40 protein-coding genes (2 of these 40 only partly in view) are annotated in these 57,671 nt (G+C 66.4%); 18 read left to right on the forward strand and 22 right to left on the reverse strand.

Translation table 11 applies throughout. From position 1 onward, the window contains the following. The 3 genes in view from AB1K63_RS10830 to AB1K63_RS10840 are tightly spaced (at most 2 nt apart) and all read right to left on the reverse strand, a layout consistent with a single transcriptional unit that may run on beyond the window. A protein-coding gene (locus tag AB1K63_RS10830) for a long-chain-fatty-acid--CoA ligase (RefSeq protein WP_366960156.1) crosses the window boundary here: on the reverse strand, window positions 1–1,446 show its 5' portion. Its footprint begins 117 nt before the window's first position; the window shows 1,446 of its 1,563 coding nt (coding positions 1–1,446); it begins with the start codon at window positions 1,444–1,446; the stop codon falls past the left edge of the window. Further along, complete coding sequence (locus AB1K63_RS10835) at window positions 1,443–3,098, reverse strand: carboxylesterase family protein (RefSeq protein ID WP_366960157.1); 1,656 nt, start codon at window positions 3,096–3,098, stop codon at window positions 1,443–1,445. Before AB1K63_RS10835 ends, AB1K63_RS10830 begins: the two co-directional genes overlap by 4 nt. Window positions 3,099–3,100: 2 nt before the next feature. Beyond that, window positions 3,101–5,476, reverse strand: coding sequence for a TonB-dependent receptor (locus AB1K63_RS10840; protein ID WP_366960158.1), 2,376 nt, complete (start codon window positions 5,474–5,476; stop codon window positions 3,101–3,103). A gap of 328 nt (window positions 5,477–5,804) precedes the next feature. Between AB1K63_RS10840 and AB1K63_RS10845 the strand changes: the two genes are divergently transcribed. Beyond that, on the forward strand, window positions 5,805–7,040 hold the full coding sequence (locus AB1K63_RS10845; protein ID WP_366960159.1) for an MFS transporter: 1,236 nt from the start codon (window positions 5,805–5,807) through the stop codon (window positions 7,038–7,040). Between the two features lie 33 nt (window positions 7,041–7,073). On the opposite strand, the gene AB1K63_RS10850 is transcribed toward AB1K63_RS10845, so the two are convergent. Next, complete coding sequence (locus tag AB1K63_RS10850) at window positions 7,074–8,639, reverse strand: aldehyde dehydrogenase (NADP(+)) (RefSeq protein ID WP_366960160.1); 1,566 nt, start codon at window positions 8,637–8,639, stop codon at window positions 7,074–7,076. A gap of 153 nt (window positions 8,640–8,792) precedes the next feature. Here AB1K63_RS10850 and AB1K63_RS10855 point away from each other — a divergent pair, with 153 nt between their 5' ends. From AB1K63_RS10855 to AB1K63_RS10865, 3 genes are read left to right on the forward strand one after another with little or no spacing between them, the layout of a single operon-like run. After that, window positions 8,793–10,217 (forward strand): sugar porter family MFS transporter, encoded by a 1,425-nt coding sequence (locus AB1K63_RS10855; protein ID WP_366960162.1) that lies wholly within the window; start codon window positions 8,793–8,795, stop codon window positions 10,215–10,217. Window positions 10,218–10,234: 17 nt separating this feature from the next. Continuing rightward, window positions 10,235–11,788 carry a tryptophan halogenase family protein gene (locus AB1K63_RS10860; protein ID WP_366960163.1) on the forward strand — a complete coding sequence of 518 codons (1,554 nt, stop codon included), beginning with the start codon at window positions 10,235–10,237 and terminating at the stop codon, window positions 11,786–11,788. Window positions 11,789–11,805: 17 nt separating this feature from the next. Further along, window positions 11,806–13,263 (forward strand): tryptophan 7-halogenase, encoded by a 1,458-nt coding sequence (locus AB1K63_RS10865; RefSeq protein WP_366960164.1) that lies wholly within the window; start codon window positions 11,806–11,808, stop codon window positions 13,261–13,263. On the opposite strand, the gene AB1K63_RS10870 is transcribed toward AB1K63_RS10865, so the two are convergent. Genes AB1K63_RS10870 through AB1K63_RS10880 form a run of 3 tightly spaced genes read right to left on the reverse strand, consistent with a single transcriptional unit; the run spans window position 13,241 to window position 17,351 of the window. Continuing rightward, window positions 13,241–14,257 (reverse strand): cupin-like domain-containing protein, encoded by a 1,017-nt coding sequence (locus AB1K63_RS10870; protein ID WP_366960165.1) that lies wholly within the window; start codon window positions 14,255–14,257, stop codon window positions 13,241–13,243. The genes AB1K63_RS10865 and AB1K63_RS10870 overlap by 23 nt on opposite strands. Next, the gene (locus AB1K63_RS10875) at window positions 14,254–15,789 is read right to left on the reverse strand and encodes a tryptophan halogenase family protein (protein ID WP_366960166.1); all 1,536 of its coding nucleotides are present in this window, start codon (window positions 15,787–15,789) and stop codon (window positions 14,254–14,256) included. The genes AB1K63_RS10870 and AB1K63_RS10875 overlap by 4 nt, the downstream gene beginning before the upstream one ends. After that, complete coding sequence (locus AB1K63_RS10880; protein ID WP_366960167.1) at window positions 15,786–17,351, reverse strand: tryptophan halogenase family protein; 1,566 nt, start codon at window positions 17,349–17,351, stop codon at window positions 15,786–15,788. The genes AB1K63_RS10875 and AB1K63_RS10880 overlap by 4 nt, the downstream gene beginning before the upstream one ends. Window positions 17,352–17,506: 155 nt before the next feature. Between AB1K63_RS10880 and AB1K63_RS10885 the strand changes: the two genes are divergently transcribed. Continuing rightward, complete coding sequence (locus AB1K63_RS10885) at window positions 17,507–20,947, forward strand: TonB-dependent receptor (RefSeq protein ID WP_366960168.1); 3,441 nt, start codon at window positions 17,507–17,509, stop codon at window positions 20,945–20,947. 157 nt (window positions 20,948–21,104) lie between these two features. On the opposite strand, the gene AB1K63_RS10890 is transcribed toward AB1K63_RS10885, so the two are convergent. The 3 genes from AB1K63_RS10890 to AB1K63_RS10900 all read right to left on the reverse strand — a co-directional run bounded on the left by AB1K63_RS10890 (window position 21,105) and on the right by AB1K63_RS10900 (window position 27,089). Then, window positions 21,105–22,301 (reverse strand): endo-1,4-beta-xylanase, encoded by a 1,197-nt coding sequence (locus AB1K63_RS10890; protein ID WP_366960169.1) that lies wholly within the window; start codon window positions 22,299–22,301, stop codon window positions 21,105–21,107. 1 nt (window position 22,302) lies between these two features. Further along, window positions 22,303–24,624 carry a glycoside hydrolase family 3 N-terminal domain-containing protein gene (locus AB1K63_RS10895; protein WP_366960704.1) on the reverse strand — a complete coding sequence of 774 codons (2,322 nt, stop codon included), beginning with the start codon at window positions 24,622–24,624 and terminating at the stop codon, window positions 22,303–22,305. Between the two features lie 62 nt (window positions 24,625–24,686). Further along, window positions 24,687–27,089 (reverse strand): glycoside hydrolase family 3 N-terminal domain-containing protein, encoded by a 2,403-nt coding sequence (locus AB1K63_RS10900; protein ID WP_366960170.1) that lies wholly within the window; start codon window positions 27,087–27,089, stop codon window positions 24,687–24,689. Window positions 27,090–27,154: 65 nt separating this feature from the next. Here AB1K63_RS10900 and AB1K63_RS10905 point away from each other — a divergent pair, with 65 nt between their 5' ends. Genes AB1K63_RS10905 through AB1K63_RS10915 form a run of 3 tightly spaced genes read left to right on the forward strand, consistent with a single transcriptional unit; the run spans window position 27,155 to window position 32,198 of the window. Beyond that, window positions 27,155–29,269, forward strand: a complete 2,115-nt coding sequence (locus AB1K63_RS10905) for an alpha-glucuronidase (RefSeq protein WP_366960706.1) — start codon at window positions 27,155–27,157, stop codon at window positions 29,267–29,269. A gap of 44 nt (window positions 29,270–29,313) precedes the next feature. After that, window positions 29,314–30,420, forward strand: a complete 1,107-nt coding sequence (locus tag AB1K63_RS10910; RefSeq protein ID WP_366960171.1) for a LacI family DNA-binding transcriptional regulator — start codon at window positions 29,314–29,316, stop codon at window positions 30,418–30,420. Next, on the forward strand, window positions 30,417–32,198 hold the full coding sequence (locus AB1K63_RS10915; RefSeq protein ID WP_366960172.1) for an IlvD/Edd family dehydratase: 1,782 nt from the start codon (window positions 30,417–30,419) through the stop codon (window positions 32,196–32,198). Before AB1K63_RS10910 ends, AB1K63_RS10915 begins: the two co-directional genes overlap by 4 nt. On the opposite strand, the gene AB1K63_RS10920 is transcribed toward AB1K63_RS10915, so the two are convergent. Genes AB1K63_RS10920 through AB1K63_RS10940 form a run of 5 tightly spaced genes read right to left on the reverse strand, consistent with a single transcriptional unit; the run spans window position 32,195 to window position 38,271 of the window. Next, window positions 32,195–33,544: a mannanase gene (locus AB1K63_RS10920; RefSeq protein WP_366960173.1), complete on the reverse strand. Its 1,350-nt coding sequence runs from the start codon at window positions 33,542–33,544 to the stop codon at window positions 32,195–32,197. The genes AB1K63_RS10915 and AB1K63_RS10920 overlap by 4 nt on opposite strands. After that, window positions 33,541–35,439 carry a sialate O-acetylesterase gene (locus AB1K63_RS10925; protein ID WP_366960174.1) on the reverse strand — a complete coding sequence of 633 codons (1,899 nt, stop codon included), beginning with the start codon at window positions 35,437–35,439 and terminating at the stop codon, window positions 33,541–33,543. Before AB1K63_RS10925 ends, AB1K63_RS10920 begins: the two co-directional genes overlap by 4 nt. Continuing rightward, the gene (locus tag AB1K63_RS10930) at window positions 35,436–36,320 is read right to left on the reverse strand and encodes an SMP-30/gluconolactonase/LRE family protein (protein ID WP_366960175.1); all 885 of its coding nucleotides are present in this window, start codon (window positions 36,318–36,320) and stop codon (window positions 35,436–35,438) included. The genes AB1K63_RS10925 and AB1K63_RS10930 overlap by 4 nt, the downstream gene beginning before the upstream one ends. Then, on the reverse strand, window positions 36,311–37,096 hold the full coding sequence (locus tag AB1K63_RS10935; RefSeq protein WP_366960177.1) for an SDR family oxidoreductase: 786 nt from the start codon (window positions 37,094–37,096) through the stop codon (window positions 36,311–36,313). Before AB1K63_RS10935 ends, AB1K63_RS10930 begins: the two co-directional genes overlap by 10 nt. 50 nt (window positions 37,097–37,146) lie before the next feature. Then, window positions 37,147–38,271 (reverse strand): fumarylacetoacetate hydrolase family protein, encoded by a 1,125-nt coding sequence (locus AB1K63_RS10940; RefSeq protein WP_366960178.1) that lies wholly within the window; start codon window positions 38,269–38,271, stop codon window positions 37,147–37,149. A gap of 91 nt (window positions 38,272–38,362) precedes the next feature. Here AB1K63_RS10940 and AB1K63_RS10945 point away from each other — a divergent pair, with 91 nt between their 5' ends. Beyond that, window positions 38,363–40,018 carry a glycoside hydrolase family 43 protein gene (locus tag AB1K63_RS10945; RefSeq protein ID WP_366960179.1) on the forward strand — a complete coding sequence of 552 codons (1,656 nt, stop codon included), beginning with the start codon at window positions 38,363–38,365 and terminating at the stop codon, window positions 40,016–40,018. A 9-nt stretch (window positions 40,019–40,027) separates the two neighbouring features. On the opposite strand, the gene AB1K63_RS10950 is transcribed toward AB1K63_RS10945, so the two are convergent. The 5 genes from AB1K63_RS10950 to AB1K63_RS10970 all read right to left on the reverse strand — a co-directional run bounded on the left by AB1K63_RS10950 (window position 40,028) and on the right by AB1K63_RS10970 (window position 47,194). Further along, window positions 40,028–41,152, reverse strand: coding sequence for a hypothetical protein (locus AB1K63_RS10950; RefSeq protein WP_366960180.1), 1,125 nt, complete (start codon window positions 41,150–41,152; stop codon window positions 40,028–40,030). Window positions 41,153–41,167: 15 nt separating this feature from the next. Further along, window positions 41,168–42,202 (reverse strand): glycoside hydrolase family 5 protein, encoded by a 1,035-nt coding sequence (locus tag AB1K63_RS10955; RefSeq protein ID WP_366960181.1) that lies wholly within the window; start codon window positions 42,200–42,202, stop codon window positions 41,168–41,170. 112 nt (window positions 42,203–42,314) lie between these two features. Continuing rightward, entirely contained in the window at window positions 42,315–43,379 is a 1,065-nt protein-coding gene (locus AB1K63_RS10960; protein ID WP_366960182.1) for a cupin-like domain-containing protein, read from the reverse strand. Continuing rightward, window positions 43,351–45,885 carry a glycoside hydrolase family 3 N-terminal domain-containing protein gene (locus tag AB1K63_RS10965; RefSeq protein ID WP_366960184.1) on the reverse strand — a complete coding sequence of 845 codons (2,535 nt, stop codon included), beginning with the start codon at window positions 45,883–45,885 and terminating at the stop codon, window positions 43,351–43,353. The genes AB1K63_RS10960 and AB1K63_RS10965 overlap by 29 nt, the downstream gene beginning before the upstream one ends. 133 nt (window positions 45,886–46,018) lie before the next feature. Then, window positions 46,019–47,194: a Gfo/Idh/MocA family oxidoreductase gene (locus AB1K63_RS10970; protein ID WP_366960185.1), complete on the reverse strand. Its 1,176-nt coding sequence runs from the start codon at window positions 47,192–47,194 to the stop codon at window positions 46,019–46,021. Window positions 47,195–47,244: 50 nt separating this feature from the next. On the opposite strand from AB1K63_RS10970, the gene AB1K63_RS10975 reads away from it, so the two are divergent. Next, on the forward strand, window positions 47,245–48,189 hold the full coding sequence (locus AB1K63_RS10975; RefSeq protein ID WP_366960186.1) for an ROK family protein: 945 nt from the start codon (window positions 47,245–47,247) through the stop codon (window positions 48,187–48,189). Between the two features lie 18 nt (window positions 48,190–48,207). On the opposite strand, the gene AB1K63_RS10980 is transcribed toward AB1K63_RS10975, so the two are convergent. Both AB1K63_RS10980 and AB1K63_RS10985 read right to left on the reverse strand, forming a co-directional pair. Beyond that, complete coding sequence (locus AB1K63_RS10980) at window positions 48,208–48,969, reverse strand: Stf0 family sulfotransferase (RefSeq protein WP_366960187.1); 762 nt, start codon at window positions 48,967–48,969, stop codon at window positions 48,208–48,210. An 87-nt stretch (window positions 48,970–49,056) separates the two neighbouring features. Further along, entirely contained in the window at window positions 49,057–49,539 is a 483-nt protein-coding gene (locus tag AB1K63_RS10985) for a DUF2141 domain-containing protein (protein ID WP_366960188.1), read from the reverse strand. A gap of 225 nt (window positions 49,540–49,764) precedes the next feature. Between AB1K63_RS10985 and rpe the strand changes: the two genes are divergently transcribed. The 8 genes from rpe to AB1K63_RS11025 all read left to right on the forward strand — a co-directional run. After that, window positions 49,765–50,427, forward strand: a complete 663-nt coding sequence (rpe, locus tag AB1K63_RS10990) for a ribulose-phosphate 3-epimerase (RefSeq protein ID WP_366960189.1) — start codon at window positions 49,765–49,767, stop codon at window positions 50,425–50,427. Next, window positions 50,427–52,283, forward strand: coding sequence for a heparinase II/III family protein (locus tag AB1K63_RS10995; protein WP_366960190.1), 1,857 nt, complete (start codon window positions 50,427–50,429; stop codon window positions 52,281–52,283). Before rpe ends, AB1K63_RS10995 begins: the two co-directional genes overlap by 1 nt. A 6-nt stretch (window positions 52,284–52,289) precedes the next feature. Further along, the gene (gene purH, locus AB1K63_RS11000; RefSeq protein WP_366960191.1) at window positions 52,290–53,879 is read left to right on the forward strand and encodes a bifunctional phosphoribosylaminoimidazolecarboxamide formyltransferase/IMP cyclohydrolase; all 1,590 of its coding nucleotides are present in this window, start codon (window positions 52,290–52,292) and stop codon (window positions 53,877–53,879) included. A 121-nt stretch (window positions 53,880–54,000) separates the two neighbouring features. Next, window positions 54,001–54,135 (forward strand): hypothetical protein, encoded by a 135-nt coding sequence (locus AB1K63_RS11005; RefSeq protein WP_366960192.1) that lies wholly within the window; start codon window positions 54,001–54,003, stop codon window positions 54,133–54,135. Beyond that, entirely contained in the window at window positions 54,132–54,818 is a 687-nt protein-coding gene (gene msrA / locus AB1K63_RS11010) for a peptide-methionine (S)-S-oxide reductase MsrA (RefSeq protein ID WP_366960194.1), read from the forward strand. Before AB1K63_RS11005 ends, msrA begins: the two co-directional genes overlap by 4 nt. 36 nt (window positions 54,819–54,854) lie before the next feature. Then, the gene (locus tag AB1K63_RS11015) at window positions 54,855–55,319 is read left to right on the forward strand and encodes a transcriptional repressor (protein WP_366960195.1); all 465 of its coding nucleotides are present in this window, start codon (window positions 54,855–54,857) and stop codon (window positions 55,317–55,319) included. Window positions 55,320–55,390: 71 nt separating this feature from the next. Beyond that, complete coding sequence (dxs, locus tag AB1K63_RS11020; RefSeq protein ID WP_366960196.1) at window positions 55,391–57,313, forward strand: 1-deoxy-D-xylulose-5-phosphate synthase; 1,923 nt, start codon at window positions 55,391–55,393, stop codon at window positions 57,311–57,313. A 43-nt stretch (window positions 57,314–57,356) separates the two neighbouring features. Continuing rightward, window positions 57,357–57,671 carry the start of a crotonase/enoyl-CoA hydratase family protein gene (locus tag AB1K63_RS11025; RefSeq protein WP_366960197.1) on the forward strand. The gene runs 483 nt beyond the window's last position, so the window shows 315 of its 798 coding nt (coding positions 1–315); it begins with the start codon at window positions 57,357–57,359; the stop codon falls past the right edge of the window.

The following is a 57,671-nucleotide window of genomic DNA, read 5'->3' on the forward strand; positions in this document are numbered from 1 at the left end:
CTTCAGTTCGGCGAGCAGGTCCTCGTCGCTGGGCGAAAATCCCTCGCGGAACTCGACCAGGAGCAGTGGGCGTTCCCCCCATTTGGGATCGGACCGGCCGATTACGGCGGACTGGGCCACACACGGCAGGGCGGAGATGATCGTCTCGATCTCGCCCGGATTGATCCACTCTCCGCCCGACTTGATCAGATCCTTGGACCGGCCCGTGATCCTGACCGTCCCGTAGTGATCGATCCGCGCAAGGTCGCCGGTGTCGAACCAGCCGTCCACGGTAGCGGATTCTTCCTGCCCGAAATACCGTTCCACCACTGCGGGGCCGCGCACCCAGAGGTAGCCTTCGACGTCGCGCTGCCGGGGCAGCGGAGTTCCGGTCTCGTCGGTGAGGCGCAGGTCGACGCCGACGGCCGGACGTCCAGCGGCACGGGGATCGCGCACCTCGCTGTTGGGCGGTGTGGCCGTGCCGAGCGGGGAAAGCTCTGTCATGCCCCACGTCGTCTGCACCGCGATGCCGCGCGCTTCGATCCGGTCCATCAGGGCCTGCGCCATGGGGGCCCCGCCGACCATGATCCGCTTCAGGCTCGGCAAGGTGGTCCCCGTCGCGTCGAGATAGTCCATCAGGCCGAGCCATACGGTCGGGACGCCGACCGCAATGGTCACGCCTTCTTGCGCGATGAGGCGCGCCAGGCTCTCGCCGTCCGCCTGACGGCCCGGCAGGACCAGCCCTGCGCCCGCTGCCGGACAGGCAAAGGGCAGGCCCCAGGCATTCGCGTGGAACATCGGCACGACCGGCATGACGACATCGCGCGCAGTTATCGCCGTGACATCCGCCTGCATCAGCTTGAGCGTATGGAGATAATTGCCGCGATGCGTGTAGGTGACGCCCTTGGGCGCGCCCGTCGTACCGGAGGTAAAGCACAGGCCGCATGGACTGGTCTCGTTGAATTCGCCCCACGGGGTATCCTGCGGCGCCAAATTCGCGACGGCATCGAAGGCGTCCGGACCCTTTGCTTCCGGACCCAGGATCATCACGCGGCACGACCCGCCGTCCGAGAGGTCAGAAACGCTGTGCGCCAGCTCGGCCAGATCCGCGCTCGCCAGCAGCAGCTTCGCGCCGGAGCGGTCGATCATCCAGGCCAGCTGTTCAGCGGTCAGGCGCGGATTGAGCGTATGGCACACTGCGCCCATGGCCATGATGCCGTACCAGGCTTCCATGTGTTCCTGGGTATTCCAGGCGAGCGTCGCCACCCGGTCGCCTTGCGCCACGCCAAGGCTGCGCAAAGCCCCGGAAACCTGCCGGGCGCGCAGGTTCAGTCCGGCATAGCCGATGCGCGCGGTCGAACCGTCCTCCCGCGCGGTGACCACTTCGGTCTCCGGATGCCATTTCGCCGCATGATCCAGGAACTTGTCCAGCGTCAGCGCGAAATCCTGCAGCGCGCCGTGCATCATCCGCAGTCGCCTTCGAGCGGGGGGAGAACCGGCGCGCCGACACCCACGTTCCAGTTCCATTGCTGGTTGCCGGCCGCACGGCGCCGACAGACCACGTGTTCGATCAGATCGTAGCGGTAGCTAAGCACGTCTTCGACGACCTTCCGGTCCTCTCCGAAGACCATCCAGGACTGGCCTTGCTCATAGGCCGGCCATTCCGGGCCGTCCGCCGCTTCCGGTATTCCGGTTCGCGCAAAGGACGTCCAGTAATCGACCATCGCGTCGGAAAAGCCGCGCTCCTCGCGAGTCCGCGGAATGCGGGGCCAGTTGCGGGCCGTCTGATCGATCGTACCGAACATGTAGGGCAACTCCGACCCGTGGAAGGCGTGGAGCCCGGCCTTGTCGGCGGCGGGGTAGGGACGATCGAAGACATAGAGATACGCCTGGGTCTCTGCCGGCTGCTTTTCCGCAAGCCGCTGGCTCGTCCAGCCGTAAAGCGCGTCCCGCGTCGTCTCCAGCATGCTCTGGTCGATCGCATCGGACGGGTAGATGCGCAGGAAGACATCCGCCACATCACCGTATGCGGCCCGTATCTTCTCCTCGTATTCCCTCGACCCGGACGGTGCCGGGGGAAGCAGCACGCGAAGCGACCGGATCTCCCCGCTGTTGAAGCCTGCGATGATCGGAACCTGTGCCTGCGCGCCCTGATCGAACACTTCGACCAGCTGCGCCGGTACCACCTTGCCGTCGACCGTCGGATAGGTCCGGAATCCGGCGGCGGTTGCCTTGGCCGTCAGTTCGCGCGCATCCATCGACCGCATGTCCGCCAGCGTATCCGTCCCGGCCGCTGCCGCGACCCTCAGACCTTCGCTCTCGGCCGATGGATGACCGTTGCGATCCTCCGCCAGCGCGGGTTCCGATACCATGTAGGCGCTCTGCATGATCGCCTTGTCGAACAGGCCATGCGCGAGGGGAGATGCCATCAGGTGCATGACGCTGAGGCCGCCGGCCGATTCCCCGGCCACGGTTACATTGTCCGGATCTCCGCCGAAGGCCGCGATGTTGCGCTCCACCCATCGCAGCGCCTCGATCTGGTCGAGCAGTCCGTAGTTGCCCGATATTCCTTCCGGCGATTCCGCGGACAGGGCGGGATGGGCAAGGAAGCCCAGCGCGCCAAGGCGATAGTTGATCGAGACCACCATCACTCCGCGCTCTGCCATCCGTTTGCCGTCGTAGAGCGAAAAGCGGCTGGCCCCGGTCAGCAGGGAACCGCCGTGGATCCAGACAAGGACCGGTACCTTCTCCGCACCCGCCGGTCGCCAGATGTTGAGCAACAGGCAATCTTCGCTGCGAGGCGGCAGGTCCTCGTAGTAAATGTTCGCAGGGACGTCAGGCAGTTCGGGCTGGTGGCAGATGTCGCCGAAACGGGTCGCATCGACGGGCTCTGCCGCGTCCGCCTTCCGCACGGGCGGTCGCCAGCGCAATTCGCCCGATGGGGCCTCTGCGTAGGCAATGCCGCGAAAGACGCTGACGGTATCGTCCTGCGTCCCCTCGAAGGTCCCGGCTGGCGCCGCGACCAGCGGGCCTTCGGAAGCCAGCGCGGGCGCCGAAGCCGCCAGAAAGGCAGCCGCCAGCGCCAGCGTTGGCGTCGTCCGGTGGAGCGACCGCCCCACGGTCAGATTCCGTAGCTCAGGCGGATGCCAAAAGTCCGGGGACGCAGCGTACCAAAGCGGCTGATCAGGAACGCCTCGGGGTGGATGTAGGTGACCGAATGATCGTCGAAGAGGTTCTCGACATAGACCTGCGCGCCGATATTCCCCTTTTCGATCCCGAAGCTTGCGTTGACGTTCACATACTCGTCGGTTTGCCCGAAGGTGGACAGGCGGACATTGGGATTGCCCGGCTGGTTGGGGAAGCTGCTGTTGTAGCTGCCGATATACTGCGCATTGGTAGCGAAGGTCGCTTCCGTGTCGTCCGACAGATCGAAGGAATAGCTCGCGAAAGTCGATCCCTGCAGGCGCGGGGCCGACAGCCGGTGGCCGATTTCGGCGCCCGAGATGGCGGCTTCCGCCGGGGTCAGTTCGGTGATCTTCGCATCGTTGTAGGCGCCGTTCGCCCCGATAAACCATCCGGTGGCCGGAATGATGCCGAGTTCGAATTCGAACCCCTTGCTGGTCGCCGCGCCGATATTCGTGGCGAACTGCACCGAGTCGCTGACCCGGTTGGCCTGCACCTGGATGTTGCTCCAGTCGATATAGTAGGCCGCGACATTCACCGTCACCCGGCCGTTCAGCCAGCTGGCCTTGGCGCCGACTTCGTAGCTCTTCAGGTCGTCCGAAGTAGCTCCGAACGGGATGATGATGTCGTTTTCCCCGCCCGGTGCCACGCTGGGCCTGCCGGCGGCAGCGTTGACGATCGGGGCGCGGAAGCCCGTGGCAAAGGTCGCATAGGTGGTGATGTCGTCGGTCGGCTTGAACGAGGCCGCCAGCTTGTAGGAAGGCTTGGACCCGGTCGCCTTCACCCCTTCGACTGCCGGATATGGCGTGAATGTGTCGAAATCCAGCGGGATGCCGAACAGCGCGGCGGTGTAATAATTCGTCTGTGCGCCCGGGATGAAAGGCGTGGTGCCGGTGGCGAGGAACCCTCCCGCTTCGGTGAAGCCCTGCGCGGAGATTTCGCCGTAGCGAAGGCCGCCGGTCAGCCAGAACCGGTCGGAGAACCGGTAGGTGAGTTCGCCGAATGCCGCGATCTCCTCGCTGATCGAGTAGGTGTACTGTTCCTGGAAATACTTGTCCGGCAGGCCGGTCAGGCCGCGCTGTTCCAGGAAGTCGAAATTCGAGCGGTAGCGGAAATCGACATCGCGGCGCCGGTTCAGGTAGAACCCGCCAATCACGAATTCGAACGCCCCGCCGAGCGAGGAGGCGAGCCGTGTTTCCTGGACGAACACGTCGTCATAGGCGTCGGCGTCCAGACCGAACGCGATCGGGGCGCCGGGGAAGGAGCCCGGGGCGAAGGTGCCGGCAAGGTCGACGTAGAACCGCTGCCGGAAATCGGAATAAGTGGACGAGCTGGTCAGCTTGGCCCAGTCGAAATCGTATTCGACAGTGGCGTTGGCGATGATCTGCTCGCCTGTGAAGCGATCAGGTTCGTCGGAAATGCGCTTTTCCTCGCCGAGCGAAGGATCGGTCAGCGAGCTGTCCTTGGGATCGCTGTTCTCGTAGGAGCCGAGCAGCTTGATCGACAGCCGGTCGGTCGGCTGCACGAGCAGGATCAGGCGGCCGCCGTAGTCGATCAGCGTGTTCGAATTCTCGACGCCCGTGCCGAGATTGTCGAGATAGCCTTCCTCGTCGCGATAGAAGCCGACCGCGCGCAGGGCGACCTTGTCGTTGACGATCGGCACGTTCACCATCGCGTTGTACCGCTGGCGGAAGGAATCGCCGTTGGTCAGCCCGAAATCGACGAGCGCAGCCGCATCGAAATAGTCGAGCTCCGGGCTCTTGGTGATGATCCGCATGGCGCCGGACAGGGACCCGGATCCGAACAGCGTTCCCTGCGGACCGCGCAGGAATTCGACCCGCTCGACGTCGAACAGGTTGGGATCGACCACCGTGGTATTGCCGATCGTCGAAACGGGGAGTTCGTCGATATACACGGAGACGGTGCTTGAAAGGTTCGCGTTGTAACCGTTGGTGGCGATGCCGCGTGCGGTGAAATTGTTGAAGTTCTGCGTGGGGCGATTGAGGACGACGCCAGGCGTTTCACGGCCGATGCCCTCGAAACCGACGATACCCTTCTTGGTCAGTTCCTCCTGCCCGAAAGCGGAGATCGCGAGCGGCACGTCCTGCAACCGTTCCTCGCGGCGCGTCGCGGTCACGATGATCGTGTTGCCCGAGGGCGCTTCTTCCGCGGTCGGCGAAATGTCCTCGATCACTTCCTCGCCGGCGACATCGGGCCCGGTCGGCTGCGCGCCGTCCGTATCCTGCGCGGCACCCGGTGCTGCATTGATCAGAAGTGCGACCGCCGAGGCGGACGCCAGATACCGTGCCATCATCGTGACTCTCCCATGTGCTGCGACTTTTCGACTCGGTCGCTTGACGGGGGCCTTTTCATTCACACTGTCGATAATGTCAACACTCACTATCAAGCGTGTGAATATCAACAACGGCTGCTTGAGGTGCAGATCGACATTGACGATCCGACTGACCACGAGTATTCACTCACTCACTAGTGAATAAAGAGCCGTACAACGATGCGGCCGGGAGAGCCAGGATGAGCGCCAAGGGCGGGATAGTCGTACAGTGTCCGGAACGCGGCTCGTGAACGCGTCGGTCGCAACGGCGCCACGCGCCATTCGCAAGCCCAGCGGGAAGGACTGGACGATGCTCTCGCTCCTGAGTTTCGTCTACGTCCTGAACTTCCTCGACCGGCAGCTGCTCGCCATCCTCGCCCTTCCAATCCAGGAGACGCTGGATATCACGGACGGGCAGCTGGGCCTTATCGGCGGCCTGTATTTCGCGATGTTCTATACCTTCATCGCTATCCCCGTCGGCTGGCTTGCCGACCGGACCAACCGGGTCACGATCCTGGCGGTGGCCTGCGGTATCTGGAGCGCGGCGACAGTCGCCTGCGGTCTGGCGCGCACCTATCCCGAACTGGTCGTCGCCCGCATGGCGGTGGGCTTCGGCGAAGCGGGCGGGGTGCCGCCGTCCTATGCCCTGATCACCGATACCTTCTCGCCCGGATACCGCGCGACGGCGCTGGGCATCTTCAACCTCGGACCACCCATCGGTGCGGCGGTCGGCATCGCGTTCGGCGCGTCGATCGCAGCTGCGTTCGACTGGCGCGACGCGTTCATCGTGGTCGGCATTGTCGGGATCGTGACGGCCATCATCCTGAAGCTGGTCATGCGCGATCCAGAGCGCGGCGGCACCGACATCACTCGTGACGAGACCGCGTCCACGCCGGCGCCGTTCCTGGGAACGGTCAAGGACTTCTTCCGCAATCCGCTGCTGGTGCGCGCATCGCTGGGGAGCGGCGCGACCCAGTTCGTCACTTACGGCCTGGGCAATTTCGCGGTCCTCTTCCTCATGCGGGAAAAGGGCATGACGCTGGAAGAAGTTGCCCTCTGGTACGCGCTGGTGGTGGGTCTCGGCATGGGGTCGGGCATGCTGGTTTCGGGCCGTTTGCTCGACCGGTTCACGCAATCGTCCCGCACGGCCTATGCGCTCGCACCCGCAATCTCGCTGGCGCTGGCACTGCCCTTCTACCTCGGCTTCGTCTGGGCGCCGGGCTGGGAAATGGCCCTGCTTCTGCTGACGCCGGTCATGTTCCTCAACTACTTCTACCTCTCGGCCTCGATCGCCCTGGTGCAGGACGAGGTTCGCCCGAACCAGCGTGTGCTGGCAGGCGCTCTTCTCCTCCTGGTCATGAATTTCATCGGCCTGGGTCTCGGCCCGACCTATGTCGGTATCGCGAGCGATTACTTCGCGGCGCAGGGCATGACCAATTCGCTGCAAGTTTCGCTCTTCACGCTCACGCCCTTCTTCGTGATCGCGATCCTGATCTTCCTGTCGCTTGCCCGGCGCCTGGGTCGCGAAGTCCGGACCGCTGCCTGATCCCCTTGTGACCGGCCGGCCCGTTCGCAAACGTCAGTCGCGGAACTTGCCGTCAACACGTCGTATTTCACTGCCGGCTTCGTCGCGCAGGCTTTTCGGAAGCAGCGCCTCGGGCATGTCCTGGTAGGACACCGGGCGCAGGAAGCGGTCGATGGCCAGCGTGCCGACCGAGGTGCTGCGGCCGTCCGAGGTCGCCGGGAAAGGCCCGCCGTGAACCATGGCGTGGGTCACGTCGACCCCGGTGGGCCAGCCATTGGCGATAATACGGCCGGCGAGGGTTTCCAGCACCGGCAGCAAGTCGCGGGCCGCGTCATGGTCCGCCTCGTCCATGTGCAGGGTCGCGGTCAGCTGGCCTTCCATCTGCTCGAGCACGCCGCGCAATTGCGCAAGGTCGCTGCACCGGACGACGATCGAGGACGGCCCGAAGACCTCTTCGGAAAAGCCCGGATCGGCGAGGAAGGCTTCGGCGGATACGGTGAAGACCTGCGCCCGCCCGCAAGTTCCCGTTGCCTCGGGCCCGATCCCGACTTGCTCCGCCCCGCTTCTCATTGCGAGCCGTTCGGCAGCCTCGGCGTAAGCGTCATGGATCGAGGGTGTCAGCATGGTCTGCCCGCCGATTTCGGCCAGCGCGGTCCGCGTTTCGTCCAGGAATATATCGAGAGCATCGGACTCCACCGCGAGGAGGATGCCCGGATTGGTGCAGAACTGTCCCGCCCCCATGGATAGCGATCCGACATAGGCCCGGGCGAGGCCCTTCGGATCTTCGGAGAGCCGGGACGGCAGCAGGGTCACCGGGTTCACGCTGCTCATTTCGGCATAGACCGGGATCGGCACTTCGCGATCCGCGGCATGGCGCATCAGGGCAAGGCCGCCGCCGCGCGAGCCGGTAAATCCGACCGCGGCGATGCGCGGGTCCTTCACCAGCGCTTCGCCGAGCGCGTTTTCGGTTCCGTTCAAGAGGGAGAATGTCCCGGCGGGCAAGGCAGCCTGTTCTACGGCTTCCGCAATCGCGCCTGCGACGAGCTCGCTCGTTCCCGGATGGGCGGGGTGGCCCTTCACCACCACGCAGCATCCCGCAGCGAAGGCCGAAGCCGTGTCCCCGCCGGCGACGGAAAAGGCGAGCGGGAAGTTCGACGCCCCGAAGACCGCCACGGGGCCGAGCGGAACCATCCGCATCCGCAAGTCCGGCTTGGGCGGCGTACGCCCCGAATCGGCGTGATCGATCCGCAGGCCCTGCCAGCCGCCGTGCTCGATCTCGTCCGCGAAGAGGCGCAATTGCCCGACAGTACGCCCGCGCTCGCCGTTCAGCCTCGCTTCCGGAAGTCCGGTTTCCTTCATGGCGCGCTGCGTGAGCGTATCCCCCAGCGCGTCGATCTTGTCGGCCGCGAGGCGCAGGAAGGCCGCGCGTTCCGATAGCGGTCGGCCGGCATATTCGGCCTGGGCCCCGGCAGCGGCAGCACAGGCGTCCGCAACATCGTTCGCGCTCGCGCTGGCAAAATTCTCACCAAAGGGTTTGCCGCTTTGCGCGTCCACCGCCTGGAAGTGGCTGTCGCCGTCGCGCCATTCGCCCGCTACGAAATTCTTTCCGGTGATGGCCACGTGGATTCTCCTGCTGGATGCTTGCTTTCGGACGGTCCGTGAAACGAAAATGCAAACGCGCTTGCGCTCGCAATCAATTCGGTCCTAGGTAGCGCTAACATAAATAGCCGGTGTTGCAACCGGATGGTCCGCAAAGGACGAGGGAGAGGGTAGATGGAGACGAACGAAGCCACGCGTGGTGCAAGCGACGCAGGCGCGAACATGGCCCTGATCACGGCCATCGTGGCCGTGGCGACGCTGGGCGGTTTTCTTTTCGGTTTCGACAGCGGCGTCATCAACGGGACGGTCGACGGCCTCCGGATCGCATTCGATTCCGACGATGTCGGGACCGGCTTCAACGTGGCCTCGATGCTGCTGGGCTGCGCGGTCGGCGCGTTCCTTGCCGGGCGGCTGGCCGACGTCATCGGACGCAAGAAGGCCCTGTTGCTGGCCGCGATATTCTTCATCGTCAGCGCTTACGGATCGGGGATCGCGGGCTCTTCGGTAGAGTTCGTCATCTACCGCATCATCGGCGGTTTCGCGGTGGGCGCGGCGAGCGTCCTCGCCCCTGCCTACATCAGCGAGGTCACCCCTGCCCATCTGCGCGGACGTCTGTCCAGCGTGCAGCAGGTGATGATCATCATCGGTCTCACCGCAGCGTTCCTTTCGAACTACCTGCTGGCCGAGTATGCAGGTTCCTCGACCAACAGCTTCTGGCTCGGGTTCGAAGCCTGGCGCTGGATGTTCTGGATGGAACTCGTGCCTGCGACGATCTTCCTGGTGGCGCTGGTTTTCATCCCGGAAAGCCCTCGCTTCCTCGTCTCTCGCGTCCGGACGGGCGATGCGCGCTCGGTGCTCACGCGCCTGTTCGGTGCCGGTTTCGCCGCGCGAAAGGTCACGGAGATCGAGGCTTCGCTGGCGAACGACCATCGCCCTCGTCTGTCGGACCTGCTCGACCGCACGAGCGGCAAGATCCGCCCGATCGTGTGGACCGGCATCGGCCTCGCCGTCTTCCAGCAGCTCGTCGGCATCAACGTGGTGTTCTACTACGGCGCGGTGCTGTGGCAGGCAGTCGGCTTCAGCGAGAGCGACGCGCTCAAGATCAACGTTCTGAGCGGCGCGATTTCCATCGGTGCGTGCCTCCTGGCTATCGCCCTCATCGACCGGATCGGTCGCAAGCCGCTGCTACTCATCGGATCGGTCGGCATGGCGATCACGCTCGCCGTCGTCGCAATCGCTTTCATGAGCGGCGAACTGGTCGACGGGACGCTCGAACTTTCGGACGATGCAGGCCTCACTGCCCTGATCGCGGCCAACCTTTATGTCGCCTTTTTCAACTTCAGCTGGGGTCCGGTGATGTGGGTAATGCTGGGCGAGATGTTCCCCAACCAGATCCGCGGATCGGGCCTAGCGGTCAGCGGCTTCGCGCAGTGGATGGCGAATTTCGGAATCACGATGACCTTTCCGATCATGCTCGGCACGATCGGCCTGACCGGCGCTTACGGGTTCTACGCCATCAGCGCGGCGGTCTCGGTCGTGTTCGTCTGGCTGATGGTCCGGGAAACGAAGGGCATCGAGCTGGAGGATATGCAGGGCTGATCGCGCGCCGGGGCCACTTGGCTCCGGCGGCCGGGATCGAGGTCGACAGTACGATGGAACAGCGCAAGCCGATCAAGCTCGTGGTGCTGGGAGGCGGAACGGCCGGCTGGATGACGGCCGCCGGGATCGCGAAATTGCTGGCGGACCGGGTCGATGTCCACCTGGTCGAAAGCGAGGACATCGGCATCGTCGGGGTGGGGGAAGCGACGCTTCCCCACATCCGCGGGTTCGTGGAGCGGCTGGGGATCGACGAAGCCGCCTTCATGAAAGCGACCCACGCGACTTACAAGCTGGGCATCGATTTCCGCGATTTCGGCCGCATCGGCGAAAGTTACATCCACCCCTTCGGCTCGTTCGGGGAAGAGCTGAATTCGGTCGGCTTCCACCATTACTGGCTGGAACTGCAGCGCCACGGGATGGCCGAACCGCTGGGCGACTATTCGTTGTGCGTGGCCGCCGCACTTGCCAACCGGTTTTCGCCGCCCGCGCAGGACATGTCGCTCGCCTCCACCTATGGCTACGCCTACCAGTTCGATGCGACGCTGTTCGGCCCGTTCATGCGCGAATTCGGGACTGGCATCGGGGTCACGCGCCACGAAGGCCGTGTCACGGAGGTGGAGAGGGACGGCAATAGGGGCGATGTCACGGCGCTGGTCCTTGCGGACGGGCGCCGGATCGAGGGCGACCTGTTCGTCGACTGCTCCGGCTTTCGCTCGCTCCTGCTGGGACAGGAACTGGGCGAGGAATGGGAGGACTGGACCCACTGGCTCCCCTGCGACCGCGCGGCGGCGATGCCGTGCACCCACGCGACGGACGAACTGCGGCCCTACACGACCGCCACCGCCATGCCCGCCGGATGGCGCTGGCAGATCCCGCTGCAGCACAGGATGGGCAATGGCTACGTCTTCTCGAGCGCCTTCATCGACGAGGACGCGGCATGCGAGACGATTCGCGCGGCGGCGGACGGCGAGCCGCTGGCCGATCCGCGGATCCTGAAATTCAGGCCCGGCCGCCGCAAACGGTCCTGGAGCCACAACGTCATCGGCGTAGGCCTGGCGAGCGGCTTCCTCGAGCCGCTCGAATCCACCTCGATTTACCTGGCACAGATGGCCATCACCTACCTCATCGAACTGTTCCCGGAAGACGGGCGGGTGGATCCGGCCGACCGCGACGAGTTCAACCGGCTCGTGGACATGGAATACGACAGGGTCCGCGATTTCCTGATCCTCCATTACCACGCGACGACGCGCGACGATTCCGAGTTCTGGAACCACGTCCGCACCATGGAGGTGCCCGACAGCCTGGCCGGTAAAATGGCCCTCTGGCGCGAGGCGGGCCGGATCGAGAAATATTCCGACGGCCTGTTCTACGATGCGAGCTGGATCGCAGTCTACATCGGCCAGGGCTGGCTGCCCGAACGGCACGACCCGCGCGCGGGCATGGTAGATCCAGCACGGCTGAAGGCGGCCGCCGACCGGCTCCGGCAGGAGATCGCCTTCGAAGTCTCGGCCATGCCGGCGCACCGCGAGTTCCTGCAGCGCGAGAGTGCGCGACTGGCCGACGCGGCGTGAGCTCGGCAAGGGAACCGATGCGGCGCGTCGTGGTCGCAGGTGGCGGTCAGGTCGCAATCCTGACCGCGATCGGCATAAGGCGGGCGCTGCCGCGAAGCGACGTGATCGTTATCGGCTTGCCCCCGGACCGTGCGGCATTTGCGGATTTTGCGGCGACTGCCCTGCCGTTCACCAACCGGCTGCACGACCGATTGGGCGTCGAGGAAGCCGATCTCGTCCTGAAATGCGGCGCGAGCCACAGGCTGATCACCCGTTATCGGGACTGGGGCGGAGGCGGCCAGGCCGGGCTGCTGCCCTATGGCGGGGGACAGGATCCCGCCCTCCAGACCCGATTTGCGCAGGAATGGGGCGGTGGACCGCGGAATGTCAGCCGGGAGCGCCCCGCCGGATCGCTGTCCGAAGTGCTGGCCGAGGCCGGACGGTTCGCCCCGCCGCCGCCGGATATGGAAACGCCGCTCTCGCGGGTGGAATATGGCCTGCGCTGGAACCCGCCGGCCTATCGCGACCTGCTGATCGGGATCGCGCAGCAGCTGGGTATCGCCCATGTGCCCGGCCCGATCGCCGCGCTCGAGCCGGACGATGCCGGCGGGATAGCATCGGTGGCGATCGAAGGCAGCGAGAGGATTGCGGCAGACCTGTTCGTCGATTGCAGCGGATCGGGCGCTGCGCTGGCCGCGGCCATGCCCGGATACGCGCGGATCGACTGGACTTCCGAACTCCCCGTCCGGCGCGTGCTCGTCGGCAAGCCCGGTCCGGCGGTCCTGGCGCTGGAAGACCGGATGTCGCTGGTACCGGAAGGCTGGCGCAGCGAACTGAACGGGCGCGACGGGGTTCAGGTATCTCTCGCCATGGCAGACGGGGGCGCCGAGGATGCCGCGGTGAATGCCCTGGGGGCAGAACCGATCGCTGGGATCGCGCTCAGTCCCGTGAGAATCCGCGATGCCTGGACCGGCAACGTGATTGCGCTGGGCGATGCGGCTGCGCAGTTCGAACCGCTGGGTTTTCTCAATCTCGATCTGGCGCATCGGCAGCTCGACCTGCTCCTCGAAATGCTGCCGGGCCGCGCAATCCTGCCGCCTGAGCGGGCGGAGTATAATCGGCGGGCGGGATTGATGATGGATGCGGTGCGCGACACTCTGGCGCTGCATTATGCGGCGCCGGGGGCGCGGGCGGTTTTCGGCGAACAGGCGGCCGTTCCGGACGCCGTCCGTATCGCGCTCGACCAGTTCGAAAGGCGCGGGCGTCTGCCGTTCCGGGAGGAGGCGCCGTTCCTGAAGCAGGAGGAAATGGAGCTGCTTACGGCGCTGGGTTTCATGCCGGGACGGGCGCCGCAGCATGGTGCGATGGACCCGCGCGAGGTCGAAATGGCGCTGGCGCGGGTACAACGGGATGCGAAAGAAGCGCTCGATTACGCCCCGGACTACCGCCAGTGGATGGCGCACGTTCTGAAGGTCAGCGCAACGCCGACCGGATGATAGCGCGGATGCGCTCGAACAGGTCCGGCCGGGCCGCGCCCAGCACGCCGCGGGCGTGCTCCGGCAAGTGCGCGCCGGGATCGCCGTCGCTTTCGAACGCGTAGTAATCCAGCATGCCGCGCCATACCTCCCGCTGCGCCGGCGGCAGGTGGCGGAAGGCCAGGATCGCGTGGAGCAGCGCGTCGTAGGCGCTGCCGATCCCGTCGGGCTGGCCGCGTGTCCACCAGTAATTGACCAGGATGCTGACCGGCTCCAGCGATTCCACACCGTGCCACCAGCAATAGGGGATGTAGATCGCGTCCCCCGGTTCCAGCGTGGCGACCTGCGCGGTCTTCCACGCTTCCATGAAGCGCGGATGGCGGTCGAGATCGGGCCGGGCGAGGTCCACCATGCTAACCGGCGTGCCGGCGGGGGTCAGTTCGAAGGGCCCGGGATAGAGGTTGGCGATCTGGTCCGGCGGGAAGATCGTGAAGCGCCTGCGCCCGGCGACGCAGCAGGCGATGTTTTCCTTGATGTCGAAATGCGGCGCCACGCGGATCCGGTTGCCGATCCAGATGCGCGGGGCGATATCGGGCAGGAGCGTCAGGCGATTGTCGCGCGCGAAGGCGGGCATGAGGTCCGCGACGTCTTCCGACTGGACCGCCATTCCGGGCGGATCGGGCAGGTCGGCGGCGTGCAGCAGGTCCTGCAGGAAAGCTTCCAGCCGGCCCTGCCCGTTCCTGAAATTGAGGCCGGTCATCGCCTCGTTGTAGAAGAACCGCCCGCGCTGCGACGGCGCGGCCGCGATGGCGGTGACGGGCCGGGTGGGCCCGCAATCCGAAAGATAGCGCACGATCGCCGCATCGCTGTCCCGCGCCTGCCGGACGGCGGGCCATTCGCGCACCAGTCCGCGCAGGACGACCGGCTTCCCCGCAACGCGGATCTCCTCCAGCGCGGCATTGTCTACCGGACCGGCGAGCTCCTCGACCGCGTCGGGCGCGGGCAGGCCGGTCATGCCACGATGCGTTCGGTCGCGGGGATCGCGCTGCGATTGCGGGCGAGGAATTCGTCCTGCGTCGGCATCTGGTCCACCGCCTGCGCGATGACCTGCCCGATATGGGCCAGCCGCTGCTTCGTCTCCTGTTCGTCCAGCATGGCGGCAACGGGGTGGTACCCTTCCGGCTCCACGCCTTGGCCCGCCATCACGGACAGCCAGCTGGTCTCGGTGAAAAGCTCCTCGTGCTCGCGGATCACGCGGCCGGTGGCGCGGAACATCTCCAGCTTCTCGCGCAGGCCGTCGGGCGGCGGCAGTTCGCGGCAATAGCGCCAGAACTCGGAATCGTCGCGCTCGGTCGCCTTGTAGTGCAGCACCAGGAAATCGCGGATATCGACGTAGTCGCGCTCCGTATCGGCGTTGAAGCGATCCGCTTCCTTCCGCCCGAACGCGCTGGTCGGGAAAAAGGCGAGCAGGCGCGCGATGCAGGCCTGCACCAGGTGGATGGCGGTCGATTCGAGCGGTTCCAGGAACCCGCCCGCAAGGCCCAGCGCAACCACGTTCTTCTCCCACGCCCGTTCGCGGTGCCCGGCCACGAAGCGCAGATGGTTGGGTTCGGCCAGCGGCTCGCCGTCGAGATTGTCGAGCAGGATCGCCAGCGCCTCGTCCGCCTCCATGTGGGCGGAGGAATAGACGTGGCCGTTGCCGATCCGGTGCTGCAGCGGGATGCGCCACTGCCACCCGGCGGGCCGCGCGGTGGATCGCGTCAGCGGTTCGCGGTCGCCGGCGAGCGAGCAGGGCATGGCCACCGCCCGGTCGCAGGGCAGCCACTTGCTCCAGTCGCGGAACGGGACGCCCAGCGTCTGGCCGAGGAGGAGCGAGCGAAAGCCGGTGCAGTCGAGGAACAGCTGTCCTTCGACGTCGGAGCCGTCCTCCAGCCGCACGCCGGTGACGAAGCCGCTTTCCCCGTCCTGCAGGACTTCCACGACCTTGCCCTCGCGCCGCACGACGCCCTGCGCCTCCGCCCGCTTGCGCAGGTAACGCGCATAGCGCGCGGCATCGAACTGGAAGGCGTAGGACAGCTTCGACAGGGGCGATTTCGGATTGTCCAGCTGCGGCCAGAAGAACTTGCCGCCCTTCCCGGCCATCGCCGCGATCGAGTACCGGTCGAGCTCCGACGTGTCGCCCGCCGCCCGGCCGCGCAGCCAGAAATGGTGGAATTCGATCCCCAGCATGTCGAGCCCGTAGGTCCCGAAGGGATGAACGTAGGAATGGCCCGGGCGCAGCCAGTCGACGAACTCGATCCCCAGCTTGTAGGTCGCGTGGGTTTCCCGCACGAATTCGTTCTCGTCGATGCCGAGCATGTTGTTGAAGGACAGGATCTGCGGGATCGTCGCTTCGCCCACGCCGACCGTGCCGATCGCCTCGCTTTCGACGAGTTCGATGGAGAGGCCGGGAAAGCCGCCCAGCACCCGGGACAGCGCGGCCGCGGCCATCCAGCCCGCCGTCCCGCCGCCCACGATCACGATCCTGCGAATGGGCTCCCCGTTCATGTCGCGCCTCCGGCCGCGAAGGCGGGCATGGCATTGTCCGCGTGCCAGGCCCCGGCCTGCTTCAGGAACTGTTCCTGCGAGGGCAGCCGTTCGGCGACCATCCGGTAATTCTCCCGCATCTGCTGCAGGGCCGACCCGATCTTGGCCTCGTCCAGCGTATCGGCGATCGCGTCGTAGCCGTCGGGATGGATATTCTGGCCCAGCAGCACCGCGATCCAACTGGGCTGGGCGAACAGTTCCGCGTTCTCGCGGAAGACCCGGCCGTGTAGCTTCCACAGCGCCATCTTGCGGGTCAGGCTCTCGGGCACCTCCATGTCGCGCACGTAGCGCCAGAAGGGCGTGTCGTCGCGCTGCGTCGCCTTGTAGTGGAGGATGATGAAGTCGCGCACGTCCTCGTAGATCTCGCGCATTCCGCGGTTGTATTCGTCCCGCTCCAGCGGGCTGACCGGCTTGTCCGGGAACAGGGCGAACAGGCGCGCGATGCCGTTCTGGACCAGGTGGATGCTGGTCGATTCGAGCGGCTCGATGAAACCGGACGACAGGCCGAGCGACACGACGTTGTGGTTCCATGCCTTGCTGCGCATCCCTGTCAGGAAACGCAGCGTGCGCGGTTCCGCCAAGGGTTCGCCTTCCACATTGTCCAGCAGGATGCGGCGCGCCTCGTCCTCGTCCATGAACCGGCTGGAAAAGACGTGGCCGTTGCCCATCCGGTGCTGCAGCGGGATGCGCCACTGCCAGCCCGCGCCATGTGCGGTCGCGCGGGTGAAGGGATCGGGCGGGGCGATATTGGCGGTGGGCAGCGCGATCGCGCGGTCCATCGGCAGCCAGGCGCTCCAGTCCTCGTAGCCGGTGCCCAGCTCCTCCTCGATCAGCAGGCCGCGAAAGCCGGAGCAGTCGATGAACAGGTCCGCCTCGATCCGGCGTCCGTCCTCGATCCGCACTGCGGTCACGTCGCCCGTTTCCGCATCGCGCTCGACCCCGGTGATCCGGCCTTCCTGGCGGATCACGCCCTGGCGTTCGGCGCGGCGGCGCAGATAGGCGGCATAGAGCCCGGCATCGAAATGGAAGGCGTAGGCGATTTCGCTGACCGCCGACCGCGCGCCCGGTGCCGGCCGCCCGAAGGCGGAGCGGGCGGCGGCCATGGTGCTCATCGAATATTCGCCGATATCGCCCGTCCGGTCCGGTTCCAGCCGGCGCTGGCGCAGGTAGAGCTGGTGGAACTGGATGCCGTGGAAATCCTGCCCGTATTCGCCGAAGGGGTGGAAATACCGGTCGCCCGGGCGGCCCCAGTTGCAAAACTCGATGCCCAGCTTGAACGTGCCGCGCGTCTCGCGCAGGAATTCGTTCTCCGGGATGTCGAGCATCGCGTTGAAGTTGCGAATCGGCGGGATGGTCGCCTCGCCCACGCCGACGGTCCCGATCGCGTCCGATTCGACCAGCGTGATGGTGCGCCGGCCATCGTCGAAGAACTTCGACATGGCGGCCGCCGCCATCCAGCCGGCGGTGCCGCCGCCGACGATCGCGACGCGCTCTATCCGCTTCGCGGTAACGTTATCACTCATGCCCTCACCCGGCTGTTCCCTCTTTGCCACACGTCCTTTGCTAAAGTGCCAAGAGGCGACTTGCAAAGGCAAGATTGTGTCGATATGCCTTTGTCCAGAACAAAACAAAGCGCTGTCGGCCTTAATGGTAGCGCTAACATGGGAGGGAAAGCCTTATGAAGGCGCTACCGCAAGGTATTCATTCGACATTGTCCGCGCAGGAGCGGTTCCGCGTGCTGCTGAAGGCAGGCGCATCCTCGCTCGCGCTGGGTGGCCTGTTCGCAGGTTCCGCCGCATTGGCGCAGGACCGTCCGCAGACGACCGACACCGAACAGGCGGGCGAACCCGAACAAGGCGCGGAGCCGACGCTGGTCGAAGACAACATCATCACCGTCACCGGCATCCGCCAGTCGCTCGCCAATGCGCAGGACATCAAGCGCGACGCGGACACGGTGGTCGATGCCATCACCGCCGAGGATATCGGCGCCCTGCCGGACCGCTCCGTGACCGAAGCGCTGCAGCGCGTCCCCGGCATCGCGATCAACCGCTTCGCCGGTTCCAACGACCCGGACCACTTCTCCGTCGAAGGGTCCGGCGTGGTCGTGCGCGGCCTCAACTTCGTGCGGTCCGAATTCAACGGGCGCAGCGCGTTCGCGGCCGGCGTCAACGGCCAGGCCCTGAACTTCGCGGACGTGCCGTCCGAACTGCTCGGATCGGTCATCGTCAGCAAGAACGCGACTGCGGAACAGATCGAGGGCGGCCTTGCCGGCACGGTCAATCTCAACACCCGCAAGCCGTTCGACCGCGACGGGTTCCGCGTCGCCTTCGGCGCGGAGGCCAATTACGGCGACTTCCGCGAGGAATGGACGCCGACCGGCTCGCTGCTGATCAGCAACACCTGGGACACCGACATCGGCAAGTTCGGCCTGCTGGCGAGCGGGTCCTATTCGCGGATCAAGAGCCGCGCCGACGGCCTGCAGGTCGCGAACTACCAGACCCGCGACGGGCAGCTGGTCCGCTTCACCGATGTCGACGACCGCTTCATCTGCCGCAATCCGCTGCCGTCCGGAGTGGACAACAACACGCTTCCCCCGCCGCAGGCCGCATGCGGCGATTTCGGGTCGGGCGGGCCGGACGGCTTCGCGGACTATGCCGATTTCCGCGTCGCGCCCGTGGGCGGCCAGTTCCGCACGCAGGAGTTCGACCGCGAGCGTGACGGCCTCGCCATTTCCGCGCAGTTCGAATCGATCGACCGGAACACGCTGCTGACGGCCGAATTCATCCGCTCGCACTCGACCAACCGGTGGGGCGAATACACGTACGAAACCGCGCCCGACCTGTCCGAATACTCGACCTATCCGATCGGCTGCCAGCAGAACGCGGGCGGTCCGAACGTGGTCGACAGCAATGGCGTCATCGATCCCGACGACGAGACCCCGCCGCGCGCGCAGTGCCCGGTGGGCGGCTTCACCGACTTCATCTACGACGAGAACAACGTCTTCCAGTCGGGCTACATCGTCGATGCCAGCAATGGCTGGCGCGGTGCGACCAACAATTACGACCCGACGCTGGGCACGGGCGGATCGCCCTACGTCCCGATCGGCGGCTCGCAGTTCTCGCTCGCCCGCCGCCAGGTGGACGACGAGGTGACGAACGAGGACTACAGCCTCAACCTGCGGCACGATTTCAGCGACCGCGCGACGCTGGAACTGGACGCGCAATACGCCACGTCTCGCAAGGAAAACCTGGACTTCAGCGTGTTCGGTTCGAACTTCGCCGACCAGGAGCTGGACCTCACCGGCGAATACCCGGTCTCCATCCCGCACAAGCCGCAGTTCCTCGGCTACACCTGGTCCGCGCCGAGTCCCGAACTGGGCGGCGCGACGGAAGAGGAATATTTCAACGATCCGCGCTTCCAGTTCTGGCGCGCGGCGATGGACCACGCGGAAGAGAGCACTGGCGAGCAGTTCGCCTTCCAGGCGGACTTCGAATACGAGTTCGACGAAATGGCCTTCATTCGCCGCGCCAAGGTCGGCGCGCGCTACCAGGGCCGCGAACAGACGGTGCGCTACACCACCTACAACTGGGGCATGCTGAGCGAGACCTGGTCGGGATCGCGCCCGATCAACTTCGCCGACACCCCGGCCGACCAGGCGGTGCGTTACAACTTCCCGAACTTCTTCCGCGGCGAAGTCCCGCCCCCTCCGGGCGCGTTCTACTACGCGGGCGACCTGATCGATGATTACGACGGTTCGGTGGCGTTCTTCCGCGACATCCAGGACCTGACCATCCAGGCCGGCGGCGCGCCGACCTGGAACCCGCTGGCCGAACGCGGCGGGGCGATCCCGGGCACGCGGTACCTGCCGTCGGATATCCAGACCGTCGACCAGTACGACTACGCCGCCTACGGCATGCTCAGCTTCGGCAGCGACGACCTGTTCGGCGACGTGCGCATGTCCGGCAATGTCGGCGTCCGCTATGTCCGCACCGACCTGACCTCTGCCAGTTCGCGCGGGCCGGGTACGCTGGACGGGCTCAACATCGCGCAGCCGTTCGACGTGCGCTGTGCGCCGCGCGCGCGGCCGGCGGAAGCGGGCGGCGGCACGGCGATCCCGGGCGGCATCTGCAATATCGGCGAGGAAGCGTATCTCGCGCTGCAGAACTTCGTCGACGGCAGCTTCACCTACACGCCGATCAAGAACAGCTACGATTACTTCCTCCCCAGCCTGAACCTGAAGTTCGGCCTGACGGACGAGCTGATCCTGCGTCTTGCGGCTTCGAAGGTGCTCACCCGGCCGGACAACAGCTACATCCGCAACTACTTCGTCTCCAGCATCGACACGTCGGGCAACTTCACCGGCTCCGCCGGCGATCCGACGCTGCTGCCGGCGACGGCGTGGCAGTACGATGCCAGCCTCGAGTGGTACTTCGCACGGGTCGGCTCGCTGACGCTGAACGGGTTCTACAAGGAGATCGACAACTTCTTCTTCCAGTCCGTGCGGACGGAGACGATCACCAATGGCAGCGGCGAAACCCGCGACGTCACGGTGCGCGGCCCGGCGAACTTCGACGGTCAGGGCAAGGTGAGGGGCTTCGAGGTCGCCTACCAGCAGACCTTCGATTTCTTGCCGGCCCCGCTCGACGGGTTCGGCGTGCAGGCGAACTACACTTTCATCGACAGCGAGGGCCTGCCCAACGCCTTCCTCAACGTCGGCGCCGTGCCGACCGATTCGACGGTCGAGCCGGGCAACCTCCCGCTCGAACAGCTGTCGCGGCACAACTACAACCTCACCGGCTTCTACGAGAAGGGACCGATCTCGCTGAGGGCCGCGTATAACTGGCGATCGCGCTTCCTGCTGACGGCATCGGATGCGATCTTCCCGTTCTACTCGATCTTCAACGAACCAACGGGCCAGCTCGATGCGTCGATCTTCTTCAATGTGGGCGACGTGCTCGACCTGCCGGGAGACATCCGGATCGGTGCGCAGGGCGTGAACCTGCTCAACGAAGTGACCCGGACGACCCAGGCCTATAGCGGCGATCCGGAAGACCTGGTCCCGCGCTCCTACTTCATGAACGACCGACGGTTCTCCCTGATCCTTCGCGGATCGTTCTAGAGACCGGCACGCCCGGACAGGAAAGGCCGCCACGCGCATCGCGTGGCGGCCTTTTCTCTTGTCATCGGCACAAGCGGTCGCCGAGCCGGCATCGCCGGGGCACGTCGCAGGCCCTGCCGGCATCGCCGACAGGCCACGTTCCGCTGCTATCGGTGGATCAGACGGGCATCAGGGCCCGCGCCAGCGCGTCGCGCACCGGCTTGGGCCGGTAACCCGCATCGTAGGGCGTCCCGCGAACGGGCAGCCCGTCGGGGCGCATGGCGGGCTCGAAATACTGTAGCCAGTTGAAGGTATCGACCATCCCCCAGGCGAGCACGTCGTCGAGATGGTCCGAGTAATCCATCATCACGTCGAAATAGCGGCGCGTGAAATCGGCCACCTTCCGGTCGCGCAGGGCGATATCGGCCGGCACGGCCCTGTCCTTGACGTCGAACTCGGTAATCAGCAGGCGGTAGCCCATGCCGGTCACTTCATCGAGGAAGCCCCGCCACTGCCGCTCGGCATAGGGTCCGACGCCGGTCGACGGGTCGATCTCGAACATCTCGATATGCGACTGGATGCCCAGGGCATCGACCGGGACGTCGCGCTTCCGGAAGCCTTCCAGCAGGCGCAGCACGTCGGCGCAGTGCTTCAGGTGTGCCGGCTCCCAGCTCATGTAGTCGTTGTAGACCAGCTGCCCCTGGGGCAGTTCCTCGCGTGCGGTGTGGAAGGCGAGGTCCAGCACGGCCTCCACGCTGCCCATCGCGCGGCTGAGGCTCGTTTCCATGGGCGCGTTGCGGTCGTGGTCGATCGCCTCGTTCACGACGTCGTGGCTTGAAATGACGCCGCGATAGCGCCGGGTCACCGTGCGGATATGCTCGGTCACGACCCGCTCCGCCTCCTGCACGGGATTGGCGCCGAAATCGTAAGTGTTGAGCCAGTCAGGGAACCACTGCGGCCGATGCCACAGCAGCGTATGTCCGCGCATGTCCAGCCCCTCGCGTCCGACCCAGGCGACGATCTCGTCCATGCGGGCGAAGTCGTAAGTCTCGGGACCGGGGCGCAGGGCCTGCCATTTCATTTCGTTTTCCGGCACCACGATACCGCATTCGGCCTTCACGATGGCCGTGTAGCGCGGGTTCTGGATGGAGCCGGCCTCGGGTCTGCCGGGGATCGAGGCGATGGCGCTGCCGAACCTGCGCCCGCCGCGCCGCGCGATCGCGTTCAGTCCGGGCCCTTCGGGTGGCAGGGCGAGGGGATCGGTTCCTTGCGGAGCGGGTGCCGACGGCAGGCCGAGACTGCCTGCGCAAGCGGAAAGCGGCAGTGCCGCCATGCCGGCGAGCGCACCACGGCGGCTGAATTCGAACGTATTCATATCAGGCGATCTCCACCTCGACGCTTTTGAGAGAAGCGCTGCTTTTACCTGCCGAAATCCGGACCGGACCCGGCTCGTTGACCTCTTCCATCGCGCGGTTCCATATCGTCAGGCGCTCCGGCGCAATGGCGAACCGGATCTTCCGCCGTTCTCCCGGCGCCAGCGTGACGCGTTCGAACCCCTTCAGTTCGAGGACCGGCGTCGTCACGGACAGGTCGCGCCGGGTCACGTACAACTGGACCACTTCGTCCCCGGCCCGGTCCCCTGCGTTGTGCACCTCGACCTCGACCGAAAGTGGTTCGTCCAGCGCGAAAACGGGTTTGGCGGGACGCGGTTCGGATATGACGAATTCGGTGTAGCTCAGCCCGTGCCCGAACGGGAACAGCGGCGCCGCATCGTCGAACAGGTAGCCGCGCCGCGCGCTCGGCTTGTGGTTGTAGAAGGACGGGACCTGCCCTGCGTTGCGCACCACCGTGACCGGCAGTTTCGCGCCCGGATTGTTGAGGCCGAGCAGCGTTTCGGCCATCGCCACACCGCCTTCCTGTCCCGGATACCAGCATTCCAGCACGGCATCCGCCTGTTCGATAACGCGCGGCCAGCTCGGCGGGCGGCCGTTGATGGCGCACACGATCAGCGGTTTGCCGAGCACCGCCATCGCGTCCACCAGTGCGTTCTGTTCCCCGACGATGTCGATGCTGACGCGGTCGCCCAGATGGGTGGTAGCGAAGCCTTCCCGGCTGGTCTGCTCCGTATCCCCGATCGCCAGCACGATCGTGTCGGCATTGCGGGCCACTTCCATCGCCTCGGCAATCAGTTCCAGGTTGCGTGCGCGCGGTGCGAGCTCGACATCGCTTTGCGAGCGGTCCTCGCTGGTCGTGATGAAGACGCCCTGCGCTGTCACGAACCGCGCGTCGGGCGCGACCTGCCGCAGGCCTTCGATCAGGCTGATCGTCTGCTTCGGGACGGAGGAGTAGCCCCCGAGCCGGGCGATCGCATGGTTGGGCCCGATGACCGCGACCGTGCCCATGCGTGCGGGGCCGAGCGGCAGTGCGCCGTTGCGATTGGTCAGCAGGCACACGGACTTTCGCGCCGCTTCCAGCGCCAACGCGCGGGCTTCGGCATTGCCGGTGATCCGCGCGGCCAGCGCGGCGTCGCCATAGGGATTTTCGAACAGTCCGGCGCGGAACTTGAAGGCGAGCATGCGGGCGCAGGCGCGGTCGACCAGTTCCACCGGGATCCGCCCGGCCTCCACCGCCCGTTCGAGCGTGGCGAAGGCGGTGCCGTCCGGGAGCTCGCTGTCGACTCCCGCCTCGAGTGCCTGCCTCGCCGCGTCTTCCAGGTCTGCTGCCACCGAGTGCAGGCTGGCGAGCTCGCGCACGCCGCCGTAATCGCTCACGATCACGCCTTCGAAGCCCCATTCCCCCCGCAATACGTCGTCCAGCAGCCAGGCATTCGCGTGGCTCGGTATGCCGTCGATCTCGTTGTAGCTGGGCATGACGGCACCGATGCTCGTCCGGCGGACGATCTCGCGAAACGGGGGGAAGAAATTCTCCCGCAATTCGCGTTCGGACAATTGCGCGGGCGCGACGTTGTTGCCCGCTTCCGGCTGGCCGTGCCCGGTCATGTGCTTAAGCGTTGCGAATACCTTGCCCTCGCGCAGCATCTCGAACCTGCCAGGCCCCTGCATGCCTTCGACGGCTGCGACGCCCATCTCGGATACGAGGAAGGGATCCTCTCCCCATGTCTCCTCGATCCGGCCCCAGCGCGGATCGCGCACGATATCGACCACCGGGCTCAGCACCAGCGGCACGCCGCGGGCGCGCACCTCGCGCGCGATCACGGACTGGACCCGGCGCATCAGGTCGGTGTCGAACGTCCCGGCAAGCGCGATCGCCTGCGGGAACATCGTGGCCTCTGTCGCCATGTAGCCGTGCAGCGATTCCTCGTGCAGCAGCACCGGGATGCCGAGCCGCGTGTCCTCGACTGCCCAGCGCTGCAGGGCGTTGATGAAGGCGACGGTTTCTTCCGGTGTGCGCCAGCGCGCCGCGGTGCCGCCCGCGGCCCCCGAAATGCCGGGAACGCCGCGCTTGTCGCTGGGGCGGGTCACATGGCCGATGCCGTCGGGAAAGGCGGCGCGGGCCTTCGCCGGATCGAAGGCGAGGCCGTCGATCATGTCCGCCTTGGCCGCCCAGGCGGTGCGGATCTGGGCGACTTTCTCCGCAAGGGTCATGCGGGCCATCAGGTCCGCGACACGCGCGGCCACGGACGCGCGCGGATCGCGATAGACCGGCCCGGCCTGCGCAAAGGCACGCGGAACGTGCATCGCGGTGAGGGCGGAGAGGCCGGCCCCCGAAAGCAGCCCGATCGCGCCGCGCCGCGAAACGGTCACGGTCGGACCGTCAGTGTCGTTTCCTGCAGGTCGACCGAATTGGGCCCGACCATGATGGTGAATTCACCCGGTTCGATCACCCGCTCCATGTCGCGGTTCCACATCATGAGAGAGCGCGGCTCGATCGGGATCGAGACCGTGCGGCTTTCCCCCGGTTGCAGCGTCACGCGCCGGAAACCGGCCAGTTCCTTGACCGGGCGGGTCACCGAACTGATCGTGTCGCGCAGATAGACCTGCACCACCTCGTCGCCCGCCATCGGCCCGGTATTGGTGACCGTGGTGCTGACGCTGACCGGTTCGCCGGCGGCGATGCTGCCGGACGAAAGGACCGGCGCGCTCATTTCGAAGCTGGTGTAGCTGAGCCCGTATCCGAAGGGATAAAGCGGGGTCACTTCGTCGAACAGGTAACCGCGCCGCGCGCTCGGCTTGTAATTGTAGAAATTGGGGACCTGCCCGACATTGCGCGCGGTCGTGACCGGCATCTTGCCGCCCGGATTGACGCGTCCGAACAGCGCATCGGCAATCGCCGTGCCCTGCTGCTCGCCCGCGTACCAGGTTTCGAGGATCGCGTCGGCCTGCTCGGCCACCACGGGGTAGCTCGGCGGCCGACCGTTCACCAGCACGGCGACGATCGGCTTGCCCAGCGCCTTCAGCGCCATGAACAGCTCGTTCTGCTCGCCCACGAGATCGAGGCTGGTCCGGTCGCCGAGGTGTTCGGGCGCCCAGCCTTCGCGACTGGTCTTCTCGGTATCGCCGATGAACAACAGGATCGTGTCCGCATCGCGCGCGACCTCGACCGCCTCGGCAATGCGACGCCGGTTCTCCTCCGGATCGCCGAGTTCGACCTCGTCGTCCCACCAGTCGTCGCCCTTGGTGATCTCGACGCCCAGCGAATGGACGATATTCGCCCGGTCGCCCGCAAGCGCACGGATGCCTTCGAGCGGGGTGACGCTGGCGCGCGGCTCTCCGTAATAGCCGCCCAGTCGCGCGACATCGGCGTTCGGTCCGATAACCGCGATGGTCGGCCGGTCCGCGGATGTCTCGGGCAGGGCGAGCGGAAGGACGCCCTCGTTCTTCAGCAGGACGAGCGACTTCTCGGCCGCCCGGCGGGCCAGCGCGACGCCTTCCGGCCCATTGGACCGGCGCGCCTCGGCCAGGTCGGGCCAGGGATCGTCGAACAGGCCGGCATTGAACTTCATCGTCAGGAACCGGCGGACCGCCGTGTCGAGCGTGTCCATCGACACGGTTCCTTCGGCCACGCTGGCGGCCAGGTCCCGGAAACCGTCGCCCGACGGCAGGTCGACATCGACGCCGGAATTCACTGCCAGCGCACCCGCCGCCTTGTAGTCGGGCACGATCCGGTGGAGCCGCGCCATGTCCTCGATCGCGTAGTAATCGCTCACCACAGCGCCGCGGAAATTCCACTCGCCGCGCAGCACGTCTTGCAGCAGCCAGCTGTTCGAATGGGACGGAATGCCGTCGATCTCGTTGTAGCTGGCCATCACCGCGTCGATCGGCGTGCGGGTCACGACCTGCTCGAAAGGCGGGAAGAACTGTTCGCGCAATGTCCGTTCGGAAATCTGGGCGGGCCCCACATTGGTGCCGCTTTCCGGCTGGCCGTGGCCGGTCATGTGCTTGAGCGTGGCCATCACCTGCCCGTCGCGCAGGCGGCGGTCGGTGCCGGGGCCGGTCAGCCCCTCGACCGAGGCGACGCCCATCTCGCCCACCAGATACGGGTCTTCCCCGAAGGTCTCCTCGATCCGGCCCCAGCGCGGATCGCGCGCGACGTCCACCACGGGAGAGAGCACCAGGTGGACGCCGCGCGCGCGAACCTCGCCGGCAATCAGGTCGTTGATCTCACGCACAAGATCCGGGTCCCAGGTGCTGGCAAGGCCGATCGATTGCGGGAAGGCGGTTGCATCCTTCGCCGCGAAACCGTGAAGCGATTCTTCGTGGAACAGCACCGGAATGCCGAGCCGCGTCTCCTCGATCGCCCATTTCTGGGCGTCGATGACGTACCGGATGCTGTCCTCGATGCTGCGGCGCGGGATTTCGCGCGGGGAGCCCGGCCCGGTCCGGTCTGACGGCCGCGCGATCTGTCCCAGCCCGTGCGGATAGACCGCGGACGCCTTTGCGGGATCGAAATCATCGCTTTCGTCCTGGATATCCGGCTTGGCATTCCAGACGCTGATGATCTGGGCGACCTTCTCTTCCACGGTCATGCGCTGCAGCAGGTCCTCGACCCGCCGCTCGACGGGAAGGGAAGCGTCCCAGTATGGCGCGTCGGGCATCGGGCGTTCGACAGCGACCTCCTGCGCCATCGTCGCGGGCGCGATCGGCCCCGCAAGCGCCATCAGGGCAGCACCTGCGGCAAGGCTGGCGCGGAGCATCTTTCGCATCAGTGATCCCTCTCTCCCGGGCCGCGCTTCTTGACTGGGCGGCATCCTGTGATAGCGCTACCATGATGAGAGGGTCCAAGCTTGTCAACACGATTGCGACTGCGGTCGCGATCCTTGTCGCGGGCGCATTTCCGCCGGCTGCGGTGAGGGCGGAGGACGGCTACGATCTCTGGCTGCGCCATGCGCCACTGGATGGCGCAGCGTTGGAGCGGATCGTCGCCATGCAGGGATCGATCGTTGCCGAGACCCGCTCCGATCCGACCATCGGTATAGCGGCCGCGGAACTGCAGCGCGGCCTGCGCGGCCTGACGGGCGCGTCGGGCGATGGACAGGCTTTCCCCATCGATTTGCCGACCGGCGACGACGCAGGGGCATTCCGCTTCGAGTGCGACCGCGACGACCTGCCCGCCGGCGGGGCTTTCGAAGTCCGGTCGGTAAAGGGAGGGATCGACCTGGCGGCCGCCGAACCCATCGGTTGCCTGTACGCGTCCTTCGCCCTTCTTCGCGAACTTGGGCAGGGACGCGACCCGGCCACGATCCGGATGGCAGAGGCACCGGCGATGCCGCTGCGCCTGCTCAATCACTGGGACAATCCCGACGGTCATGTCGAGCGCGGCTATGCCGGGCGTTCGATCTTCGACTGGTGGCACCTGCCGGACCGGCTGGACCGGCGGATGATCGACTATGCGCGCGCCAATGCGTCCGTCGGCATCAACGGCGCGGTCGTGAACAACGTCAATGCGCGCGCCTTCATGCTGGAGCCGCGCTACATCGCCAAGCTCGCCCGGCTGGCCGATGCATGGCGACCCTACGGTATCCGGACTTACCTGTCGGCGCGCTTCAGTGCGCCGCGCGACATCGGCGGGCTGGAAACGGCGGACCCGCTCGATCCGGCAGTGCGCGCGTGGTGGCAGGCTAAGGCGGACGAAATCTATGCGAGCATCCCCGATTTCGGCGGATTCCTTGTCAAGGCGAACAGCGAAGGCCAGCCCGGCCCGCAGGATTACGGGCGGACCCATGCCGACGGCGCGAATATGCTCGCCGAAGCGCTGGGGACCCGCGGCACGGTGATCTGGCGTGCCTTCGTATATTCGGCGGAAGACGAGACCGACCGGGCCAAACAGGCATATGACGAGTTCGTACCGCTCGACGGCAAATTCGCGGACAACGTGATCGTGCAAGTCAAGAACGGACCGATCGACTTCCAGCCGCGCGAACCGTTCCATCCGCTGTTCGGCGCGATGCCGAACACGCGGCTGATGCTGGAAGCCCAGATCACCAAGGAATATCTCGGGTTCGCGAGCCATCTCGCTTTCCTTGCGCCCATGTGGCGGGAAACGCTCGCGTCGGAAACGGGCCGCGGCGGGACGGTCGCGCGTATCGTCGCCCTTGCCGGCATGGCGGGCGTCGCCAATACGGGGTCCGATCGCAACTGGAGCGGCAGCCATTTCGACCAGGCGAACTGGTACGCCTTCGGGCGGCTGGCGTGGGATCCCTCGCTCGCGTCCGAAACCATCGCGCGTGAGTGGACCGCGCTGACGTTCAATCGCGATTCCCGTTTCGTCGAAGCCGTAGTGCCGATGATGCTGGGCAGCCGCGAGACTGTGGCGCGCTACATGACGCCGCTCGGCCTCGCACACCTGATGGACACCGGGCACCATTACGGTCCCGCGCCCTGGGTGTGCGAGCTCGACCGGCCCGAGTGGAACCCGTGCTATTATCATCGCGCGGACGCGCGAGGCATCGGCTTCGACCGAACCGCGTCGGGATCGAATGCGCTCGCCCAGTACGATCCGACCGTCGCGAAAGCATGGGCGGACCCGGCAACGATCGACGACCGGTACCTCCTCTGGTTCCATCGCGTGGCCTGGGACCGTCCCATGCCGTCCGGCCGGACGCTGTGGGCCGAACTGGTCCATCGCTACGATCGCGGCGTGGCCGAGGTCGATGCGATGGCGGCGACCTGGGATGGGCTCGGGCCGTACGTGGATACCGAGCGGCACCGGTCGGTGGCCGAAAGCCTCGCCATCCAGCAATCCGAAGCGCGCTGGTGGCGCGATGCGTCGATCGCCTACTGGCAATCGGTGAACGGCCTCGATCTGCCCGACGGCGCCAGGCCACCGGCACACGATCTGGAGCACTACCGCAGCCTCGAATTCCCGGAAGCGCCCGGGCAATGAGAAATCTTGCCGCCGAGACGGAGACGGGTCTAAGGGATTGGTCCATGGAGGGCACCAGGACCAACGGAAAGCCGGGCCGCAAGCGCGGTTCGCGGCGCGGCAATGCCGCTCCCACCATCGCAGACGTCGCGCAGGAGGCGCGCTGTTCCCCGATGACCGTCAGCCGGGTCATCAACGGCGAGGGCAATGTGCGCGAGGAAACGCGCGAGCAGGTGCTCGAAGCGGTGCGCAAGCTCAACTACTCGCCCAATCGCGCGGCGCGCTCGTTGGCCGGAGGAGAGCAGCTTCGTATCGGGCTCCTCTTCGACAATCCGTCCGCGTCTTATCTGAGCGAATTCCTGATGGGCGCGCTGGACGAGGCGTCGCGCCGCGACATCCATCTCGAAGTGCAGAGCTGCGACAATGTCCCGGACAATGCGGCACTGGTCGGGAAGATGTCGGAAGGCGGGATTTCCGGCTTCATCCTGCCGCCGCCGCTCTGCGACGACCAGAGCGTGCTCGACCTGATTACCGGCGCGGGCGGGATCGCCGTGGCAGTAGGACCGGGCCGTGCGAGCGGATCCCATGGCGCGGTGATGATCGACGAATACCAGGCCGCCTACGACATGACCAAGCACATCATCGGGCTCGGTCACACGCGCATCGGCTTCATCATCGGCAATCCGGAGCAGGTGGCGAGCGGGCGCCGCCTCAACGGCTATCGCGCCGCGATGGAGGATGCGGGTCTCGAGGTGGCGGAAGACCTGCTGGCACAGGGGCAGTTCACCTACCGGTCGGGCATGGTCGCCGCGGAAAAGCTGCTTTCCGCCGATCCGCATCCGACCGCCATCTTCGCGTCCAATGACGACATGGCCGCGGCGACCGTGGCCATGGCGCACCGGCGGCACCTCGACGTGCCGAGCGACATTACCGTGTGCGGCTTCGACGATACCGACCTCGCCAGTTCGATCTGGCCGGAACTGACCACGATCCGCCAGCCGATCCGCGAAATGACGGCAAAGGCGGTGCAGATGATTGCCGACCTGACGCGCGCCCGCCGCCAGAGCGAACGGTTGCAGGCGGAACACGTGATGTTCCCCTACGACCTCATCAAGCGCAATTCCGAAGCCGGGCCGAGCCTGGCGAAGTCGAAGCCGGACCGCGCCCGATGAGCGACGGCGAAAGCCGCCGCCTTCGCTCCCGCGACTGGTTCGACAATGTCGAACGGATGGACATGACCGCGCTCTATCTCGAGCGTTTCATGAATTACGGCATCACGCCGGAGGAACTGCGCAGCGGCAAGCCGATCATCGGGTTCGCCCAGTCGGGCAGCGACCTGAGTCCGTGCAACCGCATCCATCTGGAACTGGCGAAGCGGACCCGCGACGGCATCCGCGATGCGGGCGGGATCCCGATCGAGTTTCCGGTCCACCCGATCTTCGAGAATTGCCGCCGTCCCACAGCCGCGCTCGACCGCAACCTGCTCTATCTGGGACTGGTCGAACTTCTCAACGGATACCCCATCGATGGCGTCGTCCTGACGACCGGGTGCGACAAGACGACGCCCAGCCAGGTGATGGCGGCGAGCACGGTCGATATTCCGGCAATCGTCCTGAGCGGCGGTCCCATGCTGGACGGCTGGCACGAAGGTGAGCTTGTCGGCAGCGGGACAGTGATCTGGCGCAGCCGCAGGAAGCTCGCGGCAGGCGAGATCGACGAGGAAGAATTCCTGCGCCGGGCGACCTCGAGCGCGCCGAGCGCCGGGCATTGCAATTCCATGGGTACGGCCAGCACGATGAACGCGGTGGCCGAAGCGCTCGGCCTCAGCCTGACGGGCTGCGCCGCGATCCCCGCGCCCTATCGCGAGCGCGGGCAGATCGCCTACCGCACCGGGCAGCGCATCGTGGAGATGGTGCGCGAAGACCTGAAGCCGTCCGACATACTGACGCGCGACGCCTTCCTGAACGCGATCGCCACGGTCAGCGTCATCGGCGGATCGTCCAACGCCCAGCCGCACATCCAGGCGATGGCGGCGCATGCGGGCGTGCCGCTCGAACCCGAGGTCTGGCAGGAGCATGGCTACGATCTCCCGCTGCTGGTCAACATGCAGCCGGCCGGTGAGTATCTGGGAGAGAGGTTCCACCGCGCAGGCGGAGTCCCGGCGGCGATGTGGGAACTGCTCGCGGCAGGCGTGCTGAAGGGCGACGTGCGCACTTGCACCGGTGAATCGATGGCGGAAAACCTCGCGGGCCGCGAGACCGGGGATCGCCAGATGATCCGCCCCTTCGCCGATCCGCTGATGGAGAAGGCCGGCTTCCTCGTCCTGTCGGGCAATTTGTTCGACTTCGGCATCCTCAAGACCTCGGTCATCTCGGACGAGTTTCGCGCCCGCTACCTGTCGCGTCCCGGGCAGGAAGGCGTGTTCGAGGCGCGCGCGATCGTGTTCGACGGCTCGGACGATTACCATCACCGGATCAACGATCCCGCGCTCGACATCGACGACGATTGCATTCTCGTGATCCGCGGGTCGGGCGTCGTCGGCTGGCCGGGCAGTGCGGAAGTCGTCAACATGCAGCCGCCCGACGCCCTCATCCGGCAGGGCACGCAATGGCTGCCGACGCTGGGCGACGGGCGCCAGTCCGGGACGAGCGACAGTCCTTCCATCCTCAACGTCTCGCCCGAAAGCGCGGCCGGCGGAGGCCTTGCCTGGCTGCGGACCGGGGACAGGATCCGGGTGGACCTGAACGACGGTACCTGCAACGCGCTGGTCGGTGCGGACGAGATCGCGCGTCGCCTGGCAGAAGAACCCGCGCCGCCGGTCCCGGAGCACAATACGCCTTGGGAAGAGCTTTTCCGCGAAAAGACCGGACAGCTGGGCCAGGGCGGCGTGATGGATTTCGCGGTCAAGTATCGCGGCACCAGCCGCAAGCTCCCGCGCCACAACCACTAGGCGAAGGCGAGCGCCTCGCGCGCGTGCTGGCGGATCAGCGCCAGCATCGCTTCGTCGGTATCGAAGTTCCCGTACCAGCCCTGGGCCTCGTGCGGCGGATCGCCCATATAGGCGGTCCCGCCGGCACCGTCGCCGTCGCGGAAGCGCGCATCGGGGTGCGCGGCCCGGGCTTCCCCGTTCCACGCCCAGAAATTGCTGCCCGCAATCGGCCCGCCCGACTGCCAGTCCGCTTCGACCGCGGAGTAGATCGTCCGGTAGAAGCGTTCGCGAAACTCGGTCGTGGCGCCGGGCGAATAGCTTTCCGCGTCTCGCGGGAAGCCGAATTCCTCGACGAGCAGGGGCTTGCCGAGCCGGCGCGCCAGTCGCTCGTGCACGCCGAGATACTCCTCGGTGTTCTGCGCCGCCGTTGGCCAGGTTCCGGGCAGATCGTCCCCGTCGACCCAGCCCCAGTTGAGCGGCCAGATATGTGCCGTCAGATAGTCGATCCGCTCATGCGCCCGCAGGACGAGGTCCTCGCGCCCGTTGGTCGCCTGCGTCCCCTCCTGGCCGAGGGAAACGAGATGATTGCCGTCGAGCGACCGGATGAGCGCCGCCGTTCCGTCGATCCAGTCGAGATAGGCCCCGGCATTGCGCGCAATGGCCGCGTCGCTGCCACCGGGCCGCGGCTCGTTCGCGTGCTGCCAGCTCATGATCGCCGGATCGTCCCGATAGGCTTGCCCGGTGATCGAGTTGGTTCGGCCGACCACGCGGCGCAGATGCTCGTTGTAGAGGGCGACCGCGTCGTCGTTGGCGTAAAATTCGGCCGTCGCATCGGCGAAGGCGGGCCAGGGATGGGCGGGATCGCCCATGTCGATGAAACTCCCCGTCGTCCGCCACAGCAGAGTCTGCAAGCCGCCCGACCATTCCCAGAAGTTCGACAGTACGAGTACGGCGGTCATGCCGCGTTTCGCGATTTCGCTCATCGCGAAGTCGAGCCCTTCGAACAGGGGCGCGTTGGCGGTTCCGTCGGGCCGCGTGAAGCCCGGCTTGATCGAATTCGCGAGCGGCCCTTCCTCGCCCGAGGCCATGATCCGCAAATTGTTGATGCCCACCGCCTGCAGGCGGTCCAGTTCCCGGACCAGTCGCGCCCGGTTGCCGAACGCCGCGTCCGCGCCCAGCCAGGCGGCGTACCACATGTTCGCACCGACCACGCGGTACGGCTGCCCGTCACGGCGAAGGGCCATGCCCTCGCGCACGACGAAGCCCGGACTCTTCATGCCCATCGTGGTGCATCCTCCCAGAACCGCCGCGCCACCCAGCAGGATCGATCCTCCCAGAAAACCGCGGCGGTCCGTCGCAGGCATCATTCTACGATCAGTTCGAAGCCGGGGACGGGCAGGTCGCGAGCGTCGAAGAGGTTCACGATCGGGGCATCGGCCCATGCATGCCGCACGACGGCGTCGGTTTCCGGGGAGCCGGAGCGGATCACAAGCGTCTGCCCGTCGATCCGCGCATCGGCCCAGCGGCAGGCGGATCGGTCGGCCGCACACAGTTCCACGCCGAGCGGGACTGGTCCGCCATACGCGCGGAGATCGCCTTCGACGCCGACGAACCGGACCACGATCCGGTCCCCGTCACGCGTCGCCTTGCCGGGCATGGGGAGCGGCGTTTCCTGTGCGGCCATGGCCAGGCGCTTGCCTAGATCGTTCTTGTTGGCGGGGTGGATATCGGTCGGCTCGCCGATATCGATCGCTGTCACCATCGCCGCATCGGCATCGGCATTCACGCCGTCGATCTGGTCCTGGCGGAGTTGCGCCCATCCCGATGGCGCAGGATCCGACCGACGTTGGCCATAGTCGGCCAGTTGCACGACCAGCATGCGCGCCTGCTGCCCGAACTGGCGACGCCAGCCGGCAAACAGGGCGGCCAGCTTCCGGTCGTAATCGGGCTGCCCCACATCCGCCTCTCCCTGGTACCAAGCGACGGCGGCGAGGCGCATGTTTCCCAGCGGGGCGATCATGGCGTTGTGCATCACGCCAAGGCCCGCATTGGCATCCCAAGGCGCGCGCGGCGGCACGCCATCCACATCGGACCGCGCATATTCCCAATCCGCACCCAGCGGTACCGGATCGCCGCTCGCGGGCGTGAAGAACAGCCGGTCGGGCCCGGCGAAGAAGCCGCCGGTATCCCACATGTTGTTCGCCGCGATCAGGACTTCGTTTTCGCCCTCGCGCAGGTACTGCGCCGGCACCCGGTATGTGCGTTCGACCCCCCAGCCGAACGTGTAGCCTACGGGATTGCCGTTGACCCAGGTAAGGTCCAGATCGTCGATAGCGCCGATCGACAGCGCGCCCTGCGCCGCGGCCTGCCCGGCAGTCAGCGAAAAAGTCTGGCGCAACCACACATTCGCCTGCGGCCGCGTGTCGAGCCTGGTACCCTTCCAGTCGTTCCAGAAGGAGAATTGCGGGATCGGCTGCCAGTCCAGCGTTGCGCTGTTCTTCCAGGGCTCCCGCCCGCCATCCTGGCTGCGCCACCAGTCGTACCATTGCGGTACGAAAGCCTGCGCCGCGGCAAGCGGATCGTTCTGGTAAAGCTGCAGTTGTGCGATCGCTTTGGACCCATGCAGCGCCTCGACCGCTTCCGGGGCATACCAGGCCCGGGCAGCGCTCCCGCCCCAGTTCGAATTGACGAGTCCCACCGGCACGCCCGCGCGATCGGCGCGCAACTGCTTCGCCATGTAGAAGCAGGCTGCGGAGAACGGCTCCACGCTTTCCTGCGTCGCCGGCGTCCAAGACACCGGACTGGCGAAGGTCGGCCGGGGCACTGCCGCCGTGGCTTTCGGTACGGTCAGCAACCGGATGCCGGCGTCCGGCGCCAGCCGCAGTTGGTTGTAGGTATCGAGCGCCCGGCTCACCGGGAGTTCCATGTTGGACTGCCCGCCGCACAGGTAGACGTCGCCCACCAGGATGTCGTCCAGGCGCACCGAGCCGGTCCCGTCGCGTACCGTCAGCACAATCGGCTGCTCGCTCGCGGTCCGGGCCGGGAAGGTGAGTTCGAAACGACCGGTGCCGTCGGCAGTCGCTTCCGCTTCGGTCCCGTCGAGGGACCCGCTCACGGTCCGGCCTGCCTCGGCGGAGCCGGACACGACCACGGGCGCGTCGCGCTGCAGGACCATGCCGTCGCCGTATCCGGAATCCAGCACGGGGGCCGCGTGGACGGCACCGCTGGCAAGGATCCCGAAGACGGCGAAGGCGAGCCTCATCCCAGTTTCGCTCGCGTCAGAGGAAAGCCCCTGACCGGCGCCGCGAACGCAAACAGGCCGCCTGCGAGCGGGTACTCTTCCATGTCGCTCGCCTGCATGTCCTTGGTGGCGCTCGTGACATAGGCGGTCGCGAAATCCGTGCCGCCGAACGCCATCTTCGTCACGTCCCGGGCGGGGACCGGAATGGTGGCGACAAGTTCGCCATCGGGCGAGAAACGCGCGACCGAGCCGCCCAGATAGAGGCCGGTCCAGACATGGTCTTCGGCATCGACGACCGGGCCATCCGGATAGGCCTTGGGAAACAGCGCTCCGGTATCCACGAACGGGCGCGCCTGCCCGGCGCCGCTTTCCGACAGGTCGGCGACCATGATCCGCTGCGAGCCTGTATCGGTGAAGTAAATCCGGTCGCCGGCCATATTGACGGCAGGTCCGTTGGTGATGGTGATGCCGGCCGGTCCGGCGGCACGGATTTCGCCCCGGTCGTAGACGTAGAAGCGTCCGGTGCCGGTCGTCTCGGTGTCATCCATCGTCCCGAACCAGACCCTGCCCCACGGATCGGTGCAGGCATCGTTGAGGCGGTTGCTGCGCGGTTCGCCCGGCACGTCCGCGTGTTTCGCGAACTCACGGCTTTCCGGGTCGAAAGTGTAGAGCCCGTCTTTCAGCCCGCACAGGAGCAGTCCGTTTTCGGCAGGGATCGCCCAGCCGATTTGTTCGGGTGCATCGGTATGCGAATTGCTGCCCGTATCGGGATCGAAGTGCCAGAGACGCTTTCGCTTGATGTCAACGAACCAGACGACACCGCGTTCGGAGTCCCATAGGACGCCTTCGCCCAGCTTGCTTTCGGCATCGAGCACCCGCTCGACCGGCACGTCTATCTCCATCCGGCATCCACCCAGTAATTGTGCGCGGTACAGAAGCGCGCGTCGTCGGACGCCAGGAACAGCGCCATGGCGGCGATATCGACCGGCTGTATCCGCCCGTCGAGGCACTGCGCGGCGACGATCTCGGCCTCGCCGGCGGGCGAGTACCATTGCATCTGGCGCGGCGTCTGGACGTTGCCGGGAATGATCGTGTTCACCCGGATGTTGTCGCCCCCCAGTTCCCTGGCGAGGCTGCGCGTCAGTCCCTCGATCGCGGCCTTCGCCGTCTGGTAGAGGACGAGGTCCTCAAGGCCCAGGTGCCAGCTGATCGATCCCAGGTTCACGATGCTGCCCCCGCCTGCTTCGCGCATGGAGGGGACGACCGCTTTTGCGGCGAAGAACTGGTGCTTCAGGTTCACCGCCATCCGCTCGTCCCAGTAGGCGGGAGTGACGTCGGAGACGCTGTGCCGGTCGTCGCTGGCGGCATTGTTCACGAGGATATCGCAACCGCCCAACCTTTCGATCAGCGCAGCGATCGTGGCGGCATAATCGTCACAATCGGTCACATCGCAGGCTTGGAATACGGGCGGGAAGTCGGCCATGGACAGGCGGCTTGCCACTTCCGCCCCCCGATCCTCCTGGATGTCGACGAAGGCGACGCGGGCGCCTTGCAGGGCGAAGGCTTCCACGATGCCTTCCCCGATGCCCGACCCGCCGCCGCTGACCAGCACCCGCTTGCCCGCAAGGCTCAGATAGATTGCCGATTGCCGGACCGGAGTTGCGTCTGCTTCAGCCATGCGGCCCAATTCCCCTTGTGTATTCGTCCGTTCCGCTTTTGCGCGGAATCTCAGGCACGGGATACGAGATCGCGCGAGGCGAGGTTCTTCATGAAAGCGGCGATGCCCATTGTCCATTCGGGCGCATCGCGCGACGTCGTCACCGTGTTGGAAAGCGTGCCCAGCCGTTCCGAACGGATGGTGACCGTGTCCCCGACCTTGTGCGTGAAGCCCGCGCCTTCCACGTCGCGGTCCTGCGTCGGCGCGAAGAGCGTGCCGCAGAACAGGACGAACCCGTCCGGATAATGATGTTCGGACAGGCACTGCGCGACGAGGTCGAGCGGATCCCTGCTGATTTCCGCCATCATGTTGCGCCCTTCGAGGCGATAGCCGTCCGGTCCCTCGATCAGCAGTTCGACGTCCGCCTTGCGCACGTCATCGATCCCGAAATCGTTATCGAACAGGCGGATGAAGGGCCCGATCGCGCAGGATGCCGTGTTGTCCTTCGCCTTCGACAGGAGAAGCGCCGAGCGCCCTTCGAAATCCCTCAGATTGACGTCGTTGCCCAGTGTCGCGCCGACCACTTCGCCGGCAGCGTCGACGGCCAGCACCACTTCGGGTTCCGGGTTGTTCCAGCTCGAGTCGGACCGGACGCCGATCGCCATTCCGTGTCCGACCGAGGACAGGACGGGCGACTTGGAAAAGATTTCGGCGTCGGGCCCGATGGCCACTTCGAGATATTGCGACCACATGCCCTCTTCGATGAGGGCCTGCTTCAGCTGCTCGGCCTCTGCGCTTCCCGGCACGACCGACCGGATGCCTGCCCCGACCTTGCCTTCCAGCTGAGAACGGATGGCGGTTGCGCGGCTGGCGTCGCCCCGCGCGCGCTCCTCGATCACCCGCTCGATAGCGGAAACGGCGAAGGTTACGCCGCTCGCCTTGATGCATTGCAGGTCGATGGGACTGAGGAGGGACCACCCCTCGGGCAGGCCGTCCGCGATTGCGCCCAAATCCTGACCGCCGTCGAACTCGCGCCGCGCAATCGCGCCCGATACGGTCGATGCGACAGGGGTGAGATCGAAGATGCGCCCTTCGCGCAGGACGATGACGACCGGTCCGGCGGGCGACGAGGCGCGGCCGATGAACGTGCCGGCTTCGCCGTCGGCAGGCAGTATATGTGTCAGATCGGCGGCCATTATCCCGCTCTTGCCCTCCCAATTGTGAGCGCTACCATATGGCTGCGGCCCTTAAGGGGCAAGGCTTAAGAACGGACAGGGGAAGAGGGTCATGGATACAGGCAAAATCGCGCTGACAGCGGCGTGTCTGGTGGGGTTCGCAGGCATCGCCGCGGCCCGGCCGGTCGCGACATTCGATCACGTCGAGTATTCCGCGACCGAGGCATCCGCCAAGACACCGCCCGATGCGTTCCGCAATCCGGTATTGCCTGGTTTCCATCCCGATCCCTCGATCGTGAAGGTGGGGGACGATTTCTACGCGGTCACGTCCACCTTCAGCTGGTTTCCCGGACTGCCGATATTTCACAGCACGGACCTGGTGAACTGGAAGCTGGTCGGCCACGCGATCGACCGGCCGGACCAGATCGACCTCTCGGGCCTCGGCACGAACCGCGGCCTGTTCGCGCCGGCCATCACGCATCACGATGGCAAGTTCTGGATCGTGAACACCTGCATCGAATGCGGGGACAACTTCGTCCTCACGGCAGACCGTCCGGAGGGACCGTGGAGCGATCCGCAATGGCTCGAATTCGGCGGGATCGATCCCTCGCTCTATTTCGAAGGGGACCGGGCCTGGATCGTCTACAACGACGCGCCTCCGGGCGAGCCGCAATACGAAGGCCACCGGGCCCTGTGGATGCAGGAGTTCGACCAGCAGGCGATGCAGGTGCTGCCCGAACGCACCTTGCTGGTGAATGGCGGCGTCGACCTTTCGACCAAGCCGGTCTGGGCGGAGGGGCCGCATATCTACAAGGTCGACGGCTGGTATTACCTGCTGGCGGCGGAAGGCGGCACGGCCGACCAGCATTCGCAGACGATCTACCGCTCGCGCAATGTGGACGGCCCGTACGAGCCGGGGCCGGTCAATCCCATCCTGACCCAGCGCGACCTGCCGCCCGGCCGCCCGGACCGGGTCGAGGCGACCGGCCATGCCGACATGGTGCAGCTGGACGACGGGAACTGGTGGGGCGTCTTCCTCGCCACGCGGCCCTTCGCGGGGCAGTCCACCCTGCTGGGGCGCGAGACCTTCCTGCTGCCGGTACAATGGAAGGACGGCTGGCCGATCTTCCTCGAATGCGGCGAGCCGGTCCCGCCAGTGGTACCGAAACCGGACCTTCCGCCGTCCGTCGGCGACGACTTCTCCGGCTGGCGCGACGATTTCGACGCCGTCTCGCTTTCGCCGGAATGGATCACGCTACGCACCCCGCAAGGCACCTCGCACATCGTGCACGATATCGACGGCGGCACGATCCAGCTGGAGCCGGGCGCGGCCCCTGCCGGCAGCCTCGAACGTCCGGCTTTCATCGGCCGGCGTATGCGCCATCATGCGGCGCAGTTCACCTCGTCCTTCGAACTCGGGAGCGAGGCCGAAGGCGATTATGCCGGGCTGCTCGCCTTCATGGACGAAGGGCATTTCCTGACTGCCGGGTTGGAACGGACCGGGAAAAGCCACAGCGTCGTCGTCCGGATGCGGAAGGACGAGGGCGACGCCGAGCGCGGGGAAGTAATCCACCGCGCGCCGTGGACCGGCAACGCTATCCAGATGCGGCTGTCCTTCGATGGCGGCACTGCCGTTGCGTCGTGGCGGTCGAACGAGACGGACGGTTGGCAATCGTCGCCCGCCATCGATGTCGAACCGCTGTCCTCGATCCATGCCGGCCTTTTCACCGGGCTGGTGGTCGGCCCCTACGCAGTCGCGGGGTCCTGAGGGGCCCGGCTATTCGGTCCTGAAGATGTAGACAGGACCGATATCGACCGACTGCGCTTCGGACGCGAATTGGAGCGAGAGCTGCGCCGTTCCGGCGGGCAGGTCGCGCGGGGCGGTGGTGCTGATCCGGATCAGCTGCCAGTTGTCTCCGACCTTGAAGATGTTTTCCGCGAACCCGTCGTAAGGCTCGGTGTTGTCCTGGATGCGCATGGCGACCAGCGCCTTGCCGTCGGGCGTCCCCGCGCTGACGGTCTTGGCCGCGATCGCGACGAGTATCTTGTCGCCTGCGGCGATGTCCTTCTCGATGGGCACGTTGGCGGATAGGTCCCAGTCGTTCTCCCCGGGCGCGTCGATCGTGAAGCGGGTCGCCTGGCCCAGCCAGATCGACGGATCCTCGCGCGGCTCGAAGCGGCCTGCGGCGACGTTGTTCTGCCAGTCGCGCAGGTCCGGCCGGTTGAGGAGCGAGCCGGCGCCTTCCAGTGGAGTCGGGATCAGCGGTTCGTCGGCCGGCTCCTGTGCGGCGGCGGCCTGTGCGGGCGCGCCGCCGATGATCGACGATGCACCCTTGACCACGATGGTCTGGCCGATCTCCACCACCTGCTTCGCGCCGGCGAGTTGCATGACGACGCGCGCGTTCGCCCGGTCGATGGCCTGCGTTGCGGTGCCCGCGACCTCGTACCAATCCCATTCCGGTCCGATCGAAACGCGCCGGTCACCGAAACCGCCATAGGGCGGGGCATTGTCCTGGAAGCGGACACCGATCACGCCGTTGCCATCGTTCGTATTCGCGGAGACCGTACGGGCGTAGAAGCCGACCGTCACGGTGTCGCCGCGCTGGATACCGCTCAGCAACGGGACCAGCGTCTGGCGGGCCCAGAGATTGGCGTCTGCCGACGCGACTGCGTAGCGCCTCGCGGCCCCGCCGCCGGGAATGCCGTCGTCCTGAACGCCTTCGACTTCCAAGCCGTTACCCTGCACTTCCCAGAGCAGGTCGGTCGGGTCGTTGATCAGCGATCCGGGAAGCTGTTCGTCGAACGCCTGCAGTTCGGGCGAAAGGTCCTGCGCGGCGGCGAGGGGCGTCAGGGCGATCAGCGCCGCTCCTGCGGCAAGCGAGGTGATTATACGGCGAGCCATGTCGTGATCTCCGCTTCAGTCTGTTTCGGGAAGGCCGAGCGCGGCGCGCATTCCGGGAAGCCATTGCTGCTTCTCCCGATCCCAGAAGGGATAGGTGTTGGCATAGGCCCACACGCACATCCCCACGCCGGCCGGTTCGAACGCCTCGCGCACGGCGCGGTGATAGGTGGCACGCTCCTGCGTCGGGCTGTGCAGGTCGTACGCGCCCACTTCGCCCATGAAAGGCGTCTTGCCGGTCCGCGCGACGTAATCGCGGATCTTCTGCACGTCGCGGGCGAGCTGCTCGCGATCGCCTTCGGCCGGATACCGGCGGCCCGGCGGCGGCATGTCCGGAGCGGTCCAGCTCGCGCCCTGGTGGGTGTAGGCGAACGGATCGTAATAATGGAATGTCGGGTGGACGTGGGGATCGTCGGGCAGGGGCAAAGTCGCGAGGGAATCGATCCCGCTCCAGTTCTCGCCCCCGTAGATCACCGCGCGGGTCGGGTGGGTTTCGCGCACCGCACGCAGGGCAGGCGCCAGCGTCTGCAGCAGGTTGGAGTGATCGAAGTTCCTGTGCGGCTCGTTCTCGAGTTCGAACCAGAGGGTTTCCTCCGGATAGCCTTCGAAACGCTCTGCAATCTGGCGCCACACCGCGCCGTGCCATTCGGCCGTGGCGAGCGGATCGTCATGGATCGGCTCGAAATGGTGGCTGTTGAGGATCACGTTGAGATCGGCCGCCAGCGCCTGGTCGACGACCGTCTGGACCCGGTCCATCCATTCCGGGTCCACGGTCCAAGGCGATGCCGGCGCCGTCTTGTTGTGCCAGCGAACGGGAATGCGGACCGTGTCGAACCCGGCGGCCTTGATCCGGGCGAAGTCGTCCGCCGCGATCGGTTTTCCGCCCCAGCTTCCTTCCCGCTCCGGCTCCAGCGAGTTGCCCATGTTGATGCAGGTGCCGACCGGCAGCGGCGCGGCCTCGGTCCCGGTCTGCGATGCGGCGACCGGCTGGGCCGACGCGAGCGCTGCGCACAACGCCGCCACACATGCCTTTGCCGTCAGAATCCGTACCATCTATCTCTCTCCATCCGACGCGCCTCTCCGGGCTGCGTTCGCTCGCGATAGCGCTATCACGGAGGCCGGTGGCCCGTAAAGCGGGTCATTGCCGCACTGCCCCTTTGCCGCGCTATCGGCCCCCGAGAACCTGGACGACGAAGCGCCGGATCATTTCGTCGCGCTGAGGGGATGGCGGCCCGGTCACGGTGCGCGCATGGGCCGGCAAGTGATCCGCCGCAGCCTGAGCGTCCTCCCCGAAAACGAAATGCTCGAACCAGTGCGACCAGGCCTTTCGCTGTCCTTCCGGCTGGTCCCGGATCGCCATGATGGCGTGGACCAGTGCAAGGAAGCCGCCGCCGTGCCGGGCATCGTTGTGCCAGTAGTTCACCAGGATATTGACCGGCTGCGTCGCCTGTACGTGGTGCCACCACAGAGTCGGGATGTAGATGGCATCGCCGGGCTCGAGTTCCGCCGTCAGGGCGCGTTCCCGCGCGCGTTCATAGTTGGGATACCGCTCGAGGTCGGGATCCAGCGGATCGACCATGCTGACAGGCTGGCCGGCCAGCGTCATGTCCAGCGGGCCGACATACAGGTCCGCGGTCGCATCGGGCGGGAAGAGAGTGAAGCGCCGCTTGCCCAGCGCGACGACCGCGAGATTGTCCGACAGGTCGAAATGCGTCGCGACCTGTGTGGCGTTGCCCAGCCAGATGCGCGCCGTCGCATCGGGCAGTCCGTCCGCCAGTGCGAAGGGGTTCTCGGCTTCGAAGCCCGGCACATGCGACGCGGCGGGCGTGGCGCCGGCGTAGATTCCGATCGCGTCAGCATCGCCGGCAATCCGGGCGAGGTGACGCGCCAGCTGGGTGAGCGTGCCCTTCTGCCGCTGGAAATTGAAGCCGCGCATGTCCGGCGCGTAGAAGAAGCGCCCCCGTTCCGCAGGCGGCGCGACCATGACATCCGTCGGTGCGCCGCTGTCGAGCCGCTCCAGATGCCGGAGCGCCGCCTCGGGCGAAGTTCGCCCCGCCGCGACGATCGGCCAGTCCTTCGCAGCCCCGCGCATTACGACCGGGCGAAAGAGCGGGCGGATTTCGGCTTCGAACCTATCGCCGCTCGGGACCGCTATTTCCTCGACTGGGGACATGCCGGGCAGGACTAGCGCGGCCCGCTCGTCACGAACAGGGCAGCACCACCTCCGCATCGGTTCCCAGCCGCACTTCGCCGATCGCGAAATCCGTAGACCCGCGTGTCGTCAGGACGAACGGTTCGGTCAGTTCGGATATATCCGCACCCTTGTCGCGCAGGCATTTGAGTGGAATGCCGTAGCGGACCCATTCGCTGCCCTGCGGCAGGGAGACGTTCGCAAAGCCGCGGCTGTCCGGTCCGATCGCGCCCAGCATCGCGCTGTCGGGCGCATCCCAGACCTTCATGGTCGCGAGCAGGAGGATGTCGGCATTCGTTTCCTTCGCGATGTCGACCGGTTCGAAATTGCGCAGGGCGACGCTGGCGGTGCCGCCTTCGACGGTGAAGCGCCGCGCCCCTTCCTGCACCTGGAAGTTCTCGGCCGTCACGCGCACGCGGCCGGCCAGCGCTTCTGCCGGCACGGTGGTGATACGGGTCTGTTCGGCGGAGCCTTCCCCGTTCACGAGGAGCGACCAGCGGGCGGCCGGCGCCCCGGCGCTGAACCAGAGGCGGCTGTCGCCGGCCAGCTCGGATGCGTCGAGTTCGGGCAGGGGCGTCCACGCCGCGCGCGGGCTGGCGTAGCTGAGGCCGTAACCATAATCGAACAGCGCACCGTCATCCATGTCCGCGGTCCGCGGCCAGGCGGCGGGCAGCTTGCCGACAAAATCGTGCCGTGCCCCGCCGTCGGGTCCGGCGACGATCACGTCCGCGATCCCGCCGCCTTCGCTGCCGGGCAGCCATGCGACGACGAACGCGTCCGCGGCGTTGAGGGCAGGGTTCACGTAAAGCGGGCGGCCGGTGACCATTAGCGCGACGACAGGGATGCCCTGCGCCTTCAGCTTGCGCATCGTTTCGTAAGGCCCGGTCAGTTCGGCATCGAGGGCGAGCGTCGCCCGGTCCCCCTGGAACTCGGCATAGGGTTTCTCCCCGAACACGACGATGGCGGCATCGGGCCGCTCGTCAAAGCTGCCGTCGGGCGACAGCTGCGCGCTGCCCCCGGCGGCCTGCACCGCGTCGCGAAGGCCGGTGAAGATGGAGGTCGCGCCCGGGAAGTGGCTGTTGTCGACGCCGGTCCCTTGCCAGCTGAGCGTCCAGCCGCCGGACTGGCGCGCGATGTCGTCCGCGCCCTCGCCCGCGACCAGCAGTCGCCCGCCCGGGGCCAGCGGCAGGATGCCGCTGTTCTTGAGCAGGACGAGCGACTTGCGGACCGATTCGCGCGCGATCGCGCGGTGTTCCGGCGCGCCGAGCAGTTCGTAATCGCCCGCCAGAGGCCGCGTGGAGGGTTTGCCCGCATCGAACAGGCCCAGCCGCGCCTTCACTTCCAGGATCTTGGTCACCGCATCGTCGATCCGCGCCATCGGGATGGTGCCGGCCCGCGCGCGCTGGAGGAGGTCGTTGTAGATCGGCTTCCAGGTATCGGGCGCCATGTACATGTCGATCCCCGCCATCAGCGCCTGCGGGCAGCTTTCATTGGTGCAGCCGGCCACCTGGCCGTGCGCGTTCCAGTCCGAGACGACGAAGCCGCCGAAATCCATCCGGTCCTTCAGGACGCCCGTCACCAGCGACTTGTTGCCGGTCATCTTCTTGCCCTGCCAGCTAGAGAAGCTGATCATGACGGTCGAGACGCCTTCCGCGATCGCCGGACCGTAGGGCAGGCCGTGGATGTCGCGCAGTTCCTCCTCGCTGATGGAACTGTCGCCCTGGTCGACGCCGTTGTCCGTCCCGCCATCGGCCAGGAAGTGCTTGGTCGAAGCGATGACGTAGGGGCCGGAAAGCAAGTCGTCATTGCTCGGCGGACCCTGCAGGCCGCGCACCATCGCGCCGACATAGGACGCAACCAGTTCAGGGTCCGACGAATAGCCTTCGTAGGCACGGCCCCAGCGGAAATCCTGCGGGACCGCGACAGTGGGCGCGAAGGTCCATTCCTGACCCGTGACGCGGATTTCCTTCGCCGTCGCCGCGCCGATCCGTTCGATCAGCGCGGGATCGCGCGCCGCGCCAAGGCCGATATTGTGCGGGAAGATAGTGGCCCCGATGATGTTCGAATGGCCGTGGACCGCATCGGTCCCCCAAACGATGGGGATGCCCACGCCGCCGTCGCTCGTGTCGACCGAATTGTCGTAGAAATCATCCGCCGCCGCCAGCCATTCGGGCGCGGGCGCGAGGTCGTTGCCGTTCGGCCCGCTGTTCCCGCCGACCAGGATCGAACCCAGGTTGTAGGTCTTCACGTCTTCCGGCGTGACGCAGCACAGATCGGCCTGGACCAGCTGGCCGATCTTTTCCTCCAGCGTCATGCGCGAAAGCAGATCGGCGATCATCGCGCTGTCTTCGGCAGGGACGGTCACGGGATAGTCGTAGGACGGCCAGATCGACGGGTCGGCGACACCGGCACCTGCATCCGATGCGACCGCGTCAGCATCCTGCGAGGCGGCGGCGACCGGCACGGCATCCTGCCCGGATACGGCGGTGCAGCCTGCGAGCGTTGTGGACAGGAACAGGCCGGTCAGGGCCAGGCGCTTGAGCATTCTAAAGTCTCCCGGTTGACCGTCTGTCGCGGCCCTCATGTCCCTGCGCATCCCGATGCGTATGGGAGCGCTACCATACCCGGTTCCGCCGGCAGCACAAGTCATCCGGTGCCGGCAAGCGAGGCAGCCTGCGTCAGACCCGGACGAACTGCCCGTCGGCGTCGGCGCTGCGATACATCGCCTCGATCAGGCGAATGTCGCGCAGGCCCATCTCGCCCGGCGTCAGGTGGGGCTCGCCGGAACGCGCGGCTTGCGAGAACCCGTCGACCTGCGCAGCGAACTGATCGCCCGCATTGCCGGCCGAATATTCGCGCGCGGGCCCGCCCGCCTCCAGCCTGATCGTGTTGTCGTAATAGGTCGTGGCAGGCTGCATCTCTATCGACGCGTCCGAACCGAAATAACGCTGCCGGGACACGTACGGACTCCAGCAATAGGACGATGAGCCCTGCACATTTATCCCGCTCGCCATGCGGATCCTCCAGTCCAGCCCGCCTTCCACCTGCGTGAAGCGCGGATCGCCCTGCGGCGTGGAATAATGGGCGGAGACCGAGACCGGCGTATCGTCGGGCAGCATCATGAGCGAGGTGTTAAGGCCGTAGACGCCGATGTCGTACATCGATCCCCCGCCCGCCAGTTCCTTTTCAAGACGCCACTTGTGCGGCGGCCAATCGGGATTGGCGTTGAATCCGTGATCGGCCGAAACGAACCGCATGGTGCCGAGTTCGCCGGCCCGGATCCGCTCCAGCACGTGCATGTTGTTCGGCTCGAAATGGACCCGGTAGGCGACGCCCAGCGTGCGCCGGTTGCGCTCCGCCGCCGCGATCATCGCCTCGCACTCCGCGCTCGTCGAGGCCATCGGCTTCTCGCACAGGACGTGCTTGCCGGCATCCAGCGCGCGGATCGTGTATTCCGCGTGCAGGCCCACCGGCAGGACGATGTAGACGCAGTCGATCTCCGGATCGTCGGCAATCCGGTCGTAATCGTCATAGCCGTAGAAGCGCGAGACGCCGTAACGCGCGCCAAGCTCGCGCGCCTTGTCCGCATTGCCCGAAACGAATGCCGTCAGGCGCGAATGGCGCGCATTCGCGAAGCCGGGAATGACCTGCCCCACACCGAACGTGCCCAGCCCGACCACGGCCCAGCGCATGCGGTTCCCGGGGCGTTCGGGCAGTTGCGGATTGCCGATCAGCGGCTGCCCCTCGGCCTCCTGACCCGCCGCCCGGCCGGCCGCCAGCGCGGCCGCGGCACCTGCCCCCAGCATCAGGGCCTCGCGGCGCGTGGGATGGGTTTCGTCTTTTCCGGATGCCATCGCGTCATTCCCCGCTATGCTTTCGGAACATATGACAAGGGCCCGCGCGGTTGGCTACTGCGCCGATCTCGCGGGGGCCATTCGGGAAGGGCGGAGCGGTCATCGCGGGGAAGGACATCACGTTTGGCGGCATCGAGGCGGGCGGCACCAAATTCGTCCTCGCCATCGGCAGCCCGTCGGGCACGATTGTCGAGCGGCACGAAATTGCCACGCGCGGGCCCGAAGATGCGCTGCGCGAGGCACTGGACTGGTTCCGGGGCCAGGAGGGCAGGCACGGCCCGGCCGCCGCGCTCGGCATCGGCAGTTTCGGTCCGGTCGATTGCGATCCCCGGTCGCCCGGCTGGGGCCGCATCACCACCACGCCCAAGCCCGGCTGGGCGGATTGCGACATCGCGGGGTACTTCGCGGACCGGCTCGGTTGCCCGGTCGGCTTCGACACGGACGTGAATGCGGCGGCACTGGCGGAATGGCATGCCCGCCGCGACCGCCCACCCCACGGGCTTGCCTATGTCACGGTCGGGACCGGCATCGGCGGCGGGATCGTGGCAGGGGGCGACGCGATCGGAAAGCCCGCCCATCCGGAAATCGGCCATATCCGCGTGGCGCGCCATGCCGACGACCGTGCCTTTGCAGGATCGTGCCCCTTCCACGGCGACTGCCTGGAAGGGCTGGCGAGCGGCCCGGCGATCCGCGCGCGCTGGGGGCTACCGCTCGGGGAATTGCCCGCCGACGGTCCGGCGAAGACCGTGGTCGCGCATTACCTGGCGCAGCTGTGCCACGTCCTGTTCTCTACCGCGGTCGCGGATCTCGTGCTGATGGGCGGTGGTGTCATGAAGACGCCGGGGCTGCTCGATCTTGTCAGGACCGGGATGGCCGATATCGACCGGGGCTACCTTCCGCAGGGTATCGACCGCCGCATCGAGCGCCCGCTCCTGGGCGATGACGCAGGCATTGCCGGGGCGCTGATCCTCGCGGGCCGGGCTCTGGACGACTGATCCGCTCGAGCCCGGCGGCTATCCCTGCATCTGCCGCTTCCAGGCTCGCGCGCCGTCCTGCGACTGGCGCCTGATTTCGGGCACATCGACTCTTGCGTCGGGGTCGAGCGTCACGTCCAGATAGTCCGCGACCAGCGCCACCGCCGCTGCCGGATCGTCCAGCACGTCCTCGTACCAGACGACCAGCGGTGCGATCCCCATCTCGCCATACATCTGCTCCCACGCCTTTTCCTGCATGGCGAGTTCGCGGCTCGCGCGTTCGACCATGGCGGGGGAGAATTCGGGCTCGGCGCGCGCGCCCGTTTCCTGCTCCTGCCGCCAGATGCCCGACAGGCTGGCCCGCGCGAGGGAGATCGCGTGCGCTTCGGTGTCCCTGCGCCGCAACTGTACGACCTTGCTCGCCGGGCCCGCCGCGAGGAGGAACCGCATCGCGCCGGAAAGCAGCGCGGGATTGGCAGCGGCCAGCACTTCCATCTGCAAGGGAAAGGCCTTCAGCCCGAAGATTCCGTTCGGGGACGTGCGGGTGCGAACGATCCGGTCCCACAGCTCGATCTGGTCACGCGGCCGGCCATGGACATGGCCGAACGGGCCGGTGGCTTCGAAATTGAGGTATTCCAGCGGGGCGCCCAGGCATCCGGTTCGCCAGAGCAGGTGGCTGAAATAGGTGCTGCCCGATCGCGGTACGGTCGCCAGCAGATAGGGTCGCGGCGGCGACTGATGGGCAAGCCAGTCGAACTGCGGCTCGTAGCCTGTCAGGACATGGTCGGGTATCGTCGGCATCCGCCCCTTCGCCTCGCCTCTTGCTATCCGGGCGAAGCCTGCATCCCGGCCGGTCGCCGGGTCAATCCCCCAGGTTGATCCCCGATGTCAGCGGTATTTCATGTGGATGGTGATCGGCTTGACCCCGTCCCCGACCGCGAACTGCGTCTTGGAAACGCCCGGTGCGGTCACATAGACCGTGGGATTGCGCGACATGCCGCCGCCATCGCCGAACAGGTCGACCTCGCGATCGCCATCGACATCGTGCTGCACCGCCACGGCATACTGGCCGGGCTTCGGCACCGGTACGCAGACCACCACCAGACCCTGCCGCGGCTTCATGTCGACGCGGCTGAGATAGCGCTTGCTCTTGAGCCAGTCGCTCCTCTCGGCGCGATAGGTGCGCACGAACAGATTGCCTTCGCCGGACTTCAGGCCGCGCACGAAGATCTTGATCGCGGGCCCCTTGTTGCCCTCGCAGCGGCTGAGGTCGTTACCGATGACCTGCGCATATTGCGCGCTCGCCGGGGCGGCCGTCGCGAGACTTGCCAGCGCAAGCGCCGCCGCTCCGTATCGAAGTGAATTGGTCATGCATTATCCTGATTTCGAGGACGTCGCAGCGCTACAACGGACACGCGCCGACAGTCTTGTTTCGGGACACTTCATGGAGGCCCGCCCATGAATTCCGTCTGAATTGGAACACGATTGGCCGAACGGCGAAAACAATACGGAAAGCGGTGTGGAAAAAGGAACGCCTCGCCTTGAGGCGACTCCGGGGGGACGATACGCGCAACCATGCCCGCCAAGGATGTGCCAATGGCCACCCCGCTTGTTTCCCCTTCGATCCTGTCCGCCGACTTCGCCAGGCTGGGTGAAGAGGTGCGCGCGATCGATGCGGCCGGGGCGGACTGGATCCACATCGACGTGATGGACGGCCATTACGTCCCCAACATCACCATCGGTCCCGATGTCGTGAAGGCGCTGCGGCCCCATACGGACAAGCCGTTCGACGTCCATCTGATGATCAGCCCGGTCGACGCCTATCTGGAAGCTTTCGCCGAGGCCGGCGCCGACATCATCACCGTGCATCCCGAAGCGGGGCCGCACGTCCACCGCACGCTGCAGGCGATCCGGGGCCTCGGCAAGAAGGCCGGCATCGTCTTCAACCCGGGCACGCCGGTCGACGCGCTCGATTACCTGATCGACCTGGTCGACCTCGTCCTGGTGATGAGCGTCAATCCCGGTTTCGGCGGCCAGAGCTTCATTCCCGGACAGCTGGACAAGATCGCCGCCGTGCGGGAGCGGATCGACCGGAGCGGGCGCGACATCCGGCTGGAAGTGGATGGTGGCGTCAATGCGGACACCGCCCGGCAATGCGTCGCCGCCGGGGCGGACGTGCTGGTCGCGGGTTCGGCCACGTTCAAGGGCGGGCCCGATCGCTACGCCGCGAACATACAAGCCTTGAGAGGGGGAGACTGATGGCCAGCGCAGCGGAGAAGACGCGGGTCGAGGAACTTTCCCGCCCTGCGCAGACGGCATTTCCGCTGGACGACGATCGCGTTGAACCGACCGCCATCACGCGCGAGGACGTAGACGGGACGCCGGCGGAGACCACCGGACGCGCGCTCGCCATTGCGGACATTCCGCAGCCCGGAACGAGCCTCACCGAGCGCTTCATTCGCACTGCCTATCGCCTCGGCGTGCCGGCGAACCTTTTGTCCAGCCCCTTCGGCGTCGTCAGTCCCCTGCGTCTTCTGGCGACCGCAGAAAGCCCGCTTCCCGGTAATCGGGCCGCCGGAGTGGCCTTGCGCGCCGGCCATTTCCTCGTCGATGGCGCGAAACTGCCGATTTCCGGCGTCGACATGGAGCCCTCTGCAACGATGGTGGCGCGCCAGGCCCGCGCCATTCACGGCTTCGGCTGGGTGCGCGACCTGTCCACTGCCGTCTCCTGGCGTGAAGGCGCTCCGATCGCGGAGCGGATCCTCGACGCCTGGCTCGCGAGCAATGCGGAACCGGCGCGCAACCGCGCATGGTCGGTCGAACTGACGGCGATGCGCCTGATGGCGTGGCTGACCGATGCGCCGCTTGTCCTGTCCGCCAAGGACGGCCGCCGCCGCAAGCAGCTGTTCGAGCACATGGCCATTACCGCGCGCTGGCTCGACCGCAAGGTCCCGGGAGAATCGGACAAGGTCGCGCAAGTGCTGGGCTGGGCAGCGATCGTGGCCGCGGGTCTGATGTTGCCCGACGGGAAGCCGCGCCGCATATTCGGCGAGGCCGGCCTGGTACGCGCATTCGGAGAAGCCGTGGCGGAAGATGGCGGTGTGCTGTCCCGGTGCCCGCTTTCGCAGCGGGACATTATCGCGGCGCTGATCGACCTGCGCGCCTGCTACGCCGCGCGGCGGATCGACCCGCCCGAAGCGATCGAGACGATGCTGGCGCTCACCGTGCCGCCGCTGCTCGCGCTGGTTCACAGTGACGGCGGACTGGGCAGCTGGCAGGGCGGATCGGCCACGGCAGCTTACCGGATCGCGGCACTGGTCGAAGCGAGCGGCGTGCGCGCCCGCCCCCTTTCGAACGGTAAATCGTGGGGCTATCACCGCGTGGCCCTTCGCGACACGACGCTGCAATTCGATGCGGCACCGCCGCCACTGGGTCGCCATGCGCGCAGCGGGTGCGCATCCACGCTCGCCTTCGAATTCTGTCCGGCAGGCCATCGCCTGATCGTCAATTGCGGCGGCGCGGCGCTTGCGGGCGGTCTCGTCCCTGCCCGTATTGAGCAGGGCCTGCGCGCCAGCGCCGCCCATTCCACCTTGACGCTGGACGATGCGAATTCGACCGCGGTCCTGGGCCGCGGCGGGCTCGGGAACGGGGTGAACGCGGTGGAAGTCGACCGACGGGTTGTCCAGGACAAGCGCGGCAAGGCAACGATCGTGACCGCGAGCCACGACGGCTATGCGGCGCGCTACGGTCTCCTTCACGAACGCACGCTCGCCCTGCGCGAGGACGGCATGGAGCTTCAGGGCGAAGACCAGCTCGTCCCGTCGGGCAAGCGCGGGAAACGCGGGAAGATCGCACTGACCCTGCGGTTCCATCTCGGCAAGGGCGTGCAGGCACGGCTTACCGAGGATGCCCGCGGTGCGGGCCTCGCCCTTCCCGACGGCAGCTTCTGGCAGTTCCGTCTCGGCGCGGAGGCGAGCGACGTCTCGCTTGCGCTGGAAGAAAGCCTGTGGGTCGACGGCGAGGGACGTCCGTGCCCGATCGAGCAGCTCGTGGTGCACGGGATGATTTCACGCAGCGGCGGGCGCTTCCCGTGGCTGTTCAAGAAAATGGGATAGCTTTCGATGACCGAACCGACGATCCGGCGGGCACTCCTCTCCGTGTCCGACAAGACCGGCTTGCCCGAACTCGGCAAGGCTCTGGCCGAGCGCGGTATCGAGCTGGTTTCGACTGGCGGCACGGCCCGCGCCCTGCGCGACGCCGGCCTGGACGTGCGCGATATCAGCGATCTGACGGGCTTTCCCGAAATGATGGACGGCCGGGTCAAGACGCTCCATCCCAAGGTCCATGGCGGCCTGCTCGCTCTGCGCGACAATTCCGAGCACGTCGCCGCGATGGAAGCGCACGATATCGGCGCCATCGACCTGGTGGTGGTCAATCTCTATCCCTTCGAAGCGACGGTCGGCAGGGGCGCGGACCGCGACGAGGTAATCGAGAATATCGACATCGGCGGGCCGTCCATGGTCCGCTCGGCCGCGAAGAACCACGCGCATGTCGTTATCCTGACCGATCCGGCAGACTATGCCTGCCTCGAAAGCGAGCTCTCGGCACACGATGGCGCGACCTCGATGGATTTCCGCCGGCGCATGGCGGCCAAGGCCTTTGCGCGCACTGCCGCCTACGACGCCGCTATCGGACAGTGGTTCGCCTTTGCCGACCAGGGAGAGCGCTTCCCGGAGCGGGTCTCCATGTCGCGCTCCCTCGCCGGTACGCTGCGCTACGGGGAGAACCCGCACCAGAACGCAGCGCTCTACCTTCCCGGCGGACCGCATACCAGCGGGTTGCCGCAGGCCGAGCAGGTCCAGGGTAAGGAACTCAGCTACAACAACTACAACGACGCCAACGCCGCCTTGGAACTCGCTGCGGAATTCGCCGGAGGCGATCCGGCGGTGGTGATCGTCAAGCACGCCAACCCCTGCGGCGTGGCCCAGCGCGCGACCCTGCTCGAGGCATGGAACGCCGCGCTCGAATGCGACAGCGTGTCCGCATTCGGCGGTATCGTCGCGACCAATGTTGCGCTGGACGGTCCGACGGCCGAAGCGATCTGCCAGATCTTCACCGAAGTGGTGGTGGCACCGGGCGCCGACGAAGCAGCCTTGGCGGCCTTTTCCCGCAAGAAGAACCTTCGGCTGCTGCTCACCGACGGTCTTCCCGATCCTCGCCGGCCGGGGCAGACCATGGCCATCATCGCGGGCGGCATCCTGGTGCAGGATCGCGACAACGGCGCGATCACCGAAGCGGACCTGAAGGTCGTCACGAAGCGGGCCCCGAACGAGCGCGAGCTGCAGGACTGCCTGTTCGCCTGGACCGTGGCGCGCCACGTGAAGTCGAACGCGATCGTCTACGCGAAGGACGGCGCCACCGCGGGAATCGGAGCGGGCCAGATGAACCGGCGCGATTCGAGCCGGATCGCCGCGACGAAGGCGGCCGAAGCGGCCGAGAAATACAAGTGGCCGGAGCCCAGGACGGTCGGCAGCGCGGTCGCTTCCGATGCTTTCTTTCCCTTTGCCGACGGTTTCCTTGCGGCAGCCGAAGCGGGTGCCACGGCAGTCATCCAGCCCGGCGGATCGATCCGGGACGACGAAGTCATCTCCGCCGCAGACGATGCGGGGCTGGCCATGGTCTTCACCGGAATGCGGCATTTCCGCCACTGACCACCGGCCTTAGTAACCGAAAATCGACGGTTCGAGACTAACGGGTCTGAAACGAGCCGTTCACTTCGATGCAAGCGACACCCATCTAAGGTCACGAGCATCATCCTAGAAAGCTTACGCCATGTCCTTCCTCCGTTCCGATCTCACTCGCAACTTTCTGCTCGGCTTCGTCCTGTGCGCGGGTGTGCTGATCGTGGGTCAGGGTCCGGAAGGCATGCTTTCCTTCATTCCGCAGGCGGTGGCCGGGGTCCGGTGATCGCGCGCGCGCTTCTTCCGATCGCTGCTGCCGGTGTTCTGGCACTGGCCGGTTGCGGTACGCCGCCGGTCGAGGCGAAGGAGCAGCATTTGCGTGCGCCCGTACCGGAGCGCACGGCCACTGAACCACAGGGCCTGCAGACCGCCGTGTTCGCCGGGGGCTGCTTCTGGGGCGTCGAGGCTGTGTTCAGTCACGTCAAGGGCGTCAAAAGCGTCGTGGCAGGCTATCACGGCGGAAACGCCGCGACTGCCAATTACGATGCTGTCAATTCCGGTGTTACCAGGCATGCGGAAGCGGTGCGGATCGAATACGATCCTTCCGTGGTCCGCTACGACGAATTGCTGCAGATCCTGTTTTCCGTCGTGGCCGATCCCACGCTGCACAACAGGCAGGGACCCGATACCGGCAGCGAATACCGTGCCGCGCTCGTCCCGCTGACGGACGAACAGCGCGCTGTCGCTGCCGCCTATCTGGAGCAGATGCAGGTATCGGGGGTCTGGAACGATCCCATCGTCACCGAGATCGAGGATTATCGCGAGTTCTTCGTGGCGGAAGAGAAGCACCAGGATTTCGCACTGAATAATCCCGATCACAGCTACATCGTTTACTGGGACAAGCCGAAGATCGAGGCGTTACGCGAAATGTATCCCGACCACTATCGGGCCGAGTTCGTTCCCGGCTGAGTAGCGGGAGGCCGGAAGGCTCGCTATATTCGCGTCATGACCGACCACGCGCACGATCACAGCGAACATAGCGGCGAGGAACTCGTCGCCGAAGCCCGCCGCACGTTGACAGAGGCTGGCGAGCAGTGGACCGCCATGCGGCAGGCGCTGTTCGAGGAGCTGGCCCGGTTCGAGAAGCCGGCTTCCGCCTACGATATTGCGGACAATCTCTCGAAAACGCGCGGGCGCCGGGTCGCGCCCAACAGCATCTACCGCATCCTGGACGTCTTCGTGGCGAACAACCTCGCCTTGCGGGTGGAAAGCGCCAACGCGTATCTCGCCAACACGCATCCCGGCTGCGAGCACGACTGCATCTTCCTCGTCTGCGACGAATGCGGCGAGGCAACCCATGCGGACAACGATGCCGTGGCGCAAAGCGTGCGATCGGTGGCGAACGACCGGAACTTCCGCACCCGTCGCCCGATCATCGAGGTGCGCGGATTGTGCAGCGACTGCGCCTGACAGGCGCTGCGCGCTGAACCGGCGTAAAACCGTTCATCGACAGTCGCGATCGGGCAGGGTAAGCCCGTCATATGACATCAAATCCCGAAACGCCGTTGCTCGATACGGTGAAATTCCCCGCCGACCTGCGCAAGCTGCGCAAGGACCAACTCCGCCAGCTTTCCGACGAATTGCGCGAGGAGATGATCTCCGCCGTCAGTACGTCGGGAGGGCACTTGGGCTCCGGTCTCGGCGTGGTCGAGCTGACCACCGCGATCCATTACGTCTTCAACACTCCGGACGACAAGCTGATCTGGGACGTGGGTCATCAGTGCTATCCGCACAAGATCATCACCGGCCGGCGCGACCGGATTCGCACCCTGCGCCAGGGCGGCGGACTGTCCGGCTTCACCAAGCGCAGCGAGAGCGAATACGATCCGTTCGGTGCGGCGCATTCCTCCACGTCGATTTCCGCCGGGATCGGCTTCGCCATGGCCAACAAGCTGCAGGGCAAGCCCGGCCGTGCGATCGCCGTCATCGGCGACGGCGCGATGAGTGCGGGAATGGCCTACGAGGCGATGAACAATGCCGAAGCGGCGGGCAATCGCCTGATCGTGATCCTGAATGACAACGACATGTCGATCGCGCCGCCGGTGGGCGGCCTGTCGGCCTATCTGGCCCGGACCGTCTCCAGCAGCGAATATCTCGGCCTTCGCAGCCTAGCTTCGCGCATGACCGCCAAGCTTTCGCGCAGGGTGCACAAGGCGCTCGACAAGGCCGAGGAATACACGCGCGGCATGGTGACGGGCGGGACGTTGTTCGAGGAGCTCGGCTTCTATTACGTGGGCCCGATCGACGGGCACAATCTGGAACACCTCATCCCGGTGCTGGAAAACGTGCGGGACAGCGAGCAGGGACCGGTGCTGATCCATGTGGTGACCACCAAGGGCAAGGGGTACGAGCCGGCGGAAAAGAGCGCCGACAAGTATCACGGGGTGCCCAAGTTCGACGTGGTGACCGGGGAAAAGGCCAAGTCGGCGGCCGGCCCGCCCAACTATCAGGACGTGTTCGGCGACACGCTGACCAAACTGGCGGAAACCGACGACCGGATCTGTGCGATCACGGCCGCCATGCCGGGCGGCACGGGCGTGGACCGCTTTGCCAAGGCGCACCCGGAGCGTGCGTTCGATGTCGGGATCGCGGAACAGCACGGGGTGACCTTCGCTGCCGGCCTTGCCGCGCAGGGCATGCGTCCGTTCGCCGCGATCTATTCGACCTTCCTGCAGCGCGCCTATGACCAGGTGGTGCACGACGTTGCGATCCAGAACCTGCCGGTCCGCTTCGCGATCGACCGCGCAGGGCTGGTCGGCGCCGACGGCGCGACCCATGCGGGCAGCTTCGACGTGACCTATCTCGCCACGCTGCCCAATTTCGTGGTGATGGCACCGGCGGACGAAGCGGAACTGGTCCACATGACCTACACCGCTGCCGAGCATGACGAGGGTCCCATCGCTTTCCGTTACCCGCGCGGCGCCGGCACCGGCGTTGCCATACCGGAAACGCCGGAGAAGCTGGAGATCGGCCGCGGTCGAATCGTGCGCGAAGGCAGCAAGGTGGCCATCTTGTCGCTCGGCGCGCGGCTCGAGGAAGCGAAGAAGGCTGCCGACCAGCTCGACGCGAAGGGCCTGTCCACCACGGTGGCCGACATGCGCTTCGCCAAGCCTCTCGACACCGACCTGATCGAGACCCTGATGCGCAGCCACGAAGTGGTCGTCACGGTCGAGGAAGGCGCCGTCGGCGGGCTGGGCGCGCATGTCCTGACCTTTGCCAGCGACAGCGGCCTGACCGATAACGGGCTGAAGATTCGTACGCTTCGCCTACCCGACATTTTCCAGGACCAGGACAAGCCCGAAAAGCAGTATGACGAGGCCGGTCTCAACGCGCCGCATATTGTCGATGCGGTCCTGACCGCACTTCGCCACAACAGCGCCGGTGTGGAGGAAGCGCGGGCCTGATCGGTCCGGTCGGCCGCAGGGGAAAGCGCGCGAGGCAAGGCAAATGGCTCTTCTACGCACTGAACGTGACGGTCCGGTCACCACGCTGACCATCGACCGGGCGGAGACCATGAACCCCCTCGGCATACCGGGGGACGGGGAAGAGTTCGCCGCGGCCTGCGATACCATCAATCGCGATCTCGAGACACGCTGCGTCATACTGACCGGAGCGGGCAAGGCCTTCAGCGCGGGCGGCGACGTCAAGGCGATGCGGGACAGGACCGGGACGTTCGGCGGCACGCCGCCTGCCATTTCGGACGGCTATCGCGACAACATCCACCGCATATTGCGAGCGCTCTACGGCTTGCGCGTGCCCGTG

Source organism: Qipengyuania sp. JC766, assembly GCF_040717445.1.
In the GTDB taxonomy this organism is placed as follows: domain Bacteria; phylum Pseudomonadota; class Alphaproteobacteria; order Sphingomonadales; family Sphingomonadaceae; genus JC766.

Coding starts and splice junctions, on each gene's coding strand:
- AB1K63_RS10905 (WP_366960706.1), top strand. CDS start 27,155: ATGAGAGGGTCCAAGCTTGTCAACACGATTGCGACTGCGGTCGCGATC.
- AB1K63_RS10955 (WP_366960181.1), bottom strand. CDS start 42,202: ATGGTACGGATTCTGACGGCAAAGGCATGTGTGGCGGCGTTGTGCGCA.
- AB1K63_RS10865 (WP_366960164.1), top strand. CDS start 11,806: ATGCGGCGCGTCGTGGTCGCAGGTGGCGGTCAGGTCGCAATCCTGACC.
- AB1K63_RS10940 (WP_366960178.1), bottom strand. CDS start 38,271: ATGGCCGCCGATCTGACACATATACTGCCTGCCGACGGCGAAGCCGGC.
- AB1K63_RS10970 (WP_366960185.1), bottom strand. CDS start 47,194: ATGGCATCCGGAAAAGACGAAACCCATCCCACGCGCCGCGAGGCCCTG.
- AB1K63_RS10845 (WP_366960159.1), top strand. CDS start 5,805: ATGCTCTCGCTCCTGAGTTTCGTCTACGTCCTGAACTTCCTCGACCGG.
- AB1K63_RS10920 (WP_366960173.1), bottom strand. CDS start 33,544: ATGATGCCTGCGACGGACCGCCGCGGTTTTCTGGGAGGATCGATCCTG.
- AB1K63_RS10995 (WP_366960190.1), top strand. CDS start 50,427: ATGGCCAGCGCAGCGGAGAAGACGCGGGTCGAGGAACTTTCCCGCCCT.
- AB1K63_RS10910 (WP_366960171.1), top strand. CDS start 29,314: ATGGAGGGCACCAGGACCAACGGAAAGCCGGGCCGCAAGCGCGGTTCG.
- AB1K63_RS10945 (WP_366960179.1), top strand. CDS start 38,363: ATGGATACAGGCAAAATCGCGCTGACAGCGGCGTGTCTGGTGGGGTTC.
- AB1K63_RS10880 (WP_366960167.1), bottom strand. CDS start 17,351: ATGAGTGATAACGTTACCGCGAAGCGGATAGAGCGCGTCGCGATCGTC.
- AB1K63_RS10960 (WP_366960182.1), bottom strand. CDS start 43,379: ATGCGGAGGTGGTGCTGCCCTGTTCGTGACGAGCGGGCCGCGCTAGTC.
- AB1K63_RS10890 (WP_366960169.1), bottom strand. CDS start 22,301: ATGAATACGTTCGAATTCAGCCGCCGTGGTGCGCTCGCCGGCATGGCG.
- AB1K63_RS10930 (WP_366960175.1), bottom strand. CDS start 36,320: ATGGAGATAGACGTGCCGGTCGAGCGGGTGCTCGATGCCGAAAGCAAG.
- AB1K63_RS10855 (WP_366960162.1), top strand. CDS start 8,793: ATGGAGACGAACGAAGCCACGCGTGGTGCAAGCGACGCAGGCGCGAAC.
- purH (WP_366960191.1), top strand. CDS start 52,290: ATGACCGAACCGACGATCCGGCGGGCACTCCTCTCCGTGTCCGACAAG.
- AB1K63_RS10840 (WP_366960158.1), bottom strand. CDS start 5,476: ATGATGGCACGGTATCTGGCGTCCGCCTCGGCGGTCGCACTTCTGATC.
- dxs (WP_366960196.1), top strand. CDS start 55,391: ATGACATCAAATCCCGAAACGCCGTTGCTCGATACGGTGAAATTCCCC.
- AB1K63_RS10870 (WP_366960165.1), bottom strand. CDS start 14,257: ATGACCGGCCTGCCCGCGCCCGACGCGGTCGAGGAGCTCGCCGGTCCG.
- AB1K63_RS10900 (WP_366960170.1), bottom strand. CDS start 27,089: ATGCGAAAGATGCTCCGCGCCAGCCTTGCCGCAGGTGCTGCCCTGATG.
- AB1K63_RS10885 (WP_366960168.1), top strand. CDS start 17,507: ATGAAGGCGCTACCGCAAGGTATTCATTCGACATTGTCCGCGCAGGAG.
- AB1K63_RS10915 (WP_366960172.1), top strand. CDS start 30,417: ATGAGCGACGGCGAAAGCCGCCGCCTTCGCTCCCGCGACTGGTTCGAC.
- AB1K63_RS10965 (WP_366960184.1), bottom strand. CDS start 45,885: ATGCTCAAGCGCCTGGCCCTGACCGGCCTGTTCCTGTCCACAACGCTC.
- AB1K63_RS10950 (WP_366960180.1), bottom strand. CDS start 41,152: ATGGCTCGCCGTATAATCACCTCGCTTGCCGCAGGAGCGGCGCTGATC.
- AB1K63_RS10980 (WP_366960187.1), bottom strand. CDS start 48,969: ATGCCGACGATACCCGACCATGTCCTGACAGGCTACGAGCCGCAGTTC.
- rpe (WP_366960189.1), top strand. CDS start 49,765: ATGGCCACCCCGCTTGTTTCCCCTTCGATCCTGTCCGCCGACTTCGCC.
- AB1K63_RS10935 (WP_366960177.1), bottom strand. CDS start 37,096: ATGGCTGAAGCAGACGCAACTCCGGTCCGGCAATCGGCAATCTATCTG.
- AB1K63_RS10985 (WP_366960188.1), bottom strand. CDS start 49,539: ATGACCAATTCACTTCGATACGGAGCGGCGGCGCTTGCGCTGGCAAGT.
- AB1K63_RS10925 (WP_366960174.1), bottom strand. CDS start 35,439: ATGAGGCTCGCCTTCGCCGTCTTCGGGATCCTTGCCAGCGGTGCCGTC.
- AB1K63_RS10895 (WP_366960704.1), bottom strand. CDS start 24,624: ATGCACGTTCCGCGTGCCTTTGCGCAGGCCGGGCCGGTCTATCGCGAT.
- AB1K63_RS11015 (WP_366960195.1), top strand. CDS start 54,855: ATGACCGACCACGCGCACGATCACAGCGAACATAGCGGCGAGGAACTC.
- AB1K63_RS10875 (WP_366960166.1), bottom strand. CDS start 15,789: ATGAACGGGGAGCCCATTCGCAGGATCGTGATCGTGGGCGGCGGGACG.
- AB1K63_RS11005 (WP_366960192.1), top strand. CDS start 54,001: ATGTCCTTCCTCCGTTCCGATCTCACTCGCAACTTTCTGCTCGGCTTC.